The sequence below is a fragment of the Delftia sp. genome (assembly GCF_059499305.1).
On sequence record NZ_JCABYI010000022.1, the window covers coordinates 112,785 to 168,232 of the forward strand.

Genomic DNA, 55,448 nt, shown 5'->3' on the forward strand with positions numbered 1-55,448 from the left:
GCGCGCGGGGGCCGGGATCTGGGCGCGGCGCACCAGGGCCTCCAGGCGCGCCGAGAGTTCGGAGAAGGCAAAGGGCTTGGTCAGGTAGTCGTCGCAGCCGGCCTTGAGGCCGCGCACGCGCTCGTCCGTGGCCGACAGGGCGCTGAGCACCAGCACCGGCGTCTGCTTGCCCATGGAGCGCAGCGTCTGCAGGATCTGCAGGCCGTCGAAGCCGTTGGGCAGCATGCGGTCGAGGATGATCACATCCCAGCTCTCGCCCACGGCCATGGCGATGCCCTGCACACCATCGCTGCACACCGCCACCTGCGCGCCCTGCTGGCGCAGGCCTTCGGCGATGTAGCGCGCGTTCAGCGCGTCGTCTTCGATGATGAGATAGCGGTACATGCGGGCGGCAGGGCCTGACTCGAAACTGAGGCAGACACTATACGGCGCGCCAGACTCCGCCGAGATCGGTGGGGATGCCGGCATGTTGACCACCTCTTTCCAGCTAGGGGCAGGGCCGCGCGGCATCCCAGAGCACCGCGCCGCATGAAACCGTCAGGGCGCAGCCCACATCGGCAGATCGCCGCTGGCCACGCGCACCTGCCACTCGGCCAGCATCATTTCCTTGACCAGGTCCAGGTGCTCCAGGCGGTGCTCGTTGATCGATCCCAGCGAATCGATCAGCTCCAGGATGGAGCCCTGGCCCAGCTTGTAGGCGTCCTGGGCCATCTGGTTGAGCGGCGCGATCTGCGCCAGGCCCTGCTTTTCGTAGGCGCGCACGGCATCGCGGCGCAGCTTCAGCTGCCTGATGGCGCGCTGCAGCTCGGTACGCGCCTCGATCAGCGCGGCGTCGTAGCGCAGCTGGGCCTGCTCGGCCTCCACCTGGGCACGCGCGATGGGGCCTTCGCGGCGATCGAACAGCGGCAGCTCCACCGACACGCCGATCTGGTTGTAGTTGCCGTCCAACCGGTTGCGCACCCGCGCCACGCTGATGCTGGGCGTGGGCAGGGCTTCGCGGCGTTCCAGCTCGACCTTGTGGCGCAGCTGGTCCAGCTCGGCCTGGGCGGCCACCAGGGCCGGCAGGCGCAGGCGCGCGGCCTCCCAAAGTTCCTGCTCGTGCAGCAGCTGGGCCACGGGAACGGCCTGCAGGCTGCCCGTGGCGCGCGGTGCCCACTGGGGCAGGGCGGCCAGGGCGGCGGCGTGCGAGGCGGCATCCTGCCAGTCCGACTGGGCCTGGCTGACCTGCATGGCCATCTGGGCCTGCTGCAGGCTCAGGCGCGCGCCGTCATAGCGGCTGCGCGCACCGGCCTCGATCTGTCCGCGCACGATATTGCCCGCGCTGTTCAGGGCCTCCTGCGCCTCTTGCCAGACCTTCAGGCGCTGCTGCGTCATCAGCAGGTCGATGAAGGCCGTGGCTGCATCGTTGAGCGTGGTGGCCACGGCCACCTCGACATTGGCGCGCGCCGCCGTCTCGCCCTTGCGCGCGTTCTCCATGCGCAAACGCCGCTGGCCGAAGATGGGCAGCGGCTGCTCTATGCCCCACTGCTTCTCGCCCGGCTTGCTGCTGTACGACGCCGAAGGATTGGGAAACGCCGCCGCCGTGCGGCTGTCCGCCTGCGCAATCCCGATCTGCAGCCGCTGCGCAGCCAGCTGGGGCTGGTTGCGCACCACCATCTGCAGATACTCCTGCATCCCCACCGGCTGCTGCGGCGCAGCCGCCGGAGCCACCTCGGAAGCAGGCGCCGCAGTGATGGCCGGCACAGCCGCCCCGCCCGGTACAGCGGGTACAGCCTGCTGCGCAAGCGCAGAACCCGCCCCCCAGCACAGCGCCACAGCCACAAACAGGGCCCGATAACGGGCGCTGCCTGCAAAACCGGCGCGACCAAAAGCCAGGGACGCCGAGCAAGAGCCGCCTCGCGGCGAGGGCGTCGTCCCCCCCGCGAAGCGAGAGGGGGAAGCGGCGAAGCCGCTCAGGGGGCTATCACTCTTTTTCATCGAGTTCTTCCTGCGTCAACATGTTCTTGGGGCCCAACAGCGCATAGAGCACGGGCAGCAGCACCAGGGCCACCAGGGGCAGCACCACCATGCCGCCCACGATCACGGAGGCGAAGGGCTTTTGCGTCTCGCTGCCCACGCCCGTGGACAGCGCCATGGGCAGCAGGCCCAGCAGCGCCAGCAGCGCCACGAGCACGATGGAGCGCATGCGCTCGGCAGCGCCCTCGACCAGGGCCTGCATCATGGGCATGCCTTGCCGTCGCAGCTCCTCCACGGCCGAGATCACCAGCAGCCCGGCCAGCGCCACCTGCCCCAGCAAGGCAATGAAGCCGATGGCCGCGCTGATGGACAGCTCGATGCCCGCCAAGTGCAGGGCCGCGATGCCGCCCACCATGGTGAAGGGCGCGCACAGCAAGATGATGCCGGCGCTGCGCGCCTGGCCCAGCGCGCCGAACAGCAGGGCGTAGACGATGATCAGCGACAGCGGCACCACGATCTTCAGGCGCGCGGCCGCGCGCTGCTGGTTCTCCCACTCGCCACCCCAGACGGCCTGGTAGCCCTCGGGGATCTTCACGTTCTTCTTGAACGTGGCCAGCGTGTCCTTGACCACGGAGCCGATGTCGCGGCCTTCCACGTTGAACTTGAGCGCCATGTAGCGCGCATTGCCTTCGCGGAAGATGGAGGAGTTGCCGATCTTGATGGCCACCTGGCCCACGGAGTGCAGCGGCACCGAGCCGCCCGCAGCGCCATTGGGCAGGGGGATGGCGATGTTGCGGATGCGTTCCTCGTCCATGCGGTCCACATAGGGCAGGCGCACGCGCACGGGCACGGGGTACTCGCCTTCCCACAGCGTGGTGGAGATGTTGCCGGCCAGCGCCGCCTCCAGCGTCTTTTGCGCGGTCTCCATGGCAATGCCCTGGCGCGCCAGCGCCTGGCGGTCGAACTCCACGTGCACCTGGGGCGCAGGCGCGTCGCGGTACAGGCCCAGGTCGACCACGCCGTCGATGTCCTTCACCAGGTCCACGGTCTGCTGCAGGATGGAGCGCAGCTGCGGAATGTCGGGGCCGAAGACCTTGAGCACCACCTGGCCGCGCGCGCCGGACGTCGATTCCTCCACGCTGTCGCGGATGGGCTGGGCGAAGTTGAACGACACGCCCGGAATCTCGCTGAGCGTGGCGCGCATCTGCTCGATGAGCTGGGGCTTGGTCAGGCCCTTGCGCCATTCGCCGTGGCCCTTCAGGCGCACCAGCACCTTGGCCAGGTTCAGCGTCTCGTTGTCGGTGCCGGACTCGGGACGGCCCTGCTCGGTGGTGACGGTGATGACCTCGGGGAAGGTCTTCAGGCGCAGGCGCACGTCGCGCAGCACTTCCTGGCCCTTTTCCAGCGAGATCGATGCCGGCATCTGCACCAGCACGTAGGCGTCGCCTTCATCGAGCTCGGGCAGGAATTCCGTGCCCAGCCAGGCGGCCGACAGGCCGGCCGCCACCAGGATGGCCAGCGAGGCGACCACCACCACGGCACGGCGCCGCCCGGCGCCCAGCAGGCTGCCAATCCAGTGCTGGTAGCCGTGGTGGGCGCGGTCGAAGATCTTGGGCTCTTCCACCATCACGTGCTGGGGCTTGAGGAACAGCGCGCACAGCGCCGGCACCAGGCCCATGGCGAAGACCAGGGCACCCAGCAGCGCGAAGCTGTAGGTCATGGCCAGCGGACGGAAGATGCGGCCCTCGATGCTTTCCAGCGAGAACACGGGGATCAGCGCCGCGATCACGATGGCCATGGCGAACAGCGTGGGCTTGGCCACGGCCACGGCCGAGTCGATGATGATGTGGCGCATGTCCGCCTGCGTCTGCGGCTTGCGCAGGCGGGCGTTGCGGATGATGTTCTCGGCCAGCACCACGGCGCCGTCCACCATGATGCCGAAGTCGATGGCGCCCATGGAGATCAGGTTGGCCGGCATGCCCAGCAGGTGCAGGCCGATGAAGGCCACCAGCAGCGACAGCGGGATCACCGTGGCCACGATCAGCGAGCCGCGCAGGCTGCGCAGGAACAGCCACAGCACGCCCACGATCAGCGTGGCGCCGAACAGCAGGTTGTGCTGCACCGTGCCCAGCGTGTGGCCGACCAGGTCGGAGCGGTCGTAGTTGGTCTCCATGTGCATGCCCTCGGGCAGGCCGCCGTCATTGAGCGCGGCCACCTTGGCATGGATCTGGTCCAGCACCACCGAGGGGTTCTCGCCGCGCTTGAGCAGCACGATGCCCTGGACCACGTCGTCGGCATCGTCCATGCCCACCGAACCCTGGCGCGGCGTGTGCGACTGCACCACGCGCGCCACGTCGCCAATGGTCACGGGCGCGCTGCCGCGCATGGCCACGACCACGCCCTGGATCTCCTGCGGCGTGCGCAGCAGGCCGATGCCGCGGATGATCAGCGACTGCTCGCCGCGGCGCATCAGGCCGCCGCCCACGTTGCGGTTGGACTTGGACAGGGCATCGCTCACGTCTTCCAGCGACAGGCCCAGCGCATACAGCTTCTCGGGATCGACCTCGACGTGGTACTCCTTGACGAAGCCGCCGATGCTGACCACGTCCGCCACGCCCTGCACCTGCTTGAGCACGCGCACCACGCGCCATTCCTGCTCGGTGCGCAGCTGCGCCAGCGTGTGGCGGTCGCTCTTCAGGCGGTAGTAGAAGATCTTGCCCAGCGGCGTGTAGTCGGGCGCCATCTCGGGCGTGACGCCGTCGGGCAGATTGGCCTGGGGCAGGCGCTGCGACACCTCGGCGCGCGCATGGAAGCTGTCGGCCTCGTCATTGAAGACGAGGTTGATCATGGCCAGGCCGAAGTAGCTCTCCGAGCGCAGCGACACCAGGCCCGGCGTGCCGTTGAGCTCGCGCTCCAGCGGCTGGGTGATCTGGCGCTCCACCTCTTCGGGGGCCAGGCCCGGCGCCTGGGCAATCACGCCCACCTGCACATTGGTCACATCGGGATAGGCCTCGATGGCCGTGTGCAGGTACGAATACACGCCATAGATGGCGATGATCAGGGTGGCGCACAGGGCGACGAGCCGCCGGTGCACCACAAACGCTATCAGGGAACGCAGCATTGATGGGACTCCTTGCCGCGATCAGAGCAGCTGGCTGGCTGCGCCGTCGAGCAGCAGGCCACCGCGCACGACGATCTTTTCACCCGACTTCAGGCCCGACACCACGGGCACCATGCCGCGCGAGGGCCGGCCCAGCACCACGGTGCGGGCCTCGAACTGCAGCTCGCCGGTCTGCACGAAGACGATGCTGCGGCTTTCATCCTTGATGAGCACGGCCGTCACGGGGATCAGCATCTCGTGCTCGTTGGAGACCTGCAGGCCCACGCGCGCCTGCATGCCGGAACGCAGCACGGGGTTTTGCGCATCGAGCTGCACGATGACGGAGGCGCGGCGCGATTCCTTGTCCAGCGTGGCGCCCAGGTGGCGCACCGTGCCGGTCAGGGGCTTGGGCAGCTGCGGCACATCGACCTGCACGGCACTGCCCAGGCGGATGCCGGGCAGATCGCTTTCGAAGACATCGGCCACCACGTTCATGGCGGCGGGATCGCCGATCAGGAACAGCTCGCCGCTGGGCTCGACCGAGGCGCCGACCACGGCCTTGCGCTCGGCCACCACGCCGGCGCGCGGCGCACGCAGCACCAGCCGGTCGCCGCCGCCTTGCCCCAGCAGCGCCGACGTGCCCTGGGCACGCGCCAGCTCCTGGGCCGACTCGCGCAGCTTGGCCTGGGCCGCGCGCAGATCCACCTCCACGCCCACGCCCTTGTCCACCATGGTCTGCTGGCGCCGCACTTCCACGGTGGCCACGTCATGCGCGCTGCGGGCAGCTTCCACCTCGTAGCGCACGCGCAGCGCCTCGGGGCTGACCAGGGTGGCCAGCTCGTCGCCGGCCTTGACGATGTCGCCCACGTGGGCACGCACGGACACCACGCGCGCGGCCAGCGGCACCGAGACGGTGGCCACGCGGTCCTCGGCAAAGGTCACGCGCGCCGGCGCCCAGGCCATCTGCGTGCCCTGCGGATCGGCCACCGCGGCGATGTCCAGCATCTTCAGCGACTCGGGCTTGACCCGCACCACGCCGGCGGGCGCGGGTGCCTGCGCGGCAGGCTCGTTCTGTGCCGATGCCTTGGATGCATCGCAGCCCGCCACAAGGCAGGCCACGGCGATGACGGCGCATGCCGAGGCCGCCGGAAACCGGGCTGCCGTGGGCAGGCCCGCAAGTGTCTTGATCATTCTTGCCCCTTCAATCCATGCCTGGAGCGCAGGGACTGCAGCGAGCCGACCCTTGTCTCCTGAGATGAAACAGATGCTAGAAAACGCATCTTCCGGCGTGCGTGAAGCCTTCATTACCGTTTGGTAAGGCACTCGCATGCCCTGGGCTCGCCCCCGGGACCTGTCCCCGGCGGGGATGGTCTGTGCCTTTGCCGGACTTTTGCGAGATCCGGCGCGGTCCGCGGCGCACAGCCTGCGCGGTCCCGGACCTGCCGCCTGGCGTGGGACCCAGGCCAGGCCGCAGCGGCGGCAGACCTGTGGATATCCCGGGGAAAAATGCGCCCTGCAAAGCCAGAGATCTGCACAGGCCCTGTTTTCCACAGTGGTGACAACTTCCATCACCTTCTGCAAATTGCAGCAAACCTGAATCCTCGAAAAATTCGTTGCAAATCAACGATGAATCGCGACAATTACTCCATCAATCCACAGGCATGCCAACAGCATGCACACAAGATTGACCACAGGCCGCACACCCTGGCAGCTGTGGGCAAGACTGTGGATGCAGCCACGCGCACAGCCATCAACGGCCATGGGAACAATCCGGGAACAGCCGGTGGACAGATATGTCCATCCCGGCCACCGATACCCACCTGTACGCACATGCGATTGGCGGGTGCAGTGATCCATATGACGTGCAGCTTGTAGGCTGTACGGCATACGAAAAACGCGCTTTGTGCGCTGTATTCCATAAGATTTCGCATCTTATTTAATACATATCACTGTACGAATCCTTATAAACAGACGGACCAAAGTGATCCATCTGTTCGAAATACGCCGAAATGCATGAAAAAAAATGGGCTGACCAAGCCCTGAAATCCTTCGATGACGTGGTCGGAGCCATCCCGGGGTTCCGAAATCGTGAGGGGCAGCGAAAAATGGCGGCCCAGGTCGCGCAGACCTTGAGCCAGGCCCAGCTGGGAAAAATCGATGAGGGCGCGCCGGAGCCCACCCGGTCCATTGCCGTGGTGCAGGCCGGAACGGGGGTGGGCAAATCGCTGGCGTACAGCATTCCCGCCATTTCGATGGCGCTGGCGCGCGGCACCCGGGTGCTGATTTCCACGGCCACCGTGGCGCTGCAGGAACAGCTGGTGAACAAGGATCTGCCCGCGCTGGCCCAGCAGCTGGAGCAGCCCTTCAAATTCGCGCTGGCCAAGGGCCGGGGCCGCTTTGTCTGCAAACTGAAGCTGGAGCGGCTGGCCAGCACCGGCGAGGCCCAGGACGAGGATCTGGACGATCTGTTCGCCGAGGAAAAGGCCCAGGCCCAAAGCCGCGTGGCACGCCCGGCCCTGGAGCTGGAGGCGCGCATGCAGTTCTACAAAAGCATGGCCAACGCGCTGGCCAGCCAGGCCTGGGACGGCGACCGCGACTCGCTGGAAACCCCGCCCGAGGCCGAGGCCTGGAGCCCCGTGGCGGCCGAATCCTCGTCCTGCACGGGCAAGCACTGCCCGGCCTTCAGCAACTGCGTCTACTACGAGCGCCGCAAGGACCTGGTGGCCGCCCAGGTCATCGTGGCCAACCACGATCTGCTGTTGTCCTCCCTGGGCGCGCGGCTGCTGCCCGAGCTGGACAACTGCCTTCTGGTGCTGGACGAAGCCCACCATCTGCCCGCCACGGCGCTGGGCCAGTTCGCCGGCGAGATGGACCTGAGCCGCCTGGGCTGGATAGACAAGCTGACCAGCCGCGCCCTGCGCGTGAATACCCTGGTCGAAGTGGAGGAACTGGCCGACCTGCCCAGCCATGCAAGCCAGCTGCGCCAGCAGCTGCAGGAACTGGCGCGCCTGGTGATGGAGCTGTACGGCGATACGCTCAAGTCACAAAAGGACAGCTGGGGGCCGGCCCGGGTGCGCGTGCCGCGCGGCATGCTGCCCGAGCCCCTGCTGGAGCCACTGGGCAGGGCGGCCCACCATGCCAACAGCTTTCTGGACGCGCTGCGCGCCATCTCCAAGGCGCTGCGCGCCGCCATCAAGGACAATCCAGAGGAAGCACGCAGGCTGTCTACAGCTTATGCACAGGTTGGCGCACTGGCACCCCGCCTGGAATCCGTCTATGACACGGCCCAGTTGCTGATGCAGCAGCCGGCGCAGGATGACGACAGTAGCCGCGTACCCAATGCCAAATGGTTCACGTTGGAGACAGATGGCGAGTACATCGTGGTCAAGGCCCATGCCAGCCCCATCCTGCCCGGCGCCACGCTGCGCCATCACCTGTGGTCCCAGGTGCGCGGCGCGGTGCTCACGTCGGCCACCTTGACCAGCTGTGGACAATTCGACTTCTTCCTGCGCGAGGCCGGCCTGCACGACGATGCGGCCGTGACCACGCTGGAAGTGCCCAGCCCCTTCGACTACGCGCGCCAGGGCACCCTGGTGGCGCGCGAAACCGTGGCCGATCCCAAGGAGGCCGCCCGCTTCACCCAGGAGATGGTGGACGCCCTGCTGGGCGACCTGTCCCGTGTGCAGGCCGGCGCCTTGGTGCTGTTCACCTCGCGCGAGCAGATGCGCCTGGCGGTGGATGCGCTGTCCACGGCCATGCGCTCGCAGGTGCTGGTGCAGACGGCCATGCCCCGCGCCCTGCTGCTGGCACGCCACCGCGATGCCGTGGAGATGGGCGAGCCCTCCATCATCTTCGGCATGCAGTCCTTCGGGGAGGGACTGGACCTGCCCGGCGCACTGTGCGAGTCCCTGTTCATCACCAAGCTGCCCTTTGCCCCGCCCGACGACCCCGTGGGCGAGGCCCGCGCCGAATGGCTGCGCAGCAGCGGCCGCAACCCCTTCAACGAACTCGTGGTGCCGGCCACGGCGATACGGCTGGCCCAGTGGGTGGGCCGCGCCATCCGCACCGAGGAAGACCAGGCCCATGTCTACTGCTATGACCGGCGCCTGGTGAACACCAGCTATGGCCAGCAGCTGCTCAAGGGCCTGCCGCCCTTTGCCCTGCAGCGCCGCCCGGCACGCTGAGACGAAAGCTGTGGAAAGAACGGGGAAACCAGCCCCTCTCCGTTTCCTCCACCTTCCCCCATCCACACAAGCCCTTGATTTCAGGCAATTTTCCTGAAAACCATCCTCCCGATTGCCCACAGGCCATTTGCACACAGCCTGTGGGCAACTTTACTCCACGGGATCCGTTCATGCATGCGGCGCCCGGCAACAGGTTCAAAGGACCTGCGCGACCTCGCAGGCCACACCTGCCGACCACCCCCGTAGATCACGGCCCACAGGCCATCAGGCGGCCCCAGGAAGCGCTTTGGCGCCCCTGCAGGGGTCCTGGCATCTGCCTGGTGTTTGCGCTGTCTGCGGGCCGTTGGAGAGACGGCCTGATTCCCATCCTTTCTCCCTGCAGTGCTGCAGCCATCACTTTTCGTGATTGCCCTTGCCAGTGCTGGATCAGCTGCTCCTGATTCGGATGCACAGGCCGCTTGCAGGGCCCAGATCAAGGATTGAATTTTTTTGAATGAACAACGGCGGCCTCTGGCGTGTCCGCATGTGCCCGTGCGAGAGACGCCGTTTCCTCGAAGTTTTCCCTGGTTGTTCACAGCCTGGCGTGAAAAAGGCCGTCGTTCACCTGCATGCCAACCGGGTGACGGGTGAAGTCTTGTCTTCATGAGCAAGGCCATCGCCCAGGAGTCTTGCGGATTTTTTGCAGACAGGCGCGCCAATTTCGCTGGAGCGCAGTCCTTCTTTGCACATGCCTGGCTCCAGCCGAGCTCACGCGTCTGTTTTTTTGGCAAACCTGGTTGCCTTGGCTTCCCGGCGTGACTTCGCCTTTGGTTGTTCTTTGATCTTCTTATAAAGAATAGTCGTAGTAGTAGAGGCATGATATCTCTGTGGATAACTGCCATTACCTTAAAAAAAACAAGGATCTAGCGTACTGAAAAACATGTGGTCAACGCCCTGTTCCCGGTGTCTTGCCAACGGGGATAGATTGCATGTCACGGATTTTTCTGTGGATAACTTGAAAGTTGATCATCTTCTATCCACAGTTTTGCATGACAGGCTTTTTTTGTGATGTTTTCTTGTAAGTTATTGATTTAAAAGAAATTTAAGCGTTTACCATTCAGAAGGCAGACCTGTGATGCATGGATGAACACAGGGTCTGACCATGCTGTGATCTGTTGACAAGCAGCTTTTCCTGGGCAAGAGGGCTGCTTTTTTTATCCAGATCGGCGTTCGTGCTGTGAAAAACCGAGCTCGGCTGTTATTCCTATTTCTTCTATTTTTTAATTAGTAGTAGTAGTAAGTGAAGCGCTTAATTGTTGATAACTGATTTTTCACATGGAAAATCAATAAGTTATGAGTATGCAAACCCTGTGGTGGATGCTGCCTTGCAGCTGCACCCGTTTTGGGAACAACTTTCCGCGATGCATCCATCGTGTGGATAAGCATGGATTTACAAGGTTTTTATACCCAGGTTTTTCCACAGGCCTGCAGCGGGCAAAAAAAAGACCACCTCGCGGGTGGTCGGGGCTGGGCTGCAGCGATGGTCAGAAATGGTGGGCGTAGCGCAGCTGCAGGAAGTTTTCGCCGGGGTTGGGCTTCTTGATGCCAGCGTTGGAATGGTGCTCCAGCCTCAGCACCAGTTCATGCTGGCCTTGGTTGCCAAACAGGTAGCCCACGCCGATATGGGTGGCGAAGTTGTAGCGGGTCGGGAATTCCTTCTCGTCCGTGACGTAGCGCCGGTTCAGTGCCCAGCTCAGACCCACGCCGGTTTCTGCAAACCAGGGCGACTGTCCGTTGCTGCCACGCCAGCGCAGCGTGGGATTGATGCCCACCACCCAGGTGCTGCGGTGGCTGCCTTCCAGGGGGGCGGACCATCGCGCGCCCCAGATATCCCAATAGCCGCTGAGCTGGCCGCCCCACAGCGCATGGCGCCAGTTGCGCCAGGGCACGGTAACGCCCAGGGTCCAGCTGTCGGCGCTGCGCTCGGCCGCGCCATATTGCAGGTACAGGGAAGGGGTGGATTCCGGCGCCAAGGATTGCGCCTGGGTCGCCATCGGCAGGACAGCGCCTGCGCAGGCCAGCATCACGGTCGCTGCCAGGCGTGCTGGCGGATGGATGCGTGCCTTGGCGAGGCGCTGGTAGCTGGATGGCGTCGTTTGAATGATTTTGAGGGCCATGATCTTCTCCGGGGGCGGCACACGTTGCTGTGCCTGTAACACTCTAGGGAGGCTGGTGAAGACCGGGGCGTCAGCAAAAAAGCCCTTGCACTGTCGGTCGCCCGACAAGGCGTCCGTGCAAGGGCTGGCGCAAGCAATCCGGCTGCCCGCTGGTGGCGGGCAGGCCAGGTGGCTGCTTACTGGGCGGGTGCCGGGGCAGGGCGGGCCTGGCCGCTCTTGTGGTCATGGCGCGGGCCGTGGTCCATGCCGTGGTGGCCGGGGTGGCCCTTGTGCAGCGTGGCGGCATCGAAGGTCTTTTGCTGGTTGGCGTCCAGCTGGGCGTAGAAGGCCTTGGTGGCTTCGCCGCGGCGATCGGCATCGGCCGCGCGCTGGGCGCGCATTTCACGCATCTTGTCGATGCGCTGGGGCGTGGTCAGCTTGGCGAAGTCCTCGCGCTCCATGCGCTGGGGACGCTCGCCGGGCTTGAAGGTGGCCGCATAGGTGTTCCATGCGGTCTCCTGGGCCGGCGTGAGCTTGAGGTCGGCCTTGAGCTTGGCGATGCGCTGCTGCATGTGCTCGCGGCGCTCGCCGGGCTTGTGCATGGGACGTTCGGGCTTGGGCGTGGTGGCTGCAGCCGGTGCTGCCGGCGCGGCGGTCTGGGCGTACGAGGGCATGGCGAACGAGGCCAGCAAGGCGGTGGCAACTGCGGCGCTGGCGAGGGTGCGGCGGAAGGTGGTGGTCATTCCAAAATCCTTTCTGGAGAGGGTGACTGAAGGCCGCCGTCAAGGCACTTGGCGGGCCCTGTGCAGCGGATGGTTGAAGTGTGGTCGTCCGATGTATCGGGGCCGTGTGGTTTTGCGCAGGGCTTGTAAAGAATTGACAAGCTTGTGCAGCGCTGTCCGGTGCCAGGCATGCACAATGGCCGGGCGGGGCGCCAAGGCATGGCGCCCCTGCTGTTTTTTCAGTTTTCTCCCTCTGGATGGAGGCGGCGCAGCCCGGTGTTGCACACCCTCTTGCGGCACGGCCGCAGTCCGTCCGAGCAAAGGTTCGCTATGTTCAAAAACATGATCGTCTATCGCATTGCCGAGAGCTGGCAGGGCGATTTGCAGCAGCTTGAAGAAGCCCTGGGCAAGAGCCCGTTTGCCGAGTGCGGCGCCACGCAGGAGCGCAGCGCCGGCTGGGTGCCGCCGCGCGGCGAGCCCCATGGCCCGCTGGCCGAGTCCGTGGCCAATCAGTGGGTGATGCGCTTCATGACCGAGGCCAAGATGCTGCCGGCCAGCGTGCTCAACCGCCGCGTCAACGAGAAGGCCGCCCACATCGAGGCCACCGAAGGCCGCAAGCCCGGCAAGAAGGAAAAGAAGGAACTCAAGGACGAGGCCAAGCTGGACCTGCTGCCCATGGCCTTCACCAAGCAGGGCTCCATGTGGGTGTGGCTGGACCCGCAGGCCCGCACCCTGGTGCTGGACACCGGCAGCCAGGCGCGCGCCGACGAGGTGGTCAGCTCGCTGGTGGAGGGCCTCACAGGCTTTGCGCTGGCCCTGGTCGATACGCAGACCAGCGCACAGGCCGCCATGGCGCACTGGCTGACCACGCAGGAAAGCCCGGCCGGCTTTTCGATTGACCGTGAATGCGAGCTCAAGGCCGCCGACGAATCCAAGGCCGTGGTGCGCTATGCGCGCCATCCGCTGGACATCGACGAGGTGCGCCAGCACATCGAGCACGGCAAGCTGCCCACGCGCCTGGCGCTGACCTGGGACGACCGCGTGAGCTTTGTGCTGACCGAGGGTCTGCAGATCCGCAAGATCGCGCTGCTCGATGCCGTGATGGAAGGCCAGTCGCAGGACGACGGCGGCTTCGATGCCGACGTGGCGATTGCCACGGGCGAGCTGTCCAGGCTCATCCCCGATCTGATCGAGGCGTTGGGCGGGGAAGGGCGCACGGGCCTGGGCCAGGATCTTCCCGCATCGCTGCAGACGCCTGCTGCCCACGCTCCCGCGACGGCACCGCGCGCAGCGGCATCGGGCCGTGGTGCGCTGACGGGGCCGGCCACGGCACCCGTGGACACGGCGCCTGAAGAAGCGCCGTTCTGAGCCAGCAGCAAGGCACCCGGGCCGGCAATGTTTCATGTGAAACATCGCCGCGCCCCCAGGGCGCTCAGACCCTTTCGAAGATGGCTGCGATGCCCTGGCCGCCGCCTATGCACATGGTCACCAGCGCATAGCGGCCGCCCGTGCGCTGCAGTTCGGCGATGGCCTTGGTGGTGATGATGGCGCCCGTGGCGCCGACCGGGTGGCCCAGCGAGATGCCCGAGCCGTTGGGATTGACCTTGGCCGGGTCCAGCGCCAGTTGCTGGATCACGGCGCAGGCCTGGGCCGCAAAGGCCTCGTTGGCCTCGATGACGTCCATGTCTGCAATCTTCAGGCCCGTGCGCTGCAGCACCTTCTGCGTGGCCGGCACGGGGCCTATGCCCATGTAGGCGGGGTCCACGCCGGCATGGGCGTAGCCGACCAGGCGCGCCAGCGGCTTCAGTCCCAGGGCAGCCACGCGATCGCCTGCGGCCAGTGCCACGGCGGCGGCACCGTCGTTGATGCCCGAGGCATTGCCGGCCGTCACGGTGCCGCCTTCCTTGCGGAAGGCCGGCTTCATGGCGCTGAGCACTTCGATGGTGGTGGCCGCGCGCACATGCTCGTCGGTGTCGAAGACCACGACGCCCTTGCGCGTGGCGATTTCCACGGGAACGATCTGCTCCTTGAAGTGGCCGGCCGCGATGGCAGCGGCCGCGCGCTGGTGGCTGGCCGCTGCCAGTTCATCCTGCATTTCACGGCTGATGTGATAGCGCTCGGCCACGTTCTCGGCCGTGATGCCCATGTGCATCTTCTGCCAGGGATCGTGCAGGATGCCCAGCATGTAGTCGATGCTCTTGGCGTCGCCCATGCGCGCGCCCCAGCGCGCGGCCTGGTCGAAGTAGGGGCCGCGGCTCATGGACTCGCTGCCGCCGCCGATGGCCACGTCGCAATCGCCCAGCGCAATGGCCTGGGCGGCAGAGACGATGGCCTGCAGGCCGGAGCCGCACAGCCGGTTGACGTTGAAGGCCGGCGTCTCGATGGGGCAGCCCGCATCGATGGCGGCCACGCGCGAGAGGTAGGCGTCCTTGGTATCGGTGGGGATCACATTGCCCATGACCACGTGGCCGACGGCGTCGGGCGCCAGGCCCGCGCGCTCCATGGCCGCCTTGACGGCCGTGGTGGCCAGCTGGGTGTTGGGTACGTCCTTGAGGCTGCCGCCGAAGGTGCCGATGGCGGTGCGCGCAGTGCCGACGACGAAGACGTCGCGTAGGGTCATGGTGAAGCTCCTCGAAGCGATGAACACGGGGGTGGCTTGCATTGTGCCGGGCGGGCGCAGTCTTGCGCAGCCACCTCGGTGTCAGGCATGGATGGTCCCCTGCCCGCCGATCCTCACAGGCCCTTACCGGCCTTCGAATTGCGGCGCCTGCTTGGCGTGGAACGCCGCAATGCCGCGCGGCAGGTCGGCCGTGCGCGCACAGGCATCGAAGGCGCAGGCCTCGGCCGCCAGCTGGTCGCGCAGGCTGCGGTCCAGGCCCGCGCGCATGAGGCGGCGCATATGGCCCAGCGCCACCGTGGGGCCGGCGGCCAGGCGCTGGGCCAGCTGCTGCACGGCGGCGTCGAGTTCGGCGGGCGGCAGGACGCGGTTGATCAGGCCCAGGCGCTGCGCTTGGGCGCAGTCCAGGGTCTCGCCCAGCATGGCGATCTCCAGCGCGTTGCGCAGGCCCACGATGCGCGGCAGCGCCCAGGAGGCGCCCACGTCGCAGCTGGCGCCCAGGTTGATGTAGGCCAGGTTGAAGCGCGTGCCCTCGGCCGCGTAGACGAAGTCGGCCTGCAGCATCAGCGACAGGCCTGCGCCTGCCGCCGCGCCATGCACCTTGGCGATGACGGGCGCATCGAGCTGGCCCAGCAGCGCCACGGCCTCGTTGAGCGGCGCCAGCAGCTCGGCCGCGCCGCGCACGGGGTCGGCGGCCAGCGTGTCCAGGTCGCCGCCCGCCATGAAGGCGCGGCCCGCGCCTTCCAGCACCACGCAGCGCAGCGCACGGTCCTGGGCCAGGGCGCGCACGGCGTCGCGCAGCGCCAGCGCCATGGGCACGTCGATGGCGTTGAGGGCGGCGGGGCGGTGGAAGGTCAGCGTGGCGATGGCGCCTTCGCGCTGCAGCCGCAGCGGGGTGTCTTGCGTATCGGTCATGGGAGGCTCAGTGGTACAGGGCGTCGATTTCGGCGGCGTAGGTCTTGTAGATGGAAGAACGGCGCACCTTCATCGTGGCCGTGACTTCGCCGTCGTCGTGGTCCAGCTCCTTGGTGAGCAGATGGAAGCGCCGCACATGCGAGACCTGGGCCAGGCGCGCATTGCCCTGCGCGATCTCGGCCTCGATGAGCGCGCGCACCTCGGGCATCTCGGCCAGGGAGCGGAAATGCGTGAAGGCAATGCGCCGCGCCTGGGCCCATTGGCCCACGGTCTCGTAGTCGATCTGCACCAGCGCGCCCACGAACTTGCGGCCCTCGGCGACGACGATGCACTCCTTGATGAAGGGGCTGGCCTTCATGGTGTTCTCGATCTCCGAGGGCGTGAGGTTCTTGCCGCCGGCGGTGATCATGATGTCCTTGAGGCGGTCCACGATGCGCAGCTGGCCGCCCTGCACGCGCACCACGTCGCCCGTGTGCAGCCAGCCGTCCTGGATGCTTTGCGCCGTGGCCTCGGGGTTCTTGTAGTAGCCCGCGAAGACCATGTCGCCCTTGATCTGCAGTTCGCCGCTGTCGTCACCCTCGTGGCCCGCGCTGCTGCCGAGGCTGGCAATGCGCCATTGCACGCCTTCGGTGGCCACGCCCACGCTGCCCACGGACACGTCGTCCAGCCGGTGGCCCGTGACCATGCCCGTGGATTCGGTCAGGCCGTAGACCTCGATCAGCGGCACGCCCAGCGTGCGGAAAAAACGCACCACGTCGGGTGGTATGGGCGCGGCGCCCGTGAGTGCCACGCGCGCCTCGCGCAGGCCGATGAAGTTCTGCAGTGCGCGCAGCACGCTCCAGTAGCTGGCGGCCCAGGTGAGGTGTTCGGCCAGGCTCCATTGCCTGCGGGGCTTTTCGGCCAGCGGCGCGCAGGCCGCCATGGCACGCCGGTAGAGCGTGCGGCGCAGCGGCCCGGTCTCCTGCATCTTGATGCTGATGGCCGCATGCAGCTTTTCCCAGATGCGCGGCACGCCCAGGAACATGTTGGGCGCGACTTCGCGCAGGTCTTCCTGCACCGTGCGGATGGACTCGCCGAAGTGCACCTGCGAGCCCAGGTAGACCGGCACGAAGCTGGTCAGCATCTGCTCGGCCACGTGGCACAGCGGCAGGTAGGACAGGTGGCGCGTGCCGCCATCCAGCCCCAGCCGCTCGGCAATGCCGGGCACCACGCCGCGGATGTTGCGGTAGGTGATCATGGCGCCCTTGGGCTTGCCGGTGGAGCCCGAGGTGTAGATCATCAGCCCCACGTCATCCAGCGTCTGGCGTGCCAGCGCCTGTTCGATGGGGGCGCGGCTGGCGGCCTGGGCGCCCAGGCGCTCGACCTCGTCGAAGGTGGTGATCAGGGCGCGCAGCTCGGGCGCAAGGCTGCGCAGGCCCTTGGTCTCCATGACGATGATTTTCTGCAGCTGCGGCAGCTCGGGCAGGGCGGCCAGCAGCTTGTCGGTCTGCTCCTGGTCCTCGCACACCATGATGGCGATGTCCGCGTGTCCGGCCACGTAGGCGACCTCGGGCGTGGGACTGGTGGGGTAGACGCCCACGGTGATGGCGCCGATCAGGCCCGCGCCCATCTGGGCCAGCACCCACTCGATGCGGTTCTCGGAGATCACGCCCATGTGGCCGCCTGGCGGCAGGCCCAGCTGCGCCAGGCCCAGCCCGAAGTGGCTGGCACGCTCGTGGTAGCGCGCCCAGCTGGTGGGCTTCCAGATGCCGAAGTCCTTTTGCCGTATGGCCACGCGCCGGGCATCGCTGCGCGCGCGTTCGGCCAGCATCTGGGGCAGGGTGAGTTCGGGAAGGTTCTTCATATCAATGACCCATCGCGCTGCCTGTGACACTGGCGTGCCCCCACACGGGAGCACCGAGGAAGGGCCGCCCCGCACCGAGGGTGCTGTCCCCCTCCCTCGCGAAGCGGGAGAGAGGGGGAAGGCGCGAAGCGACTCAGGGGGTGCTTCATGACAACCAGCGCTTGCGGCGCTTGTAGTGCTTCAGGTCGCGAAAACTTTTTGCCTCGCCGCCACCACCCATGCCCAGGTAGAACTCGCGCACGTCGGCATCCTGGGCCAGGCGTTCGGCCGGGCCGTCGATGACGATCTTTCCGTTCTCCATGATGTAGCCGCTGTGCGCCACGGCCAGGGCCACGGTGGCGTTCTGCTCGACCAGCAGCATGGAGGTGCCGCGCTCGGCATTGATGCGCGCGATGATGGTGAAGATGTCCTCCACCAGCTTGGGCGCCAGGCCCAGCGAGGGCTCGTCCAGCAGCATGAGCTGGGGCTCGGCGATCAGCGCGCGGCCAATGGCCAGCATCTGCTGCTCGCCGCCCGACAGGTAGCCGGCCAGGCCTTTGCGTCGCTCATGCAGGCGCGGGAAGTAGCTGTAGACCAGGTCGAAGTCGGGCTTGACTTGATGGCGGCCCGTGAGCGCGTAGGTCGCGGCCACGAGGTTTTCCTCCACCGTGAGGTCCTCGAACACGCGCCGGCCCTCCATCACATGCGACAGCCCCAGGCGCACCAGCTGCTGGGGCGCGTACTGCGCGGTGGACTGGCCGTTGTAGCGCACGCTGCCGCTGGCCAGCAGGCCGTCCTCCAGCGCCAGCAGTCCGGAGACGGCCTTGAGCGTGGTGCTCTTGCCCGCGCCGTTGCTGCCCAGCAGCGCCACGATCTGGCCGCGCGGCACGGCCAGCGACAGGCCCCGCAGGGCCTGCACGACCTTGTTGTAGATGACCTCGATGTTGTTGATTTCGAGGACCTTGTCCGTGGGCTGCTCGGTCATGTGCGGGCGTCTGTTCGGACGACGGTCAAAGTGCGATCCAGTCGGACGCAGGCAGCATCTTCTGCGCCTTCATGTCCGCCTTGTAGACGCGGCCCACGGGAATCGAATTGCCCTTGATGGTGATGGGCACGCCGATCAGTCCGCCCGTGTCGAAGTCCTTGATGGAGTTGAGCGCTGCCTTGAGGTTGGGGCCGGTGAGCGGCTTGCCCGCGTCCAGGCAGCGCCTGGCCGATTCCACGAACAGCATGGCCGCCAGAAAGCCCTGGATATAGGCCGTGCTCTGGTACTCGGGGCGCAGCGCGCGGATCTTGTCCAGCATGGGCGCCTTGGCCGAGGTGTCGTAGTAGTAGCGGTAGGGCATGACGCCCATGAAGCCGTCGCCGGCCTCGCCCATCTTCATGACGGTGGAGCTGTCCATGGTCCAGAAGGTGCCCATCCATCGGCTGGTCATGCCCATCTGCTTGCCCTGTTGGATGAACTCGGGAATGGGCGCGAGGATGTAGCCGTGGAAGATGGTGTAGTCGGGCGCGGCGCGGCGCAGCTTGATGACTTCGGTGGACACGTCCACGCTGCCGGGCGGCGTCATCAGCTTGGCCACCATGTTCAGGCCCAGCTTCTTGGCGGCCGCTTCGCTGGCCTCGATGGGGTCGCGGCCGAATTCGGAGTCGGAGTAGACGAAGGCCACCTTGGCGCCCGGCTTTTCCTTGGCGATGTGCTTGAGCAGGATGCCGAACATCTCCGTGTAGTCGGGCCCCACGAGGAACTGGTTCGGGTACTTGGCCGGGTTGTTGAGCTCGGTGGCGAAGGAGGCGCCCGCCATGAGGATGGCGCCGTTGCGGTCCAGCTCCGGGTTGATGGTCTTGGAAAAGCCCGTGGAGTCGCCGTAGTAGAGGTTGACCTTGTTCTGGCTGGTGATCTTCTTGAACGCGGCCACCGAGACATCGACCTTGTAGCCCGTGTCCTCGGGCACGTAGCGGACCTTGCGGCCCTTGATGCCGCCGGCCTCGTTGACGATCTTCACGTAGTCGCCCATGCCGGCATTGATGCCCACGCCCGCGAAGGCGAACACGCCCGTCATGGGGATGGAGCCGCCGATCACGATGTCTTCGCCGCCAGCCTGGGCGCGGGCGGCCAGCGGCGCGGCCAGGCTGGCGCCGGCCGCCAGCAGCAGGCTGCGGCGGCGCGAGGAAGTCGGGTGTTGCTGCATGCTTGTCTCCTTTTGCTTGTCGTGCGCGGCGCCGCCTCAATTGCGGAAGGGCCACAGGTGGAAGAAGCGGCGCAGGCGCCGCCACATTTGTGCGAGCCCCTGCGGCTCGAAGACCAGAAAGACGATGATCAGCAGCCCGAACACCATGGTGCGCACGGGCGACAGGAAGACGGTGAGCTCGGAGCCGCCGGGCAGCAGGTCCACGATGAGCTTGAGCAGCTCCGGCACCATGGTCATGAAGACCGCGCCCAGGATGGAGCCCAGGATGGAGCCCATGCCGCCGACGATGATGGCCGCCAGAAAGAAGATGGACATCAAGAGCGGAAAGCTCTCGGGCGTGACCACACGGAAGAAGTACGCCCACAGCCCGCCCGCCACGCCCGCGTAGAACGAGGACAGCCCGAACGACAGCAGCTTGTAGCGCAGCAGCGGTATGCCCAGCACCTCGGCCGAGATGTCGCGGTCGCGGATGGCGATGAAGGCGCGGCCTGTGCGCGTGCGAAACAGGTTGGCCGCGCCCAGCAGCATCAGCAGCGTGACCGGCACGATCACCCAGTACAGCCGGAACGACGTATCCAGCGCCACGCCGAACACCGTGGCCGGCTGCAGCGTCAGGCCGGCCGTGCCGCCCGTGAGCCTGAGGTTGGCGAACAGGAAGTGCGCGATGAACGAGGCCGCGATGGTGGCAATCGCCAGGTACAGGCCCTTGACGCGCAGCGAGGGCAGGCCCACCACGATGCCGCCCAGCATGGCCACGAAGCCGCCCGCCAGCAGGTTGAACAGCACGGGCGTGCCCCAGCGCGCCTGCACGATGGCCACCGTATAGGCGCCCAGGCCCATGAAGGCGGCCTGGCCCAGGCTCACCAGGCCCGTGTAGCCCGTGAGGATGTTCAGCCCCGTGGCGCTGGCCACGTTGATGCTGACCAGGCAGGCCAGGTACAGCCAGTAGTCGCTGGCCATGAAGGGGAACAGCACCAGCAGCGCGCCGGCCACGGCCAGCCAGATGCGTTGCGTGCGGGAGTCGAACAGCGCCGCATCGGCGATGTAGCTTTCCTTGAGGGTGCCTATGCGCATGCTGCCGTCTTTCTGAAGCTGTCTAGAGCCGCTCGATCTCGTGTGTGCCGAACAGGCCGTAGGGCCTGAGCATCAGCACCACGACCAGCACGATGAAGGTGGCCAGCAGCTTGTATTCGCCGCCCAGGTAGGCGCCGGCCAGCGCCTCCACCAGGCCGATGAACAGGCCGCCGACCAGGGCGCCCAGCACGCTGTCCAGCCCGCCCACGATGACGACCACCAGCACCGACAGGCCGAACACGCCCATGCTCGACGAGATGCCGCCGATGGAGCCGACGATGATTCCCGACATGGCGGCGATCATGGCCGACACCACCCAGGCCAGCGAGAACACGCGCGGCACGTTGATGCCCACCGAATAGGCCGCTGCCTGGTCGCTGGCCGTCGCACGCAGGGCCACGCCGCCGCGCCAGTAGCGGAACACCAGCAGCACGGCCGCGATGAAGACCACGGCCACGGCTGCGCCCCAGGCTACCTTGGGCGCGAGAAAGGCCTCGCCGATCATCACGGGCTGCGTGGGCATGAACTCGGGCAGGCGGCGCTGGTCGGCCGTCCAGATCAGCTCCACCAGGCCCACCAGCACGGAGGCCAGGCCCACGGTGACCATGAACACCGAGATCGGCGGCTCGCCCAGCAGCGGCCGGATCATCGTGCGCTCGATCAGCGCGCCCAGCAGCCCCGTGCCCAGCACGGCGGCGGGAATGGCCAGCCACAGCGGCAGCGCGAACATGGCCGCGAAGGTGAAGAACAGGTAGGCGCCCACCATCAGCAGCTCGCCGATGGCGATGTTGACCACGCGCGTGGCCTTGTAGACCACCACGAATGCCAGCGCGGCCAGCGCATACAGGCCGCCGCCGGCCAGGCCCGTGAGGGCGATCTCGAACAGGTAGGCCCAGTCCATCATGCGGCTTCCTGTGCCAGGGCAGGCTGCGGCGTGGCGGGCTCCGGCCGGGCGGACGCGCCGCGCAGCCGGCGCCGCAGCTCGCCCACATCACCGGCGCCCAGGTAGGCCCGGTTCACCTCGGGATCGGCCTGCACCACGGCGGGCGTGCCCTGGGCGATGACCTGGCCGAAGTTGAGCACCACCACATGGTCGGACAGGTCCATGACCATGCCCATGTCGTGCTCCACCATGAGCACGGTCACGCCCCATTCGGCGCGCACGTCCAGGATGAAGCGCGCCATGTCCTCGGTCTCCTCGCGGTTCATGCCGGCCACGGGCTCGTCCAGCATCAGGATGCGCGGCTGCATGGCCAGGGCGCGCGCCATCTCCACGCGCTTTTGCAGGCCGTAGGACAGGGCGGCCACGGGCGCATGTCGGATGTGGTCTATCTCCAGGAAATCGATGATGCGCTCCTCGATGTCGCGGCGCAGCTCGGCCTCTTCGCGGCGAGCGCGGCCCAGATAGAGCAGGGCATCGAACACGTTGGTGCGCAGGTGGGCGTGGCGGCCCAGCTTGATGTTGTCCAGCACCGTCATGCCCCGGAACAGCGCAATGTTCTGGAAGCTGCGCCCCAGGCCCAGCCGCGCGCGGCGCGGCGCCGGCACGCGCGTGATGTCCTCGCCCTGGAAGCGGATGGAGCCGCCCGTGGGCCGGTAAAAGCCCGAGATGGTGTTGAACAGCGACGTCTTGCCCGCGCCGTTGGGACCGATCACGGCCGTGATGGAGCCGGGCTGCACATCGAAGCCCACGCCCGACAGCGCCTTCACGCCGCCAAAGGCGAGCGTGACGCCATCGACCTGCAGCAAGGGGGCGGGCCGGCCGCCGTCGGGGTGTGTCTCCATGGCTGTCTCGTGCGTTGGTTCGTCGAGCCGGGCAGGAGCCTACTGATGCGTAGGCTGTTTACTTTGGAGTAGATTCTGGTTGTCGCCCACCGCATGCAGCATCGGTGATTTCCCCGGTGCACCCGCCGCCATGAAGCCATCGAGCCCTGAAACCAAGACCCGACCCAGCCCCGGAACCCGCGCCCGCAAAGGCCGTGCGGCGCCCGCCGTGGACTCGCCCTGGAGCGGCACGCCCGACCGCGAGCAGCAGCGCGAGGCCAAGCGCCAGGCCGTGCTGCAGGCCGCCGCGCAGCTGTTCAACGAGCGCGGCTTCTCCGCCACCTCGCTGGACGACATCGCCGCGCGGCTGGGCGTGAGCAAGCCCACGCTGTACTACTACGTCAAGAACAAGGACGAGATCCTGCTGCAGTGCGTGAACCAGGGCCTGGCCATGACGCTGGAAGGCATCGAGGCCTCGCGCCGCGCAGGTGGCCAGGCCGTGGACCAGCTGCGCGCCTGCATGCAGGTCTATGCGCGCATCGTCACCATGGACTTCGGCATGTGCCTGATCCGCGTGGGCGACGAACAGGTCCCTCCCGACAGCCGCCGCGAACTGCGCCGCCAGAAGGCCGCCATAGACCAGGCCTTCCGGCGCCTGGTGGCCGCTGGCGTGCAGGAAGGCTCCCTGGCCCCCTGCGACCCCAAGATGACCGCCTTCGTGATTGCCGGCGCGCTCAGCTGGATAGGCCGCTGGTACCAGCCCGGCGGCCAGTACTCGGCCGAGGAAGTGGCGCAGCAGTGCATTGATACCTTGATGGGGGGGGTGTTGCGCAGGGACCAGGCCCCTGCACAGCAAAAGAAGCGGGCGCGCAATCCGGATTCGAAACGCGCAGCAGCCGAGGCCCGAGGCCCAGGACAACCGCCCGGCGGGGCAGCAGGCTAGGGCGCCGTACTGCCCTCGTCCTGCGCTGCCAGATCATCCAATATCGGGCAGTCCGGCCGGTCGTCGCCGTGGCAGCAGTGCACCAGGGTCTTGAGCGTGCGCTGCATGGCCTGCATGGCGGCGATGCGCTCGGTCAGTGCGTCGATGTGGCGCTGGGCGATGTCCTTGACCTGGCTGCTGGCACGGCTCTTGTCCTGCCACAGGCCCAGCAAGGTGGCGATCTCGTCCATGGAGAAACCGAGGTCGCGGGCGCGGCGGATGAAGCGCAGGGCGTGCACGTCGGACTCGGCGTACTGGCGGTAGCCGCCGTCCGTGCGGTGCATGGGCGGCAGCAGGCCCTGGGCTTCGTAGTGGCGCACCATGCGCGCCGAGACACCGGCGCGGCGCGCGGCCTCGCCGATGGAGACGGGCCAGTGCTGTGCTTGGGCGGACATGGTGCGTGTCACTCCGGGGACTCAGGCGACCTTGTAGCCTTCTTCGGCGATGGCCGCGCCCAGCGCCTCGCGGCTGGCGCTGCTGTCGACTTCCACGCGCTGGGCTGCGCGATCGATTTTTACCTGGGCCTGGTCATCCACGCCCTGCACGGCCTGGGTGACGGCGCGTTCGCAGTGGCCGCAGGTCATGCCCTGCACGGTGAAAACATGTTGCATTTCTAGCTCCTGGTTGGGGCGCGCCGAAGTGGCGCAAGCCATGGACGGCATGTTGAACCCTGACACCATGGCAAGGTCAAGCGCCTGGCTGGGCAAGGGTTGATTTGGCCCAACTCGATGTGAGTCGGCCGGCTCAATGATCCGCTGCAATGGCCGATAGATCGAAAAGAGCCGTGAATATGCAAAAACCGTCATAGACCATTGGCGATCATCTGACAAACTGCAACAATTTGTATTTACGTTGGCGCTATGCATTTGGAGACCGTGCGTGCGCCCTGACTGACAGAGAGGAAAACGGTCATGAACTTGTTGGGAATGATGCGGGCTTTCACGATCCGCACGCGGATGCTGGGTGCCATCGCCATGGTGCTGGTGCTGCTGGGTCTGCTGGGCGGAGCCGGGATGCTGGGCATGTTCCGCATCCATGGCATGAGTCAGCAGTTCATGCATACCTCGTACGCCAAGATGGGCTACATGGTGGAGTTGCGCGCCGAGCTGGGCGCGGTGCGCGCCCATGAAAAGGACATGATCATCCAGTACGAGCGTGCCGACGAGGTGCGCAAGGCCCACGGGCAGTGGCTGGCGGCCATCGAGCGCGTCAAGGCCGTGGCGGGGCGTTTTCTGAAGGACGAGGACCCTGCCGACGATGCCATCGTCAGCGGCATCTCCGACCGTGTGGACCGCTACCGCCAGCAGTTCGAGCACATTGCGCGCCAGCTGGAGGCCGGTGGCTACGACACGGCCACCACGGCCAACCGCATGAGCGGCAAGGCCATGGCCGAGGTGGCCGAGGTTGAAAAGCTCATCGCCCAGCTCGACCAGCTGCTGCGCCAGCAGGTCGATGCCATGGCCGCCGAGGAGCAGGGCGTGGCCGAGCAGACGCAGTGGATCTTCGTCGCCGCCGTGGTGCTCACGGTGCTGGTGGTGGTGCCGCTGACGCTGATGAACATGCTGTCCATCTGCCGCCCCCTGGTGCAGGCGCGCCAGACGGCGCTGACCATCGCCCAGGGCGACCTGTCGCAGAGCGTGAAGGTGGAGGGCAAGGATGAGGTGGCCGACCTGCAGCGCGCGCTGGACCAGATGCAGCAGAGCCTGGGCTCCATGGTGACCCAGGTGCGCGACGCCAGCGGCAACATCGCCACGGCCAGCCAGGAGATCGCCACGGGCAACCAGGACCTGTCCTCGCGCACAGAGCAGACGGCCAGCAATGTGCAGGAGACCGTGGCCTCGCTGTCCCAGCTCACGGCCACGGTGCAGCAGACGGCATCGTCCTCGCAGCTGGCCAACCAGTTGGCGGCATCGGCCTCGACCACGGCCACGCGCGGTGGCGACGTGGTGGCCCAGGCCGTGGTGAGCATGCAGGAGATCACGACCTCCAGCCGCAAGATCGGCGACATCATCGGCCTGATCGACTCCATCGCCTTCCAGACCAACATCCTGGCGCTGAACGCCGCCGTGGAAGCGGCGCGCGCCGGCGAGCAGGGCCGCGGCTTTGCCGTGGTGGCGGCCGAGGTGCGATCCCTGGCCCAGCGCTCGGCCCAGGCGGCCAGCGAGATCAAGGCGCTGATCCAGACCAGCGTGCAGGCCGTGGATGTGGGCGTGCGCCAGGTGGAGGATGCTGGCAAGACCATGAAGGAGATCGTGGACAGCGTGCAGCGCGTGGGCGACATCATTGGCGAGATCACGGCGGCTTCCAGCGAGCAGTCGGGCGGCATCGGCCAGGTCAACCAGGCCGTGGGCGACATCGACCGCATGACGCAGCAGAACGCAGCCCTGGTCGAGGAATCAGCCGCCGCTGCCGAGTCGCTGCGCGAGCAGGCCGCGCGCCTGGCTCAGGTGGTGGGACAGTTCCGCATTGCCGGTGCGGCCGTGGCGTCCATGGGCTCGCATGCTTCCTACGGCCGTCCCTCCCAGGGCCAGCCCAGCCTGGCGCCGGCGGCAGGCCGCGCCTCGCTGGCCTCTGGCCGGGACACGCGCGAGACCCAGCTGCTGGAACACGCCTGAGAAGGCAGGGGCCAGCGGCCCTGTTTCACGTGACCCCGTGAATCGCGCGAACGAAAAAAGCCCGCAGGCCATGCCTGCGGGCTTTTTGCTTTGCAGCGCCGCAAATCAGGCCTGGCGCGCGAACGGGTAGTCGATATAGCCCTCTGCGCCGCCGCCGTAGAACAGGCTGGAGTTCCAGGGGTTCAGCGGCAGGTCGTCGTGCAGGCGGTGGACCAGGTCGGGATTGGAGATGAAGGCCTTGCCGAAGGCCACGATATCGGCGTGGCCGTTTTCCACGGCGCGCAGGGCCATGTCGCGGTCATAGCCGTTGTTGACCATCCAGGCGCCCTGGCCGCCGGCCTGGCGGTAGGCGGATTTGAGGGCCGCGTAGTCGAAGGGCCGGTCCGGCAATTCACGCGGGCCGCCGGTGGAGCCTTCGATGATGTGGATGTAGGCCAGGCCCAGCGGCGCCAGCTGGCGCACCACGTATTCGAACAGCGGCTGGGGATCGGCATCGGCGATGTCGTTGGCCGGCGTCACGGGCGACAGGCGGATGCCCACGCGGCCGCCGCCCACGGCATCGGCGGCGGCGCGCGTGCATTCGAGCAGCAGGCGGGCGCGGTTCTCGATGCTGCCGCCGTAGTCGTCATCGCGCCGGTTGGCGCCGGTCTTGAGGAACTGGTCCAGCAGGTAGCCGTTGGCGCCGTGCAGCTCCACGCCGTCGAAACCGGCCGTCTCCACGGCATTGCGCGCGGCCACGGCGAAGCTGTGGACGATGGCGGGAAGCTCCTGCTGGGCGAGCGCGCGCGGCGCGGAGGTGGGCACGAACTGGCCCTTGCCCGAGTCCTCGTCGATCACATAGGTCTTGGATCTGGCCGCCACCGGGGACGGTCCCACGGGCGCCTGGCCTTCGGGCTGCAGCGAGGTGTGCGAGACCCGGCCCACATGCCACAGCTGGGTGACGATGCGCCCGCCCTCCTTGTGCACGGCGTCGGTCACGCGCTTCCAGCCGTCGAGCTGCTCGCTGCCGTACAGGCCCGGCACATGGGCATAGCCCTGGCCCTGGTGGCTGATGGCCGTGCCTTCGCTGATCAGCAGGCCGGCGCTGGCGCGCTGGGCGTAGTAGGTGACCATGATGTCGTTGGGCAGGGCCTGGGGTGCGCGGTTGCGCGTCAGCGGCGCCATGGCGATGCGGTTGGGCAGGCGCAGTTCGCCAGCCTGTATGGGATCGAACAGAGAGGTCATGCAACGGGGCTTTCTGTGCGTGAAGCAAAAGCGCCACCTGTGCGGGCGGCGCGGCGTACGGCACAGATTACGCCCATGGAATCAATCGTGCAGGCCAGGGATTTGCGCGCTGTCGTGCAGGCGACGCCCGCATGCCGCATGGCCCGGCAGATGCGCGCGGCACCCGCCGAGGTGCAGCCGCGCATCCGCAGGCGCCAGGCCTGCGCCGCAGGCACCAAAGACAAAGGGCCGGCCGGTTCCACACCAGCCGGCCCCGTCAGGCCTTGAGCGCAGCAGCGCGGCGCTGCTTACTTGAGCAGGCCTTCGGCCTTCATCGCGGCCTGCACGGCAGGGCGGGCCAGCACGCGCTCGCGGTAGGCCAGGAGGTTGGTCAGCTCGGAGATGTCCACGCCCACGAACTGGGCCCAGCCCGTCACGGTGAACAGGTAGGCGTCGGCCACGGTGAACTGCTCGCCCATCAGGTAGTCGCGGCCATTGAGCTCGCCGTCCACCCACTTGAGGCGGTCCAGCACGCGCTGGCGCACCACGGGCTTGTAGTCGTCGGGTGTGGCGGGGTTGAACAGGGGACCGAAGCCCTTGTGCAGCTCGGTGCCGATGAAGTTCAGCCACTCCTGCAGGTGGTAGCGGGCCATGGTGCCGTTGGCCGGGGCCAGCTTCTTCTCGGGGACCAGATCGGCCAGGTACTGGACGATGGCCGGGCCTTCATGCAGCGTGTCGCCGTCGTCGAGCACGAGGAAGGGAACATAGCCCAGCGGGTTGATGCCGTAGTAGTCCGTGCCGTCCTGCAGCTTGTGCGTCTTGGTGCTGGCCAGGACCGGCTCGTAGGCCAGGCCTGCCTCGTGCAGGACGATGTGGGGAGACAGAGAGCAGGCGCCAGGGCTGTAGTAGAGCTTCATGGTGGATGGCTTCCGATCAGGGTAAGAAAGACAAGCGCCCATGCTAACCCCATGTGGCGGGGCTGCGCATGATGGGACCGCGCTGGCGCCAGGGTTCAGGCCGACAGGCGCTGTGCAGCCCAGAGCACCTGTTCCAGCACGGCCTTCATGCCCTGCTGGTCCTGGGATCGCTGCAGGCGGCCGGCGTCGTCGAATGCCTGGCCTGCCTGGCCCACGGCGTGGCTCACGGGTGCCAGCCAGCACTGCAGGTTCAGCAGCAGCGGCGCCAGGTGCGACTGGGCGCGCAGGCCGCCCAGGCCGCCGGGCGAGGCGCTGGCCATGCCCACGACCTTGCCGCGAAAGGGCAGGGTGCCATCGGACCAGACCGGATCACCGGCCACGGGGCTGGAAGCCCAGTCGATGGCGTTCTTGAGCAGGGCGGGGTAGCTGCCGTTGTACTCGGGCGAGCAGATCAGCCAGGCCGGGTGGCTGTGCAGCGCGGCCTTGAAGCGCAGCACGTCAGGCGGCGTGCCGCTGGCCTCCAGGTCGGCGTTGTACATGGGGATGTCGAAATCCGACAGCTCCAGCAGCGTGGGCTGGGCGCCCAGTTCACGGGCCATGTCGGCGGCGGCGGCGGCCAGGCGCCGGTTGTGCGATTGTTGGCGGGTACTGCCCGCGAAGATGAGGATCTGCATGGCCGCCATTGCATCACAGGCCCTGCACATGTTTCTTGCAAGCGGGCCGCCCTGCGGGCGGCGGCGCGCAGCATCCTGCGGAGAATGCGGCCGCCCGCCGCACTGTTTCACGTGGAACACCGGCGCAGTGCCGACCCGGTGGCAGGGCCGGCCGACCCCTTGCAAGGCACTGGTGCGGCAAAGGTGGGAAAATCGCGGGTTCCCCGCTGGGTTCCCCTCGCTACATGAACGAGGGCCACCTGCCATGAGCGCCGGAGCGTGAGTGCTCCGTGTCGGGGGCTTGGGCCGGGCAGGCCCCCGGAGTGATAAGCATGTTGTACCCACAGGAATTTGATGTGATCGTGGTCGGTGGCGGCCACGCCGGCACCGAGGCCGCGCTGGCCGCTGCGCGCATGGGCTGCAGGACGCTGCTGCTGAGCCACAACATCGAGACCCTGGGCCAGATGAGCTGCAATCCCAGCATCGGCGGGATCGGCAAGGGCCATCTGGTCAAGGAAGTGGATGCGCTGGGCGGCGCCATGGCGCTGGCCACCGATATCGGCGGCATACAGTTCCGCATCCTCAACAGCTCCAAGGGCCCGGCCGTGCGTGCCACGCGCGCCCAGGCCGACCGCATTCTCTACAAGGCCGCCATCCGCGACATGCTGGAGAACCAGCCCAACCTGTGGCTGTTCCAGCAGGCGGTGGACGACCTCATGGTCGAAGGCGACCGCGTGGTGGGCGCCGTCACGCAGGTCGGCGTGCGCTTTCGCAGCCGCACCGTGGTGCTCACGGCGGGCACCTTCCTGGACGGCAAGATCCACGTGGGCCTGAACAACTACGCGGCAGGCCGCGCGGGCGACCCGCCGGCCGTCAGCCTGTCGTCGCGGCTCAAGGAGCTGCAGCTGCCCCAGGGGCGCCTGAAGACCGGCACGCCGCCGCGCCTGGATGGCCGCAGCATCGACTTCTCGCAGTGCGAGGAGCAGCCCGGCGACGGCATGCCCGGTGGTGTCAACGAAGGCGTGCTGCCGGTGTTCAGCTTCATCGGCAATGCGGCCATGCACCCGCGCCAGATGCCCTGCTGGATCACCCACACCAACGAGCGCACGCACGACATCATCCGCAGCGGCTTTGACCGCAGCCCCATGTTCACGGGCAAGATCGAGGGCGTGGGCCCGCGCTACTGCCCCAGCGTCGAGGACAAGATCAACCGCTTTGCCGACAAGGAAAGCCACCAGATCTTCCTGGAGCCCGAAGGCCTGACCACCAACGAGTTCTATCCCAACGGCATCTCCACCAGCCTGCCCTTCGACATCCAGTACGAACTGGTGCGCAGCATGAAGGGGCTGGAGAACGCGCACATCCTGCGTCCCGGCTACGCCATCGAGTACGACTACTTCGATCCGCGCTCGCTCAAGAGCAGCTTCGAGACGCGCCAGATCCAGGGCCTGTTCTTCGCGGGCCAGATCAATGGCACGACCGGCTACGAGGAAGCGGCGGCCCAGGGTCTGTTCGCCGGCCTCAACGCCGCGCTGCAGTGCCGCGGCCAGGAAGCCTGGCTGCCGCGCCGCGACGAGGCCTACCTGGGCGTGCTGGTCGATGACCTGATCACCAAGGGCGTGACCGAGCCCTACCGCATGTTCACCAGCCGCGCCGAGTTCCGTCTGCAGCTGCGCGAGGACAACGCCGACATGCGCCTGACCGAGGCCGGCCGCGCCATGGGCCTGGTGGACGATGCGCGCTGGGATGCCTTCAGCCGCAAGCGCGATGCTGTTTCACGTGAAACAGAGCGCCTGAAGTCCACCTGGGTCAATCCGCGCATCGTCGCGCCCGAGGAATCGGAGCGGGTGCTGGGCAAGTCCATCGAGCGTGAATACAACCTGTTCGACCTGCTGCGCCGCCCCGATGTGGGCTACGGCAAGCTGATGAGCCTGAACGAGGGCCGCTATGCCTCGGCCGATGTGCAGCCCGAGGTGCTGGGCGATCTCAGCGCCTCCGTCGTCGAGCAGGTGGAGATCGCGGCCAAGTACGCAGGCTACATCGACCGCCAGAAGGACGAGGTGCAGCGCGCCGCCCATTTCGAGAACCTGCGCCTGCCGGCCGAGCTGGACTATATGCAGGTGCCGGCCCTGTCCTTCGAGGTGCGCCAGTCGCTGCAAAAGCACAGGCCCGAGACGCTGGGCCAGGCATCGCGCATGTCGGGCGTGACGCCAGCGGCGATCTCGCTGCTGATGGTGCACCTGAAGAAGGGGGGCTTTCGGGGCTTTGCCCCTGATGTGACAGACGCGAAGGGCGAGGAGGCATCCGCATGAGCCAGGAACTGCGCGCTCCTCTCGAGGCCGGCCTGCGGGCGCTGGGCCTGGAGCTTTCCCCTGCCCAGGTCGATACGCTGATGGAATTCCAGGCCCTGCTGGGCAAGTGGAACAAGGTCTACAACCTCACGGCAGTGCGTGATCCGCAGGAAATGCTGACCCATCACCTGCTCGACAGCCTGGCCGCCGTGCCGCCCCTGCAGCGCCACCTGGCCCAGATGCCTGCGCGCGCAGGGCGCACCGCCATGCTGGACGTGGGATCGGGCGGCGGCCTGCCCGGCGTGGTCTTTGCCGTCTGCTGCCCGCAGATCGACGTGCACTGCGTGGACACGGTGGGCAAGAAGGCGGCCTTCATCCAGCAGGCGGCGGCCACTCTGCGCCTGCCCAACCTGCGCGGCATCCACAGCCGCGTGGAGCAGTTGACCACGCGCTATCCGCTGATCAGCTGCCGTGCCTTTGCCTCGCTGGCGGACTTCACCAGCTGGTCGCGCCAGTCGCTGGAGGAGGGCGGCACATGGCTGGCCATGAAGGGCAAGCACCCCGACGAGGAAATCGCCGCGCTGCCTGCCGACGTGCAGGTGTTTCACGTGGAACCATTGAAGGTGCCGGGCCTGGATGCCGAGCGCTGCATCCTCTGGCTGCGCACTGCTGCAGCCTGATTTTTTTACCGAATAGCACACTGCCGCGTTGCGGCGGGGCCATGTTCCCCATGCGCTGGCCATGGCCCTCGCATAAACTCCCAGCTTTCATCGCTCAGGGGTCAGCATGTTCGGCATCTCCGATTTCAGCGCATTCGTTGTTGCCATTCTTCTGTTTTTGCTGATTCCGGGGCCGGGCAATCTGGCGCTGATCACCTCCACCGGCAAGGGCGGCATACGGGCCGGAATGGCGGCCTGCGCCGGCGTGCTGGCGGCCGACCAGGTGCTGATCTGGATGGCGGTGGCGGGCGTTGCCGCGCTGCTGGCTTCCTATCCCGCGGCCTTCCATGCCGTGCAGTGGCTGGGCGCCGCCTACCTGGGCTGGCTGGGTTTCAGGATGCTCACAGCCAGGCCCGGCGACAAGCCCGTGCTGCACATCGAGCCGCGCCACTACTTTCGCCAGGCCGGCCTGATCACCCTGATGAACCCCAAGTCCATCGTGTTCTACATGGCCTTCTTCCCGCTGTTCGTGGATCCCGCAAGCCACCAGGGCCTGCTCACGTTCGCGGTGATGGCGGCCACGGTGGCTGCTCTGACCTTTCTCTATTGCCTGATCGTGGTGCTGCTGACCGCGCATCTGGCCGAGCGCATGCGCGCTAATCCTGCGGTTTCCCGGGTTCTCGAAAAGACTGCGGGCGTGTTTCTGATCGGTTTTGGCCTCAAGCTGGCCATCGCCAAATAAGCGTGTAAATACCATGGCCAAAATCTTCTGTGTCGCCAATCAAAAGGGTGGGGTCGGCAAGACCACCACCGCCGTCAACCTTGCTGCGGGCCTGGCCAAGATCGGCCAGCGCGTGCTGATGATCGACCTGGACCCCCAGGGCAATGCCACCATGGGCTCGGGCGTGGACAAGCGCGCGCTGGAGCTGTCGGTCTACGACGTGCTGCTGGAGAACGCCAGCGTCAAGGAAGCCGCCGTGCGCTCCGAGGCCGTGGGCTATGACGTGCTGGGCGCCAACCGCGAACTCAGCGGCGCCGAGATCGAGCTGGTCACGCTGGAGCGCCGCAACGAGCGGCTGAAGGGCGCCCTCAGGGCGGCCGATGCCGACTACGACTTCGTGCTCGTGGACTGCCCGCCCAGCCTGTCCATGCTCACCCTGAACGGCCTGTGCGCGGCCCATGGCGTGGTCGTGCCCATGCAGTGCGAGTACTTCGCGCTCGAAGGCCTGACCGACCTGGTCAACACCATCAAGCAGGTGCATGCCAACATGAACCCCGACCTGCAGATCATCGGCCTGCTGCGCGTGATGTTCGATCCGCGCACCACGCTGCAGCAGCAGGTCAGCGACCAGCTCAAGGAGCACTTCGGCGACAAGGTGTTCGACACCGTCATCCCGCGCAATGTGCGCCTGGCCGAGGCGCCCAGCTATGGCGTGCCCGGCGTGGTCTTCGACCCGGGCGCCAAGGGCAGCAAGGCCTTCATCGATTTCGCGCACGAGATGGTGCGCCGCATCAAGAAGATGTAGCCATGCAAGGTTCACATGAAACGGCAGGGCAGGGCGTGCCGACCGGGTGGGCTGCCGAGGACGTCTGGCTGCTGCCCGGCTGGCAGAACTCGGACGCCGACCACTGGCAAAGCCGCTGGGAGCAGCGCCACGGCTACCGCCGCCTGGAGCAAAACGACTGGGACCGTCCGCTGCGCGGCGACTGGAGCGCCAGGCTGCAGGAGACGGTGCTCGACGCGCCGCGCCCGGTGGTGCTGGTGGCCCACAGTCTGGGCTGCATCCTTGTGGCGTGGTGGGCTGCGCATTCGCCGCTGGCCGCCCGCAAGGTGCGTGGCGCGCTGCTGGTCGCCCCCGGCGATACCGAGCAGCCCCAGCTGCGCGAGCAACTGCCTGGCTGGTCGCCCGTGATGATGCAGCGCCTGCCGTTTGCCTCCATCGTGGTCGGCAGCAACAACGATATCTATTGCAGCGCGCAGCGCGTGCAGACCCTGGCCGATGCCTGGGGCGCGCGCTTTGTCGATGCAGGGCCTTCGGGCCATCTCAACACGGCCAGCGGGCTGGGCGACTGGGACAGCGGACACGCGCTGCTGGCGTCGCTTTGACAAGGACAACACCATGGTGACCAAGAAACCCAAGGGACTGGGACGCGGACTCGAAGCCCTGCTCGGCCCCAAGGTCCACGACAAGGAAGAGGCCGGCGGCCCCGTGGCCGAGACCGGGCTGCCCAGCATCCTGCAGCTGGACGTGATGGTGCCCGGCCAGTACCAGCCGCGCACCCACATGGACGAGGGCGCGCTCTACGAGCTGGCCGAAAGCATCAAGGCCCAGGGCATCATGCAGCCCATCCTGGTGCGCCGCCTGGCCAAGGGCGAGCACGCCGGCAAGTACGAAATCATCGCGGGCGAGCGGCGCTTTCGCGCAGCCCGCATCGCCGGCCTGGCCGAGGTGCCGGTGCTGGTGCGCGAGGTGCCCGACGAGGCCGCCGCCGCCATGGCGCTGATCGAGAACATCCAGCGCGAGGACCTGAACCCGCTGGAAGAGGCCCAGGGCCTGTCGCGCCTGGTCAAGGAATTCGGCCTCACGCACGAGCAGGCGGCCCAGGCCGTGGGACGCTCGCGCAGCGCGGCCACCAACATCCTGCGCCTGCTGAACCTGGCCGACCCGGTGCAGACCATGCTCATGGCCGGCGACATCGACATGGGCCATGCGCGTGCCCTGCTGTCGCTGGACCGCGCGGCCCAGATCACGGCCGGCAACCAGATCGCGGCCAAGAAGCTGTCGGTGCGCGAGGCCGAGGCCCTGGTCAAGAAGATCGGCGCCGACTTCAGCCTGGTGCGCCAGAAGTCCAAGAAGGAAGGCAAGACGCGCGACATCAAGCGCGTGGAGGAAGAGCTGTCCGACCTGCTCATGGCCGATGTCGAGGTGCGCATCAAGAAGTCCGTGCGCCGGGGCGGCAAGCTGCAGGAAATGGGCGAAGTGGCGATCCAGTTCGGCTCGCTCGATGCGCTCAACGGGCTGATCGAACGTTTGCGCGGCGATGCTCCCGAGTGATGACAACAGCTTGTAACCGTCTGTGATCTGTCGTTCTCCAGCAAAGCAGCGCTTTTTCGCGAGGGTGAATCCCGGTATATTTGCGCGCTGTTATGCGGGGTAATTGTGTGTAATCGCTGACTGGCGACGCTGCCAGTGCGTGGACGCCATTGCCCTGGCGCTGATTCACCTAGACCAGACCAAGAGGATTACAACGTGAAGAAGTATCTTGCCCTGACTGCCATCGCCGCCGTGGCGCTGACCGGCTGCGTGACCACCGACATGCGCATGGGTTCGCCGGAAGCCAAGACCGTGGCCACGGGCGCCGCGGGCGGTGCCAGCGCCGAGAACGCCAACACCGAGCTGGAGCGCTGCGACTCCTCGCTGGGCACCATCTCCCTGGTCGAGAACCAGACCGCCGGCTGGTACACCATCCTCACCCAGCAGTACCGCCTGCCGCCCACTTCGCAGCTGCTGCGCCTGATGATCCAGCAGTCCAACTGCTTCATCGTCGTGGAACGCGGCGCGGCCGGCATGGGCGCCATGGCGCGTGAACGCGCGCTGATGGACTCGGGCGAAATGCGCGGCGGCAGCAACCTGGGCAAGGGCCAGATGGTGGCCTCCGACTACGGTCTCTCCCCCGAAGTGATCTTCAACCAGAGCGATGCCGGCGGCATGGGCGGCGCCATCGGCGGCCGCGCTGGCGGCATCTTCGGCGCGCTGGCTGCAGCCACCAAGACCCGCGAGGCCTCGGTCATGTTGGCCCTGGTGGACAACCGTTCGGGCGTGCAGGTGTCGGCTTCCGAAGGCTCGTCTTCCAAGACCGACTGGGGCGGCATGGGCGCGCTGTTCGGCGGCTCCGCCGGCGCCTCGCTGGGCGGCTACACACGCACGGCCGAAGGCAAGGTGATCGCCGCCGCCTTCATGGACGCCTACAACCAGATGGTGCGCTCGCTGCGCAACTACAAGGCACAGACCGTCAAGGGCCAGGGCCTGGGCGGCGGTGGACGCCTGGGCGTGGACGGCGGTGCCGCACCGTCGCAGACATCGGCTCCGGGCGCCAATGCCGCCGGCATGTCGCTGCGCGCCGCGCAGCAAAAGCTCAACGCCCTGGGCTACACCGCAGGCACGCCTGACGGCGCCATGGGCAAGAACACCCAGAACGCCCTGCGCGAATTCCAGCGCGACCAGAGCCTGCCGCAGACCGGCCGCCTCGACCGTGCCACCTCGCAAGCACTGCAACAGCAATAAGCGGCTCCCGGCCGGAGGGCGCGCATGATGCGGCGCCTTCCCTGGCCGGCCCCGGCCCTTCTTGCCTGGGCCGGCGCCTGGCTTGTGTACGCCGCGCTGCAATCGACCCTAGGGCCGCTGGCCGCCTGGCTGGCGGCCTGTTTTTTGGGCGTGCTCGCCAGCCTGCTGGCCACGCCCTGGTGGCGGCGTCTGGCCGTGGCGGCGGGCTTTCCGCTGTCCTGCCTGATGCTGTGGGGGCCGGGCGGCCTGGCCGCCATCAGCCCCTGGCTGTGGCTGGCGGCGCTGGGCCTGCTCGCCCTGGTCTACCCGCTCAACGCCTGGCGCGATGCGCCGCTGTTTCCCACGCCCGCCGATGCGCTGGAAGGCCTGGCCGATGCCGCGCCGCTGCCGGACGGCGCGGCCGTGCTCGATGCCGGCTGCGGCCTGGGTGACGGCCTGCGCGCGCTGCGCGGGCAGTACCCGCAGGCGCGGCTCAACGGCATGGAGTGGAGCTGGCCGCTGCGCTGGCTGTGCGCGCTGCGCTGCCCCTGGGCCCGCGTGCGCCGCGCCGACATCTGGCTGGCCGACTGGGGCGGCTATCAGATGGTCTACCTGTTCCAGCGCCCTGAAAGCATGGGCCGTGCAGCCGTCAAGGCCGCCACGGAGCTGCCTGAGGGCGCCTGGCTGGTCAGCCTGGACTTTGCGCTGCCCGGCGTGGAGCCCTCCTGGCAGCGCCAGGGCCCGGGCCGGCACAGCCTCTGGGTCTACCGCATGCCGCTGGGCGGTGCCGGCGAGGCCGTGGTGCATGTTCCCGAGCCCGAGGAGACGCCCTACGAAAAGGCCCTGCGGGAGCTGCAGGAACGCCGGTGAGGGGCCGTGCCGCCTACTTCTTCGCGCTGGCCTTGCTCACGTAGAGCGACAGCGCGGCGATATCGGCCTCGCTGAGCGAGGCCTTGAATGAGGGCATGGCGCCTATGCCGTCGCGCAGGGCACGGGCCACGCGCGCGGCATCGGGCTGCAGCTCGTCGAGCACGGGGCCGATGGCGCCCTCGGCACCCGCGTCCTTGAGCGTGTGGCACAGCGCGCAGGCGGGCGTGGCCGTGGCGAACAGCTTCTTGCCCAGGGCCATCTGGGCCGCTTCATCGGCAAAGGCGGGGGCGCACAGCAGGGCGCTGCCGAGCAAAGTGCTGCCCAGCAGGGCGGTGTGGATCAGGTGTTTCATCGTGAACATGGCAATGGAGGTACGGGCCCGCCACGGTCTGGCGCCGTGTGCGGGAGGTGACGGGAGTGAAGAGAAGGGAGGCGGGTTGAGCGCGCGGGCCGTGTTCAGGCCACGGTGACGGTCACGGCGTGGTCGGCCCAGCTGGTGTTGTTGTAGCCACTCTGGTTTTCGCCGCGCGTCTCGGGCTGGACCCGGCCGCGCGCGTCGGTGGCGCGGCTGGCCAGCACATGCGTGCCCTTGGGCAGGCGCGCCTGCAACACGAACTGGCGCCAGGCGTACTTGCCCAGGTCGGGGCCAACCAGGCGCGCGGCCTGCCAGCTCTTGCCGCCGTCCGTGGACACCTCCACGCCCTTGACGGCGTCCATGCCGCCAAAGGCCACGCCGTGGATCTGCACCAGGCCGGCGGCCTGCCCGCCGTCCTCGGGCAGGGGCGAGTTGATCCAGGACTTGACGCTCATCTCCTGCACCGAGGGCTGGCTCGGATCGCCCTTGCTGCCGGGCGGCGAGATGCGGTAGCCGTGGGACATGATGTGGGCCTCGCTCTCGCGCGGCGTGAAGGCCAGCTGCTTGATGTACTTGATGTTGTTCACGCCGGTGTAGCCGGGCACGATCAGGCGCAGCGGCCCGCCATGGGCCAGCGGGATGGGCTCGCCGTTCATCTCCCAGGCCAGCAGCGCGTCTTCCATGGCCGACAGCGGCACCGAGCGCTCGACGATGACGCTCTTGGGGTCCAGCCCCGCAGGCAGCACCTCGCCGCCCGTGCCGGTCATGTAGAGGCCGCCGTCGGCCACGCCGCCCAGGGCCTTGACCACCTCGCGCACGGGCACGCCGCTCCAGACCACGCAGCCGGCCGCACCCACGGTCCAGGCCGTGCCGCTGGGCTTGCTGGGAAAGAAGGCCCGGCCATTGCCCGAGCACTGCAGCACCATGGCCACGGTCTCCAGGCCCAGGGACTTGAGCTCGCGCACGCTGAGGCTGCGGGGCTGGCGCACGCCCCCCACCTGCAACTGCCAGGCATCGCGGTCGGCCACGATGGATTCGGGCGGTGTGGGCAGGTTGTTGCGCACATAGAGCTGGTCGCTGGGCGTGATCACGCTGGTGCCGAAGGCGCCGCGCCGCGTCTCTATGGTGGTGGAGCTGTGGACGATGAGGGCATCGGCCTTCTTCCAGCCCGCGTAGCTGGGCAGGGGCTTGGCCGCCGGTGCTGCCGCAGCTGCGGGTGCCTGGGCCTGGGCCAGTGCGCCCTGGTGCAGGCCGGCCAGGCCTGCGGCGGCCAGTGCGCTGGCGCTGCCGGCCAGCAGGCTGCGGCGCGCGGGGGAGGTGGGCGATGTCGGCAAGTGGTTCATGGGTGTCTCCTCGTGGTGGTTGTCATGGGGCATCTCATGGGGCAGGGGGGCCCAGGGCCTTGCTGGCCACGGCCAGGGCCTGTTTCTTCTGGGCCACCAGCACCAGCGGCCGGCCTTCGCGCGAGCGAACGACCTGCCAGTGCATGTTGGCCCACCAGCCCTGGCCATCGGCCAGGCGCTGGGGCTGGTCGAAGGCCAGCACGGTGACGATGCCGCCCTTCTCGAAGAAGGTGGTCAGGTGGTAGGCGCGCGTGCCGTCGATATCGCAGGGCCGCATCAGCTGGGTGTAGCCGGGCAGCTTCTCGCCGGCCGGCAGGTCCAGGCGGCGCGCCACCTCGGCCTCGGGCATGAAGCTGCCGCGCAGCGTGCGCTCGTAGTACTCATGCTCGATGGCGGCGCGCACCAGCTCGGGCGGGCGCATGGCGAACACGGCGGTGGCGGCCGAGCTGCCCACCAGCAGCGCGGCGATCAGCCGGCGCACGCCGCTGCGCGCATGCCAGGGCGTGTGGCGCAGCAGATGGGCGGGCGGCTCGCCGTGCGGCCCGGGGTCGAAGGCCAGGGCCAGTTCGGCGCGTGCGCGCAGGTCGAAGGCCGATTCGTCGGTCGTGTCCGGGGCAGTCATTTCAAGCCTTGGTATCGTGTGGCGCGCAGCGGGGTGGGGCGCAGCGGGATCACGCTGGCAGTCTCTGGGGCAGGCGCCGGGGCGGCCTGCTCCAGCGCCGCCTTCAGCGCATCGCGGGCGCGTGACAGGCGCGACAGCACCGTGCCCGGCGCAATGTCCAGGGCCTCGGCCATCTGGGCCGTGGGCATGTCGTCGAAGTAATAGAGCACCAGCACTTCGCGGTGGATGGGCGCGATGCGCGCCAGCGCCTTGACCACGTCGAGCCGGTCATCCAGCGCCGAAGGCGAGGGGGAGGGGGCGGGATGCTGGTCCAGCGCCTCGTCATCGCTGACCAGATGGGCCGATGGCGCAAGGTGCCGGAAGGCATGGCGGCGCATGATCTGGAACAGCCAGGCCCGCGCCATTGCGGCCTCGCGCAGCTGGTGGCGAAAGCGCCAGGCGCTGGTGAAGCAGTCCTGCACCACGTCCTCGGCCAGCGCGCGCGAGCCGGTCAGCGCCCAGGCGCTGCGCAGCAGGAATCGGTAGTGCTCGCGCACCCACTGGTTGTAGCGCGACTCGGCGGTGGAGATCATGCGGCATAAGAGCACGCAGGGCGCCGCCCTATTCCATGGGCTGGCCTTAGGCAAACCCTATATCGGATCAGCTATCGCGAAGAGGCGATGGCTCCCTGTCATTCCCTGATCGGCCGCGATACAGCGCCTGATCCGACCCTGTGGGCAGCGGAGCCGGCCTGCTGCCCGAAGAACCGTGCCGGAGGCATGCCCACCGTGCGGTGCACCATGGCGCTGAAGGCGCTGGGGCTGTAGCCCAGCTCGGCCGCGATCTGCTGTATGGGAAGGCCGCGCGCGGCCAGGCTCAGGCCGTGGGCCAGCACGACTTGCTGGCGCCAGGCGGTGAAGCTGCAGCCCAGCTGCTGCTGGAACAGCCGGGCCACGGTGCGCGGGCTGGCGCCGGTGTCTGCCGCCCAGTCGGCCAGGCTCTCGTGCTGGGTGGGGTCGGCCACCACGGCCTCGCAGAGCATGCGCAGCCGCTTGTCCTGGGGCATGTTCACGCCAAGGTGGACTTCGCTGGCGCGGCGCAGTTCTTCCAGCAGCAGGGCGCTCAGATGGTGCTCGCGCTGCAGCGTGGCGGCGTCCGGGGCGGGCTGGTCATCGCTTTGCTTGGGCAGGGCCGTGATCAGCTCGCGCATCAGCGGCGAAACCTCCAGCACGCGGCAGCGTGCCCAGTCCTGCGGGTTGCAGGCCACGCCGCAGGGCGGGAGGTCCGGCAGTACGGGGCCCTGGGCCGGATCGTCCTGCAGCACGTAGATGGAGACGAGATCGGCTTCCTCGACCATGGCCACGGCGTGGACCAGGCCGGGCGGAATCCACACGGCCTTGGAGGGTGGGGCGATCAGCGTGCCCTGGGGGGCCGACAGGTGCAGCACGCCGTCCAGCGAGATGGCGATCTGTGCCCAGCTGTGGCTGTGCGGTATGACGCGCGTGCGTGCCGACAGGCGGTGCTGCTTGGCGCGCACGGGGCGCTGGGGCGTGGGCACGAACAGGTGCGGATGCAGGGCCTCCACCGGCTCCATCGGCCGGGCCCTGCGCACCGACCGCAGTGCGGCTGCGGGGCAGGTGCTGGGCAGGGTGTCGGCAAGAGTGTCAGCAGGGGTGTGGGCAGGGGTGTGGGCAGGGGTGCCGGGCGTGGAGACAGGCATTGGCATGTTTGCGATAGAAGTTGGCAGACTATCGCATACAAGACGAAACGCTGCTGCCTAAGATGCGGCCCATGACCGCCTCTTCCTCTTCCATGCCGGACGCCGTGGCGCCGGACCCGCTGCGCAGCGATGTGCGCACCATCGGCCTGATCGGCCTGGCGCATGGTTCCTCGCATTTCTTCCACCTGCTGCTGCCGCCGCTGTTCCCGTGGCTGATCGCCGAGTTCGGCTACAGCTATGCCGAGCTCAGCGTGATGGTGTCGCTGTTCTTCGTGGTCTCCGGCGTGGGACAGGCCATGGCCGGCTTTGCCGTGGACCGCTTCGGCGCGCGCCCCATTCTGTTTGCGGCGCTGGGCAGCTTCACCGTGGCGGGCGTGGTCGCCAGCCTGGCGCAGGGCTATGGAATGCTGCTGCTGGCGGCCTTCTTCGCGGGCCTGGGCAATGCGCCCTTCCACCCGGTGGACTTCACCATCCTCAACAAGCGCGTGTCGGCCAAGCGCATCGGCCATGCGTTCTCGGTGCACGGCCTGTCGGGCAATATCGGCTGGGCGCTGGCGCCGCTGTTCATGGCGGGCATCACCACGGCCACGGGCTCATGGCGCCTGGCCTGCCTGTGCGGCGCGGCCCTGGCCGCCGTCATCCTCACCATCATGGTGCTCAACCGCGAAGCGCTGGACGACCGTGCGGCCGATGCCCAGGCCCCCGCGGCGCGCGCCGCTGCGGCCGCCGTGCCGCAGGAGCATCCCATGGCCTTCCTGAAGCTGCCCTCGGTCTGGCTGTGCTTCTCGTTCTTCTTCTGGAGCACCTGCGCGCTCAGCGCCATCCAGAGCTTTGCCAGCCCCGCCATGCAGTCCATGTACGGACTGCCGCTGAGCGTGACGGCGCTGATCGTCACGGGCTACATGCTCTGCGGCGCGGCAGGCATGCTGGCCGGTGGCTTCCTCGTGGGCCGCGTGCAGCGGCTGGAGAAGGTGATCTCCATCTGCATGCTGGGCTCGGGTGTTGCGCTGTTCCTGGTCGGCACGGGCTGGCTGCCGGCCATGGCGGCCGTGGCCGTGGCCTCCATCGCGGGCCTGGGCACGGGCCTGGCCGGCCCCTCGCGCGACATGCTGATCAAGCGCGCCGCGCCCCCCGGCGCCACGGGCCGCGTCTACGGCACGGTGTATTCGGGCCTGGACCTGGGCTTTTGCCTGGCCGCGCCGGTGTTCGGCTACATGCTGGACCACGGCATGAGCCACGGCGTGTTCTACGGATCGGCCATTGCCCTGGTGCTGAGCGTGGTGTCGGCCGTGGTCGTGGGCGATGGCGTGAGCCGGAAAAGCGGCATGGCGCTGAGCGCGGGCTGATACCGGGTCGCGCTCCCCACAAGGCCCCGCAGGCCCAGGCTTGCGGGGCCTTTGCTTTGGGCGCAGAGATGGACAAAACAGGCACGCCAATTGCGTGCGCCCTGCGCGGCGCCTGCTATCGTGCAGGCACAACTTTTCAACACAGGAGACCTGTCCATGCGTTCCGCCTTCGCACCGCTTTCCCTCATATTCCGCAGCGCCCCGCTGGCGCTGGCCCTCGCCATGGCCGGCCTGTCCGGCAGTGCCCTGGCTGCGCCCAAGGCCGATATCCAGGCGCTGGCGCAAAAGCACCAGCAGCCCTTGCTGGACACGCTGCGCGACCTGGTGCACATCGAGTCGGGCAGCAAGGACATGGAGGGCGTGGAGCAGATCGCCAACTACGTGGCCGGCAAGCTGCGCGAGCAGGGCGGCAAGGTCGAGATCCTGCAGCCCACCGACGTCTACCGGCTGGGTGACACGCCCGAGAAGATCGGCCCCATGGTGCATGCCGAGTTCAAGGGCAAGGGCACCAGCCGCATCATGCTGATCGCCCACATGGACACGGTCTACCTGCGCGGCATGCTCAAGGACCAGCCGTTTCGCATCGACGGCGAGCGCGCCTACGGCCTGGGCATTGCCGACGACAAGCAGGGCGTGGCCCTGATCCTGCACACCGTGGCCATGCTGCGCCAGCTGGGCTTCGACAACTACGGCACGCTGACCGTGCTGATGAACAGCGACGAGGAAATCAGCTCGCCCGGCGCGCGCAGCACCATCACGCGCCTGGGCGCCGAGCAGGATGCGGTCTTCTCGTTCGAAGGCGGCGGCACCGACGGCGGCGTGCGCCTGGCCACCAGCGGCATCGGCGCGGCCTACCTCAAGGTCGAGGGCAAGGCCTCGCACGCGGGCGCCAAGCCCGAGGACGGCGTGAACGCGCTGTACGAGCTGTCGCACCAGCTGCTGCAGATGAAGGACCTGTCCAAGCCCGAGACCGGCCTCAAGCTCAACTGGACCGTGGCCAAGGCCGGCACCAACCGCAACGTCATTCCCGCCGAGGCCACGGCCCAGGCCGACGCCCGCGCGCTGCGCGTGGCCGACTTCACGGCGCTGGAGCAGGCCATGCAGGCCAAGGTGGGCCACAAGCTGCTGGACGCCAGCAAGGTGCAGCTCAAGTTTGAAGTGCGCCGCCCGCCGCTGGAGGCCAACGAGGCCTCGCGCAGCCTGGCCAAACAGGCGCAGACCATCTACAGCGATGAGCTGGGCCTGAAGATGAGCGTGATGGAAAAGGCCACGGGCGGCGGCACCGACGCGGCGTTTGCGGCGCTCAAGGCCAAGGGTGCGGTCATCGAGGGCTTTGGCCTGAGCGGCTACGGCGCGCACTCCAATGATGCGGAGTATGTGCAGCTGAACACCATCGTGCCGCGCCTGTACCTGGCCACGCGCATGATCATGGATCTGTCGAAGTAGCCCCCACGCTCCCCCTGCTTCGCATGGTCCGCTGCCCCTGGCCGGGCGCCCCCCGAGGGGGCCGCGTTTCGCCTTGGGGCGGCCCGGCGGCGAAACCTGGCGCACGCTGCGGATGGCGGGGTCAAAAAGCAAAAAAGGGCATGCCTTGCGGCATGCCCTGAAGGCGCATCGTGGGGCGCTCTGTGTTCTTACTGCGAAGAGATGTTCTTGTCTTTCGCGATCTTGCTCCAGCGCGTGAAGTCGGCATTCAGGCGCGCCTTCATGGCCGCGCCGTCCTGGTAGGTGGCGATGGCGCCTGCGGCCAGCATCTTCTTTTGCAGCTCGGGCTCGGCCAGGATGAGCTTGAGCTCCTGGTTCAGGCGCTGGACCACGGCGGGAGGCGTGTTCAGCGGGGCGATCAGGCCGCCCCAGGTGTCGGCGTCGAAGCCGGGGAAGCCCTGCTCGGCCACCGACTTCACATTGGGCAGCAGCTGCTTGGCCTTTTGCGAGCTGACGGCAATGGCGCGCAGCTTGCCGGCCTGGATGTGGGGCAGGGCCGCGACCACGTCGGCGAACATCACGGCGATCTGGCCGCCGATCAGGTCGGTCACGGCCGGCGCGCTGCCGCGGTACGGCACGTGCTGCATGTCGAAGCCGCCCAGGTCCTTGAGCTGCTCCATGGACAGGTGGCCGAAGCTGCCCGTGCCCGAGCTGGTGTAGTTCAGCGCCGGCTTGGCCTTCTTGGCATGCTCGATCAGCTGCTGCAGGTTGGTCACGTCCGGCAGCTCGCGCGGGTTGATGACGATGGCCATGGGCAGGTCATAGACCGTGGCCACGGGCAGGAAGTCCTTGCGCACGTCGTACAGGTTGTTGTTGAACAGCATGGGCGCCAGCAGCGCGGGCATGCCGAACATGGACAGCGAATAGCCGTCGGGCTGCGACTTGATGAAGGCCGCCGTGCCCACCGAGCCCGAGGCGCCGGGGCGGTTGTCGATGACGATGGTCTGGCCCAGGCGCTCGGTCAGGCGCTGGGCGACGATGCGCGCGGCCGTGTCGGTGGGGCCGCCGGGCGGGAAGGCCACGGTCAGCTTGATCAGCTTGTCGGGCCACTGGCTCTGGGCCCGTGCGGCGGGGGCCAGCGTGGCGATGGCGGTGGCGCAGGCGGCGGAAAGGATCTGGCGGCGCGAGGCCTGGAAGGGGGTGGAAGTCATATGTCTCCTCAAGCGGGAAGGGGTGGAAATGAGAGCCGTGGAGCGGTCTGGGTGGGAACGTCTGCGCGCTCTCAGATGATGTTTTTGGCGCGCAGCGCGGCGCGGGCCTGTTCGTCCAGGCCCAGGCGCTGCTGCAGCACCTCGTCGGTGTGTTCGCCCTGGTGCGGCGGCGGGCGGCGTACGGGCAGGCGCTGGCCGTCCAGCGCATAGGGCGGGGCCAGCACGGACTGGCTGCCGGCTTCGCTGTCCTCGAAGCGGTGCAGCAGGCCGGCGTCGGCCGTGCGCTGCGAGTTCAGGGCCTCGAACAGGCCCAGCACCTCGCCGCAGGGAATCTGCGCGGCCGTCAGGCATTCGAGCAGTTGGGCGCGCGTGAAGCGCAGCAGCTCGGCCTGCACCAGCGGCATCAGCAGCTCGCGGTTTGCCGAGCGTGCGGTATTGGTGGCAAAGCGCTCGTCGGCGGCCCACTCGGGCTTGGCGATGACGTCGGTGCAAAAGCGCTGGAACTGGCCGTTGTTGCCCACGGTGATGACCAGCGGGCCGTCGGCCGCCTCGAACACGCCGTAGGGCACGATGGACGGATGGGCGTTGCCGAACTTGGGCGGGTCGCCGGCCTTGAGCAAGGCCTCCATGCCGTAGTAGCTGGTGATCATCAGGCCGCAGTCGTACAGGGCCATCTGCACATGGCGGCCGCGCCCGCTGCGCTCGCGCTCGTAGAGCGCGGCCAGGATGGCCTGGGCCGAGTACATGCCCGTGAACATGTCCACGGCGGCCACGCCGAACTTCAGCGGGCCCTGGCCTTGCTCGCCGTTCATGGCCATGATGCCGGACTCGCCCTGCACCACCAGGTCGTAGCCGGGCCGCGTGGCCTCGGGGCCGCTGCGCGAGTAGCCCGAGATGGAGCAGTACACCAGGCGCGGGTTCAGCTGCGACAGCTGCTCGTAGCCCAGGCCCAGCTTCTCGGCGCCGCCGACCTTGAAGTTCTGTATGACCACGTCGCTGTCGGCCGCCAGCTCGCGTGCGATGCGCAGGCCCTCTTCGGCCTGCAGGTCCAGCGTGACCGAGCGCTTGTTGCGGTTGGCGCTGTTGAAGTAGGAGGTGTTGCGCTGGCCCACGCGCACGCCCCAGTCGCGCGTGTCGTCGCCGCGGCCCGGGTGCTCGACCTTGACGACATCGGCGCCCAGGTCGGCCAGCGCCATGGCGCACATGGGGCCGGCCAGCACGCGCGAAAGATCCAGGACGCGCACGCCGTCCAGCGGCAGGGAAGAGGGGAGAGCACTCATGCGAAACCTTGTCGAACCACGAAAACCGCGACGGGCCGGTGATGCCCGGGCAGGCCCGCATTCTTCATTCGTTTATGGACTTTGACAATCGTGCTAAAAAATGGACATTGTGTGTACTGAGGTTTGACAATGGATCTGGGCGGACTGTCCCTGCTGGTGGACATCATCGAAGCCGGCAACCTGAGCCGCGCCGCCGTGCGCCTGGGCATGAGCCGCGCCAACGTCAGCCACCGGCTCAACCAGTTCGAGCGCCAGATCGGCCAGCAGCTGCTGCGCCGCACCACGCGCCAGGTCGAGCCCACCGAGCTGGGCCTGCGCCTGTACGCGCATGGCCGCGCGATACGCCAGGAGGTCATGGCGGCGGCCGAGTCGGTGGACAGCCTGGGCCAGAGCCTGCAGGGCACCGTGCGGCTGAGCGTGCCCAGCGGCTATGGCCAGCTGCAGATGTCGGGCTGGCTGACGGAGTTCATGCGCATGCACCCGGGCATCACGCTGGAGGTGATCTTCGACAACGACATCGAGGACCTGATGCAGGGCGCCGTGGACTTCGCCGTGCGCGTGATGACCGAGCCGCCCGAAAGCCTGGTGGCCTGCAAGCTCGGCGACGTGCTCTACGAGGCCTGCGCCACGCCGCAGTTCCTGGCGCAGCATGGCCATCCCGACTCGCTGCTGGCGCTCAAGCGCGTGCCGCTGATCACCTCGGCGCTCACGGGCCAGAAGCTGCGCACGGCCGGCATGAACGGCGCCCGGCCCACCGAGCTGCGCATACGCCCTCGCCTGATGTCGCCCAACTTCCATTTCCTGCGCGATGCCGTGCTGCAGGGCCTGGGCGTGGCCGTGGTGCCGCGCTACATGGTGGCGGCCGAACTGGCCAGCGGCGCGCTTGAGCGCCTGCCGCTGCCGCCGGGCAGCCTGGACTTTCTGGCCACGCGCCAATACCTGCTGTACATGCCGTCCCACTACCAGACGCGGGCCATCACCACGCTGATCGACTTCCTGCGCGAGAAGGCCGAGGCGGAGGGACTCAGAGGCTGAAGATTTTCCCGGGATTCAGGATGTTCTTCGGGTCCAGCGCCTGCTTGATGGAGCGCATCATCTGCACCGCGCCGTCGCCGGCTTCCTCGCGCAGGAAATCCATCTTGTGGATGCCCACGCCATGCTCGCCCGTGCAGGTGCCGCCCAGCGCAATGGAGCGCGACACCAGCTGGTGGTTGAGCTGCTCGGCGCGCGAGCGCTCGTCCTCGTTGTCCGGGTCGATCAGGTAGCCGAAGTGGAAGTTGCCGTCGCCCACGTGGCCGACGAGGAAGTAGGGAATGCCGCTGTCGTCGGCCTCGCGCACCGAGTCCAGCAGCGCATCGGCCAGGCGGCTGATGGGCACGCAGGCGTCGGTGGTGATGCAGCGGCAGCCGGGGCGGCTGGAGACGGCCGCGAAATAGGCGTTGTGGCGGGCCGTGAACAATCGCGTGCGGTCCTCGGGGCGCTCGGCCCATTCGAAGGCGTTGCCGCCGAACTCGCCCGCAATGTCCTGCACCATCTCGGCCTGCTCCTTCACGCCCGTGGGCGAGCCGTGGAACTCCATCAGCAGCATGGGCTCCTCGCGCAGCGTGAGCTTGCTGTAGGCATTGACCATGCGCACCGAGTTCACGTCCACCAGCTCCACGCGGGCAATCGGCACGCCCATCTGGATGGTCTGGATCACCGTGCGCACGGCGGCCTCGATGCTGGGGAAGGAGCAGATGGCCGCGCTCACGGCCTCGGGCAGCGGGTACAGGCGCACCGTGATCTCGGTGACCACGCCCAGCGTGCCCTCGCTGCCCACGATCAGGCGCGTGAGGTCGTAGCCCGCGCTGCTTTTCTTGGCGCGCGTGCCGGTGCGCATCAGCTCGCCGCTGGCCGTGACCAGTTCCAACGCCAGCACGTTCTCGCGCATGGTGCCGTAGCGCACGGCATTGGTGCCGCTGGCGCGCGTGGCGGTCATGCCGCCGATGGAGGCATCGGCGCCGGGATCGATGGGGAAGAAGAAGCCCGTGTCCTTGATGGCATCGTTGAGCTGCTTGCGCGTGATGCCGGGCTGCACGGTGACCGTCAGGTCCTCGGTGTTGACCGAGAGAATGCGGTTCATGCGGCTCAGGTCCAGGCTGATGCCGCCCTCGACGGCCAGCAGATGGCCTTCGAGCGAGGAGCCTGCGCCGTAGGGGATGACCGGCACGGCATGCTGGTCGGCCAGCTTCAGCGCGTCCTGCACGTCCTGCGTGCTTTCGGCAAAGAGCACGGCCGCAGGCGGGGGCGCCTGGATGGCGCCCTCGTCGCGGCCGTGCTGTTCGCGCACCGCCAAAGCCGTGGAGCACTGGGCGCCGAAACGCTGGGCCAGGGCTTGGAGAAAGGCTTCGGGGATGGGGCGCTGAGCGAAGTCAGGCTGCAGGCGGACGGGGGCGACAGGGGCGTTCATCGGTGTTCTCCAGGGGGAACCGGAAAGAATACCACCGGCCCTGTCGCCCAACCGTGTGGGTCAGCCGCCAGGCATCCGGGTGTCAGCGCGGCTGGACAGCCTTGCTGAATTCATCGCGCGACAGCGATCCGTTCTTGTCGGCATCGATCTGGGCGAAATTGCTGCTCACGGCGGGCAGGGCCTCGGCCTCCTTCTTGCTCAGCTTGCCGTCCCGGTTGGTGTCGGCGCGGTCGAATGCGGCTTGCACCTCGTTGGCGGGGGCGCTTGGGCTGGTTGCTGCAGGCCCAGGTGCAGCCCTGACGCCTGTCGCGGGACCATTGCCCGGACCCAATTCCTGCGCCATGGCAGCAACGCTGCCCAGCGAAATGGCCGCGAACAACATCACGCTGCGGATTTCAAAACCGGAGACTTTGCGCAGTTGAGAGGTCATGTGTCGAACTCCTTGTCGAACGTGGAACATGACTGCATTCCACCTGTTGCAGCGCAGCAGGGCCAGCACTTTTGCCGGCTGTTGCCTGCTACAACATTTGCGTGCCGGCTGTAACGCACAATCAGGTGATGGGCCGTCACGGGTCCTGTTTTTCACCCCGCATCGCCAAGGAGAACCCCATGGGCAACCGTTTGACACAGATCGCCACGCGCACCGGAGACGACGGCAGCACGGGCCTGGGCGACAACACGCGCGTCTCCAAGAACAGCGGCCGCCCGCACGCCATGGGCGATGTGGACGAGCTCAATTCCCACATCGGCCTGCTGCTGTGCGAGGCCCTGCCCGACGACGTGCGCGAGCTGCTGGTCGATGTGCAGCACCAGCTGTTCAACCTGGGGGGCGAGCTGTCCATTCCCGGCTATGAACTGCTCAAGGACGACGCCCTGCTGCAGCTCGATGAAGCGCTGGCCCACTACAACGCGCAGCTGCCCCGGCTGCAGGAATTCATCCTGCCGGCCGGCAGCCGCGCAGCGGCCCAGGCCCATGTCTGCCGCACCGTGGCGCGCCGTGCCGAGCGCATGGTGGTGGCGCTGGAGCAGGGCGAGGCCATGCGGCCCGCGCCGCGCCAATACCTGAACCGCCTGTCCGACCTGCTGTTCGTGCTGGCACGCGTGCTCAACCGCATGGATGGCGGCGACGACGTGTACTGGAAAAGCGAGCGGCTGGCGCGCGCGCAGTCCGCTCAAGAGTGACCGTGCTGAGGACGGCCCATGCGCCTGCGCCACATCGAGGTCTTCAATGCCGTCATGCAGACCGGCAGCGTCAGCGCTGCCGCACGGCTGATCAACATCACCCAGCCGGCCGTCAGCCGCACCCTGCAGCATGCGGAGCTGCAGCTGGGCTTTGCGCTGTTCCAGCGCGCACGCGGGCGGCTCACGCCCACCAATGAGGCGCTGGCGCTGTTCCCCCACATCGAGAAGCTGTTCGAGCAGCTCGACGAGGTCCAGCGTCTGGCCGACAACCTGCGCCATGGCCGGGCAGCGGACCGGCTCACCGTGCTCACCGTCTTCGCGCTCAGCCGCGAGGTGCTGCCGCGCGCCGTGGCCGGCTTTCGGTGCCGCCACCCGCAGGTGCAGGTCCATGTGCAGGCACTGCACACGCCCCAGGTGGTCTCGGCCCTGCTGCTGCAGGAGGCCGACGTGGGCTTCGTCATCAGCTCCGTGGGCCAGCCCGCGCTGGAGCATGAGCTGCTGGCCGAGGTGGACATGTTCTGCGTGCTGCCCAAGGGCCTGCTGCCGCCCTCGCGCGTGCGCGAAGAGGGGATGGAGCTCAAGGACCTGGCCGAGCTGCCCGTGGTCGCTCTCGATGCGCGCGACCCGCTGGGCATGCGCCTGGGCCAGGCCTGCCGCGAGCACGGCGTGGGCCTGTCGCCCGTGGTCACCGTGCAGACCTACCACGCGGCCCTGTCCATGGCCGAGTACGGCCTGGGCGCCGCCATCATGGACGGCTGCACCGCCCTGGCCGCCGACCGCCGCAAGGTCCATGTCGTCCCCCTGCTGCCGCGCATCACGGTGGGTGTGAATGCCCTGAGCCTGCCCCAGCGGCCGGGGTCGGTGCTGGCGCGGGCAATGACCGAGGAAATGCGCAAGGCCTTGCGCGAGTTGCTGGCTGGTTGAGGCCTGCGGGTTTCAGGCCTCCTCCATCTGCCCCACCAGCCTCTGCGCCGAACCGAACGCCAGCGTCAGCCCCAGCGCGCCGTGCCCCGTCTGCAGCCACAGGTTGCGCGGACCGCCGCGCTGGCGGCCGGTGAGGGGCAGGCCGGTGGGTGTGGCGGGGCGCATGCCGGTCCAGGGGTGGAGGTTGCCGTCCAGCGGCAGGTCGGCGAAGACCTCCTGCGTGGAGCGGCGCAGGCTGGCGATGCGGCGCGGGTCGGTGCGCGTGTCCCGGCCCACGATCTCCACCATGCCGGCCACGCGCAGGCGTTCGCCGATGCGTGCGAAGACGACCTTGCGTGCGGTGTCGGTGACGCTGACCCGGGGCGCGGCGTGCGGCAGCTGCGCGGCGGCATCGGCGGTGATGCTGTAGCCCTTGAGCGGATAGACGGGAATGCGCAGGCCCAGCTGGCGCGCGTGGACCGCGCTTTCCCAGCCGCTGGCCAGCACGTAGTGGTCGGCGCGCAGCGGCAGTGGGCCTGCGGCGGTGCGCAGGCCGGTGATGGCGTCGCCCTCGCGCTCGAAGCCCTGCAGCTCCACGCCGTATCGCAGTTCGGCGCCGCGTGCGGTGAGCCGGGCGGCCAGTTGCTCGCACAGCAGGCGGCAGTCGGCTGCGGCCTCGCTGGGCGTGTGCACGGCGCCTGCAATACGTTGCGCGTAGCGGGCGAGCGCGGGTTCGATGCGCGCCACTTCGGCGGCGTTGACGATGCGCTGCGGCGCGCCGCCCAGGCCCGCCTGCAGTGCCACCTGCTGCGCGGCGGCATCCAGCGCCTGCTGGGTGGGGTAGAGCACCAGCTTGCCGGGCGTGTGCAGGTCGCAGGCCAGTGCTTCGTCGGCCTGAAGCGACTCGAAGGCCTGGCGGCTTTCGGCGGCCAGGGCGAGCAGGGCGCGCGTTCCTTCGGCCGAGGCATGGGCATTGCAGGCGCCCAGAAAGCGCAGTCCCCAGGCCCATTGCGCGGGGTCGGCGCGCAGGCGGAAGGCCAGCGGCGAATCCTTTTGCAGCAGCAGGCGGGGGAGCATCTTCCAGATGCCGGGATCGGCCAGCGGCTGCACGTAGGAATAGCTCAGCTGCGCGCCATTGCCGCCGCTGGCGCCCTGGGCGGGGCCCGGTGCGCGGTCCAGCACGGTGATGCGGTGGCCGGCCCGCTGCAGCGCCCAGGCCGTTGCCAGGCCGACGATGCCGGCGCCCACGATGCAGACATGCATTGATCGTTTCTCCATGCAGCCGCACTGTAGGCCGCGCGCGGCAGGCCGGGCCATGGCATTTGGCACACGGGCCATGCACGCAGGTTATGGCCGGGGGCTGCTGCTCAGGGCAGGGCGACAGCCCATAACCGGCGGGCATGGACCGGCCCGATATTGTCATTCCGCAAAGGCCGCCGCCCTTCCTACACTGGCCGCACATCCACCAAAGACGAGGAGACAAGCATGCAACTTCACACCACCGCGCTGTGCGCGGCCCTGGCCCTGGGAGGCCTGGCTGCGGCCCATGCCGACACGCTGGCCAAGGTGCGCGACAGCGGCCGCATCACGCTGGCCTACCGCGAGTCCTCCGTGCCCTTCAGCTACCTGGACAACGGCAAGCCCATCGGCATGACGGTGGAGATGTCCCAGGCCGTGGCCGAGGCCGTGAAGAAGGCGGTGAACCGACCCGATCTCAAGGTGCAGTGGCAGGCCGTGACCTCGCAGAACCGCATGCCGCTGCTGGCCAACGGCACCATCGACCTGGAATGCGGCTCGACCACCAACAACACGGTGCGCGGCAAGGAGGTGGCCTTTGCCATCAACCATTTCTACACGGGCACGCGGCTGCTGGTGAAGAAGAGCTCGGGCATCAAAAACTACGCCGACCTCAAGGACAAGACCGTGGCCATCACCACGGGAACCACCAATCTGCAGGTGCTGCGCAAGGCCAATGCCGACAAGGCCTGGGGCATGAACATCGTCATGGCCAAGGACCATGCGGACGGCTTCCTGCTGGTGGAGAACGACCGCGCCGCGGCCTTCGGCATGGACGACATCCTGCTCTTCGGCCTGATCCCCACGGCCAAGAACCCCGGGGACTTCGAGGTGGTGGCCGACTCGCTGCAGGTCGAGCCCTATGCCTGCATGCTGCGCAAGGACGATGCCCAGTTCAAGCAGCTGGTCGATGGCGTGATCGGCGACATGATGAAGTCGGGCGCGTTCGCCAGGCTCTATGACAAGTGGTTCATGCAGCCCATTGCCCCGAGGAACGTGGCCCTGGGCCTGCCGATGAGCGAGCAATTGCAGAAGAACCTGCAGGACCTCAGCGACAAACCCGCTTTTTGATTTCGGATCGCAGCATGCAGCAGCAGCTTCAGCCCCCGCGCGCGGTGGGTATTCTCGGGGGCATGGGTCCGGCCGCAGGCGCGGATTTCGTGCGCCTGTTCGTGCAGGCCTGCACGGCGCACCTGCAGCAGCAGGGCCTGCCCGTGCATGACCAGGCCTATCCCGAGCACTGGCTGGTGCAGCTGCCCATGCCCGATCGCAGCGCGGCGCTGCGCGCGGACCCGCAGTCGCCCACGGGGCCGGCCCAGCACCTGCTGCAGGGCGTGGGCCGCATGGCGGCGCTGGGCGTGCGCAGCGTGGCCCTGGCCTGCAACACGGCCCATGCCTGGCATGGGCAGCTGCAGGCGCTGTTTCCGCAGCTGCATGTGCTGCACATCGCGCGCCAAGCCGCCCTGCACCTGCAGGCCGGCGGCGCGCAACAGGCCATCGTGCTGGCCACGCAGGGCACCTATGACAGCGGCCTGTACGACGCGGCACTGGCCGAGTGCGGCATCACCGCGCTGCAGCCCGATGCGCAGGGCCGCGCGCGGCTGATGCAGGGCATCTACGACGGCGTCAAGCAGGGCGACATGGACCTGGCTGCGCGCTGCTTCGGCGAGGTGCTGGCGCCGCTGCTGCAGCGCCATGGCGATGTGCCCGTGATCATGGGCTGCACCGAGATCCCGCTGGCCCTGCCGCAGTCGCCGCTGGCGCGCGGCGCCGGGCTGGTGGACCCTGCCTGGATACTGGCCCAGGCCCTGGCCAGCGATGCGTATGGGCCTGTAGCGATTCAATAAGTCTCCAGATGCAGCCGGCCTTCGCGCTTGAGGCGCGCGCCGACCTGTTCCCAGTCCAGCCCGGCTTGCTGCGCCACGTCGCGCAGTGCCAGCACCACGCCTTCCTCCATGCTCTTGAGCCCGCAGACGTAGAAGTGCGCGTTGTCGTCGCGCAGCAGGGCCGCCAGGTCGGCCGCACGTTCGCGCAGCAGGTCCTGCACGTAGCGCCGGGGCTGGCCGGCCACGCGCGAGAAGGCCAGGTTGTTGTCGATGAAGTCGCGCGGCAGGCTTTGCAGCGGGCCGAAGTAGGGCAGCTCCTGCGGCGTGCGTGCGCCGAAGAACAGCATGAGCTTGCCGCCCTCGAACCTGCCGCTCTTGCGCAGCCGCCTGCGCCATTCGGTCATGGCGCGCATGGGGGCGCTGCCCGTGCCCGTGCAGATCATCACGATGTGCGAGCGGGGATGGTTGGGCATCAGGAACGACTGGCCGAACGGGCCTATGACCTGGACCCTGTCGCCTATGCGTGCGTCGCACAGGTAGTTGCTGGCCACGCCGCGCACGGGGCGGCCCTGGTGGTCCTGGGTGACGCGTTTCACGGTCAGCGCCAGGTTGTTGTAGCCGGGCCGCTCGCCATTGCGCGCACTGGCCACCGAGTACTGGCGCGCCACATGCGGGCGGCCCTGGGCATCGGTGCCGGGCGCGATGACGGCGATGGACTGGCCTTCGAGCACGGGGAACGGCTGGCTGCCGAAGTCCAGCACGATGTGGTGGGTCTCGCTGTCGAAGCCCGCCTCCGTGCAGTTGAGGTTGCCGACCACGGTGGCCGTGACGGGGCTCCTGGGGCCATGCAGGTTGGTGTACGGATGGGCGGCCGACCAGGGCGGCACGGTGGCGCCGTAGCTGGCGCTGCGCAACACCTGGGTATCGGCCTGGTCATCGAGCCGGGCCGCATCCGCACCGCGCGTGGCGGCCGCCGCGATCACGGCCTGGGCCTGGCTCAGGTCCTCGGCGGCAGGCGCGCCCCCTGTGTCCTGTGCCTGGGCCCGTGCCTGAACCAGCGCCTCAGGCGGCAGCTCCTCGGGCAGCTCGTCCCAGAGCAGCTGCTCGGCCACGGGATAGGCGCTTGCCAGCGGCACCTTGCGCCAGTTGTCGATGGCGCCCGTGGGGCAGGGCGAGACGCAGTCCATGCAGCCGTTGCACTGCTCGGCCAGGACCACGTAGTTGCGGTCATCGTGCGTGATGGCGCCCACGGGGCAGGTGGCCTCGCAGGTGTTGCAGCGGATGCAGATCTCCGGGTCGATCAGGTGCTGGGTGAGGATGCCGTGTTCTACCAAGGCGACTGTCATGGGCGACTCCCTGCTGGCGCGGCGCTTCAGTTGAAGCGCACGTATTCGAAATCCACGGGCTGGCGGTTGATGCCCATGACCGGCGGCGCGATCCAGCCCGCGAACCGGCCCGGCTCCACGCAGCGGCCCATGAGCGAGGCGACGAAGGCGCGGTCGGCGTCCGTGGGCAGCCATTCGCCCTCGCGCATGCGCCATTCCTGCTCGCTGACCACGCGGCCGTCGGGGCTCA

General features: G+C 68.0%; 50 protein-coding genes (2 of these 50 cut by a window edge). 19 read left to right on the forward strand and 31 right to left on the reverse strand.

Going from position 1 to position 55,448, the window contains the following annotated elements; all coding sequences use genetic code 11:
- The 4 genes from AC5I49_RS13115 to AC5I49_RS13130 form a co-directional block, all read right to left on the reverse strand.
- Positions 1-384: the 5' portion of a response regulator transcription factor gene (locus AC5I49_RS13115; RefSeq protein WP_017407046.1), read on the reverse strand. 321 nt of this gene lie to the left of the window's left edge; 384 of the gene's 705 nt are visible here — the first part of the coding sequence; it begins with the start codon at positions 382-384; its stop codon lies off the left edge, out of view.
- Between the two features lie 153 nt (positions 385-537).
- A complete protein-coding gene (locus AC5I49_RS13120; protein WP_223275166.1) occupies positions 538-1,674 on the reverse strand; it encodes a TolC family protein in 1,137 nt (378 codons plus the stop codon).
- Between the two features lie 289 nt (positions 1,675-1,963).
- The gene (locus AC5I49_RS13125) at positions 1,964-5,077 is read right to left on the reverse strand and encodes an efflux RND transporter permease subunit (RefSeq protein WP_310040236.1); all 3,114 of its coding nucleotides are present in this window, start codon (positions 5,075-5,077) and stop codon (positions 1,964-1,966) included.
- 21 nt (positions 5,078-5,098) lie between these two features.
- On the reverse strand, positions 5,099-6,247 hold the full coding sequence (locus AC5I49_RS13130) for an efflux RND transporter periplasmic adaptor subunit (RefSeq protein ID WP_016454185.1): 1,149 nt from the start codon (positions 6,245-6,247) through the stop codon (positions 5,099-5,101).
- An 818-nt stretch (positions 6,248-7,065) separates the two neighbouring features.
- Between AC5I49_RS13130 and dinG the strand changes: the two genes are divergently transcribed.
- Positions 7,066-9,240, forward strand: coding sequence for an ATP-dependent DNA helicase DinG (gene dinG, locus AC5I49_RS13135; protein WP_154832960.1), 2,175 nt, complete (start codon positions 7,066-7,068; stop codon positions 9,238-9,240).
- 1,523 nt (positions 9,241-10,763) lie between these two features.
- On the opposite strand, the gene AC5I49_RS13140 is transcribed toward dinG, so the two are convergent.
- Positions 10,764-11,396 carry an acyloxyacyl hydrolase gene (locus tag AC5I49_RS13140; protein ID WP_046984862.1) on the reverse strand — a complete coding sequence of 211 codons (633 nt, stop codon included), beginning with the start codon at positions 11,394-11,396 and terminating at the stop codon, positions 10,764-10,766.
- 176 nt (positions 11,397-11,572) lie between these two features.
- Entirely contained in the window at positions 11,573-12,118 is a 546-nt protein-coding gene (locus AC5I49_RS13145; protein WP_495789482.1) for a Spy/CpxP family protein refolding chaperone, read from the reverse strand.
- 309 nt (positions 12,119-12,427) lie between these two features.
- On the opposite strand from AC5I49_RS13145, the gene AC5I49_RS13150 reads away from it, so the two are divergent.
- A complete protein-coding gene (locus AC5I49_RS13150) occupies positions 12,428-13,465 on the forward strand; it encodes a recombination-associated protein RdgC (protein WP_016447273.1) in 1,038 nt (345 codons plus the stop codon).
- A 64-nt stretch (positions 13,466-13,529) separates the two neighbouring features.
- Here the strand turns inward: AC5I49_RS13150 and AC5I49_RS13155 are convergent, their stop codons facing one another.
- The 8 genes from AC5I49_RS13155 to AC5I49_RS13190 all read right to left on the reverse strand — a co-directional run bounded on the left by AC5I49_RS13155 (position 13,530) and on the right by AC5I49_RS13190 (position 22,502).
- Positions 13,530-14,717 carry an acetyl-CoA C-acyltransferase family protein gene (locus AC5I49_RS13155; protein WP_061287549.1) on the reverse strand — a complete coding sequence of 396 codons (1,188 nt, stop codon included), beginning with the start codon at positions 14,715-14,717 and terminating at the stop codon, positions 13,530-13,532.
- 123 nt (positions 14,718-14,840) lie between these two features.
- Complete coding sequence (locus tag AC5I49_RS13160) at positions 14,841-15,629, reverse strand: enoyl-CoA hydratase/isomerase family protein (protein ID WP_495789483.1); 789 nt, start codon at positions 15,627-15,629, stop codon at positions 14,841-14,843.
- Positions 15,630-15,636: 7 nt separating this feature from the next.
- Positions 15,637-17,472 (reverse strand): AMP-dependent synthetase/ligase, encoded by a 1,836-nt coding sequence (locus tag AC5I49_RS13165; RefSeq protein WP_212645605.1) that lies wholly within the window; start codon positions 17,470-17,472, stop codon positions 15,637-15,639.
- Between the two features lie 145 nt (positions 17,473-17,617).
- On the reverse strand, positions 17,618-18,436 hold the full coding sequence (locus AC5I49_RS13170; RefSeq protein WP_016447277.1) for an ABC transporter ATP-binding protein: 819 nt from the start codon (positions 18,434-18,436) through the stop codon (positions 17,618-17,620).
- A 25-nt stretch (positions 18,437-18,461) separates the two neighbouring features.
- On the reverse strand, positions 18,462-19,643 hold the full coding sequence (locus tag AC5I49_RS13175) for an ABC transporter substrate-binding protein (protein WP_016447278.1): 1,182 nt from the start codon (positions 19,641-19,643) through the stop codon (positions 18,462-18,464).
- A gap of 36 nt (positions 19,644-19,679) precedes the next feature.
- The gene (locus AC5I49_RS13180) at positions 19,680-20,717 is read right to left on the reverse strand and encodes a branched-chain amino acid ABC transporter permease (RefSeq protein ID WP_046239407.1); all 1,038 of its coding nucleotides are present in this window, start codon (positions 20,715-20,717) and stop codon (positions 19,680-19,682) included.
- A 22-nt stretch (positions 20,718-20,739) separates the two neighbouring features.
- Positions 20,740-21,621, reverse strand: a complete 882-nt coding sequence (locus AC5I49_RS13185; protein WP_046988531.1) for a branched-chain amino acid ABC transporter permease — start codon at positions 21,619-21,621, stop codon at positions 20,740-20,742.
- A complete protein-coding gene (locus tag AC5I49_RS13190; RefSeq protein WP_016452291.1) occupies positions 21,618-22,502 on the reverse strand; it encodes an ABC transporter ATP-binding protein in 885 nt (294 codons plus the stop codon). The genes AC5I49_RS13185 and AC5I49_RS13190 overlap by 4 nt, the downstream gene beginning before the upstream one ends.
- Before the next feature lie 130 nt (positions 22,503-22,632).
- Between AC5I49_RS13190 and AC5I49_RS13195 the strand changes: the two genes are divergently transcribed.
- A complete protein-coding gene (locus tag AC5I49_RS13195) occupies positions 22,633-23,424 on the forward strand; it encodes a TetR/AcrR family transcriptional regulator (RefSeq protein ID WP_252651931.1) in 792 nt (263 codons plus the stop codon).
- Here AC5I49_RS13195 and cueR read toward each other — a convergent pair.
- Positions 23,421-23,858, reverse strand: a complete 438-nt coding sequence (gene cueR / locus AC5I49_RS13200) for a Cu(I)-responsive transcriptional regulator (protein WP_043789533.1) — start codon at positions 23,856-23,858, stop codon at positions 23,421-23,423. The two genes, AC5I49_RS13195 and cueR, sit on opposite strands and share 4 nt — an antisense overlap.
- A gap of 21 nt (positions 23,859-23,879) precedes the next feature.
- Positions 23,880-24,074, reverse strand: a complete 195-nt coding sequence (locus AC5I49_RS13205) for a heavy-metal-associated domain-containing protein (protein WP_012201975.1) — start codon at positions 24,072-24,074, stop codon at positions 23,880-23,882.
- Positions 24,075-24,374: 300 nt separating this feature from the next.
- Here AC5I49_RS13205 and AC5I49_RS13210 point away from each other — a divergent pair, with 300 nt between their 5' ends.
- On the forward strand, positions 24,375-26,078 hold the full coding sequence (locus AC5I49_RS13210) for a methyl-accepting chemotaxis protein (RefSeq protein WP_016447285.1): 1,704 nt from the start codon (positions 24,375-24,377) through the stop codon (positions 26,076-26,078).
- Positions 26,079-26,183: 105 nt separating this feature from the next.
- Here the strand turns inward: AC5I49_RS13210 and AC5I49_RS13215 are convergent, their stop codons facing one another.
- The 3 genes from AC5I49_RS13215 to AC5I49_RS13225 all read right to left on the reverse strand — a co-directional run bounded on the left by AC5I49_RS13215 (position 26,184) and on the right by AC5I49_RS13225 (position 28,881).
- Positions 26,184-27,302 (reverse strand): alkene reductase, encoded by a 1,119-nt coding sequence (locus tag AC5I49_RS13215; RefSeq protein ID WP_126311542.1) that lies wholly within the window; start codon positions 27,300-27,302, stop codon positions 26,184-26,186.
- A 287-nt stretch (positions 27,303-27,589) separates the two neighbouring features.
- A complete protein-coding gene (gene gstA, locus AC5I49_RS13220; RefSeq protein ID WP_013799958.1) occupies positions 27,590-28,198 on the reverse strand; it encodes a glutathione transferase GstA in 609 nt (202 codons plus the stop codon).
- 95 nt (positions 28,199-28,293) lie between these two features.
- Positions 28,294-28,881: an NADPH-dependent FMN reductase gene (locus AC5I49_RS13225; RefSeq protein ID WP_017405070.1), complete on the reverse strand. Its 588-nt coding sequence runs from the start codon at positions 28,879-28,881 to the stop codon at positions 28,294-28,296.
- A 302-nt stretch (positions 28,882-29,183) separates the two neighbouring features.
- Here AC5I49_RS13225 and mnmG point away from each other — a divergent pair, with 302 nt between their 5' ends.
- From mnmG to AC5I49_RS13265, 8 genes are all read left to right on the forward strand, one after another.
- Entirely contained in the window at positions 29,184-31,163 is a 1,980-nt protein-coding gene (mnmG, locus tag AC5I49_RS13230) for a tRNA uridine-5-carboxymethylaminomethyl(34) synthesis enzyme MnmG (protein WP_016447288.1), read from the forward strand.
- Positions 31,160-31,822, forward strand: a complete 663-nt coding sequence (rsmG, locus tag AC5I49_RS13235; RefSeq protein WP_016447289.1) for a 16S rRNA (guanine(527)-N(7))-methyltransferase RsmG — start codon at positions 31,160-31,162, stop codon at positions 31,820-31,822. Before mnmG ends, rsmG begins: the two co-directional genes overlap by 4 nt.
- A 106-nt stretch (positions 31,823-31,928) precedes the next feature.
- The gene (locus AC5I49_RS13240; RefSeq protein ID WP_016447290.1) at positions 31,929-32,543 is read left to right on the forward strand and encodes a LysE family transporter; all 615 of its coding nucleotides are present in this window, start codon (positions 31,929-31,931) and stop codon (positions 32,541-32,543) included.
- A 13-nt stretch (positions 32,544-32,556) separates the two neighbouring features.
- Complete coding sequence (locus tag AC5I49_RS13245; RefSeq protein ID WP_016447291.1) at positions 32,557-33,327, forward strand: ParA family protein; 771 nt, start codon at positions 32,557-32,559, stop codon at positions 33,325-33,327.
- 2 nt (positions 33,328-33,329) lie between these two features.
- Complete coding sequence (locus AC5I49_RS13250) at positions 33,330-33,908, forward strand: RBBP9/YdeN family alpha/beta hydrolase (RefSeq protein ID WP_250439074.1); 579 nt, start codon at positions 33,330-33,332, stop codon at positions 33,906-33,908.
- A 13-nt stretch (positions 33,909-33,921) separates the two neighbouring features.
- Positions 33,922-34,857 (forward strand): ParB/RepB/Spo0J family partition protein, encoded by a 936-nt coding sequence (locus AC5I49_RS13255; RefSeq protein WP_016447293.1) that lies wholly within the window; start codon positions 33,922-33,924, stop codon positions 34,855-34,857.
- A 195-nt stretch (positions 34,858-35,052) separates the two neighbouring features.
- Complete coding sequence (locus AC5I49_RS13260; protein WP_016447294.1) at positions 35,053-36,087, forward strand: peptidoglycan-binding domain-containing protein; 1,035 nt, start codon at positions 35,053-35,055, stop codon at positions 36,085-36,087.
- Positions 36,088-36,111: 24 nt separating this feature from the next.
- Complete coding sequence (locus AC5I49_RS13265; protein ID WP_495789484.1) at positions 36,112-36,936, forward strand: class I SAM-dependent methyltransferase; 825 nt, start codon at positions 36,112-36,114, stop codon at positions 36,934-36,936.
- Positions 36,937-36,949: 13 nt separating this feature from the next.
- Here AC5I49_RS13265 and sorU read toward each other — a convergent pair whose 3' ends face one another.
- The 5 genes from sorU to AC5I49_RS13290 all read right to left on the reverse strand — a co-directional run bounded on the left by sorU (position 36,950) and on the right by AC5I49_RS13290 (position 40,961).
- On the reverse strand, positions 36,950-37,297 hold the full coding sequence (gene sorU, locus AC5I49_RS13270) for a SorU family sulfite dehydrogenase c-type cytochrome subunit (RefSeq protein ID WP_495789485.1): 348 nt from the start codon (positions 37,295-37,297) through the stop codon (positions 36,950-36,952).
- 95 nt (positions 37,298-37,392) lie between these two features.
- Entirely contained in the window at positions 37,393-38,634 is a 1,242-nt protein-coding gene (gene sorT / locus AC5I49_RS13275) for a SorT family sulfite dehydrogenase catalytic subunit (RefSeq protein ID WP_495789486.1), read from the reverse strand.
- Positions 38,635-38,668: 34 nt separating this feature from the next.
- Positions 38,669-39,256 carry a hypothetical protein gene (locus AC5I49_RS13280; protein WP_070080768.1) on the reverse strand — a complete coding sequence of 196 codons (588 nt, stop codon included), beginning with the start codon at positions 39,254-39,256 and terminating at the stop codon, positions 38,669-38,671.
- Complete coding sequence (locus tag AC5I49_RS13285; RefSeq protein ID WP_495789487.1) at positions 39,253-39,828, reverse strand: RNA polymerase sigma factor; 576 nt, start codon at positions 39,826-39,828, stop codon at positions 39,253-39,255. The genes AC5I49_RS13280 and AC5I49_RS13285 overlap by 4 nt, the downstream gene beginning before the upstream one ends.
- Before the next feature lie 98 nt (positions 39,829-39,926).
- Complete coding sequence (locus tag AC5I49_RS13290) at positions 39,927-40,961, reverse strand: AraC family transcriptional regulator (RefSeq protein WP_495789488.1); 1,035 nt, start codon at positions 40,959-40,961, stop codon at positions 39,927-39,929.
- Between the two features lie 65 nt (positions 40,962-41,026).
- Between AC5I49_RS13290 and AC5I49_RS13295 the strand changes: the two genes are divergently transcribed.
- Positions 41,027-42,301, forward strand: a complete 1,275-nt coding sequence (locus AC5I49_RS13295; protein WP_016452281.1) for an MFS transporter — start codon at positions 41,027-41,029, stop codon at positions 42,299-42,301.
- 156 nt (positions 42,302-42,457) lie between these two features.
- The gene (locus AC5I49_RS13300; protein WP_495789489.1) at positions 42,458-43,747 is read left to right on the forward strand and encodes a M20/M25/M40 family metallo-hydrolase; all 1,290 of its coding nucleotides are present in this window, start codon (positions 42,458-42,460) and stop codon (positions 43,745-43,747) included.
- 188 nt (positions 43,748-43,935) lie between these two features.
- Here the strand turns inward: AC5I49_RS13300 and AC5I49_RS13305 are convergent, their stop codons facing one another.
- Both AC5I49_RS13305 and AC5I49_RS13310 read right to left on the reverse strand, forming a co-directional pair.
- Positions 43,936-44,937 (reverse strand): Bug family tripartite tricarboxylate transporter substrate binding protein, encoded by a 1,002-nt coding sequence (locus tag AC5I49_RS13305; RefSeq protein WP_013799975.1) that lies wholly within the window; start codon positions 44,935-44,937, stop codon positions 43,936-43,938.
- Positions 44,938-45,008: 71 nt separating this feature from the next.
- Complete coding sequence (locus AC5I49_RS13310) at positions 45,009-46,217, reverse strand: CaiB/BaiF CoA transferase family protein (protein ID WP_012202002.1); 1,209 nt, start codon at positions 46,215-46,217, stop codon at positions 45,009-45,011.
- A 129-nt stretch (positions 46,218-46,346) separates the two neighbouring features.
- On the opposite strand from AC5I49_RS13310, the gene AC5I49_RS13315 reads away from it, so the two are divergent.
- Positions 46,347-47,252, forward strand: a complete 906-nt coding sequence (locus AC5I49_RS13315; protein ID WP_046987902.1) for a LysR family transcriptional regulator — start codon at positions 46,347-46,349, stop codon at positions 47,250-47,252.
- On the opposite strand, the gene AC5I49_RS13320 is transcribed toward AC5I49_RS13315, so the two are convergent.
- The gene (locus tag AC5I49_RS13320; protein ID WP_495789490.1) at positions 47,242-48,666 is read right to left on the reverse strand and encodes an FAD-binding oxidoreductase; all 1,425 of its coding nucleotides are present in this window, start codon (positions 48,664-48,666) and stop codon (positions 47,242-47,244) included. The two genes, AC5I49_RS13315 and AC5I49_RS13320, sit on opposite strands and share 11 nt — an antisense overlap.
- An 82-nt stretch (positions 48,667-48,748) precedes the next feature.
- Entirely contained in the window at positions 48,749-49,096 is a 348-nt protein-coding gene (locus AC5I49_RS13325) for an EF-hand domain-containing protein (RefSeq protein ID WP_151020680.1), read from the reverse strand.
- A 179-nt stretch (positions 49,097-49,275) separates the two neighbouring features.
- Between AC5I49_RS13325 and AC5I49_RS13330 the strand changes: the two genes are divergently transcribed.
- Both AC5I49_RS13330 and AC5I49_RS13335 read left to right on the forward strand, forming a co-directional pair.
- A complete protein-coding gene (locus tag AC5I49_RS13330) occupies positions 49,276-49,848 on the forward strand; it encodes a cob(I)yrinic acid a,c-diamide adenosyltransferase (protein ID WP_017405705.1) in 573 nt (190 codons plus the stop codon).
- An 18-nt stretch (positions 49,849-49,866) separates the two neighbouring features.
- Entirely contained in the window at positions 49,867-50,772 is a 906-nt protein-coding gene (locus AC5I49_RS13335) for a LysR substrate-binding domain-containing protein (RefSeq protein WP_495789491.1), read from the forward strand.
- Between the two features lie 12 nt (positions 50,773-50,784).
- On the opposite strand, the gene AC5I49_RS13340 is transcribed toward AC5I49_RS13335, so the two are convergent.
- Complete coding sequence (locus AC5I49_RS13340) at positions 50,785-52,014, reverse strand: D-amino acid dehydrogenase (RefSeq protein WP_495789528.1); 1,230 nt, start codon at positions 52,012-52,014, stop codon at positions 50,785-50,787.
- A 222-nt stretch (positions 52,015-52,236) separates the two neighbouring features.
- Here AC5I49_RS13340 and AC5I49_RS13345 point away from each other — a divergent pair, with 222 nt between their 5' ends.
- Positions 52,237-53,118, forward strand: a complete 882-nt coding sequence (locus AC5I49_RS13345) for an amino acid ABC transporter substrate-binding protein (protein WP_016447309.1) — start codon at positions 52,237-52,239, stop codon at positions 53,116-53,118.
- 14 nt (positions 53,119-53,132) lie between these two features.
- Positions 53,133-53,894, forward strand: a complete 762-nt coding sequence (locus AC5I49_RS13350; RefSeq protein ID WP_126311546.1) for an aspartate/glutamate racemase family protein — start codon at positions 53,133-53,135, stop codon at positions 53,892-53,894.
- Here AC5I49_RS13350 and boxA read toward each other — a convergent pair.
- Positions 53,888-55,219, reverse strand: coding sequence for a benzoyl-CoA 2,3-epoxidase subunit BoxA (boxA, locus tag AC5I49_RS13355; protein ID WP_495789492.1), 1,332 nt, complete (start codon positions 55,217-55,219; stop codon positions 53,888-53,890). The genes AC5I49_RS13350 and boxA overlap by 7 nt on opposite strands.
- A gap of 26 nt (positions 55,220-55,245) precedes the next feature.
- On the reverse strand, positions 55,246-55,448 hold the final stretch of the coding sequence (gene boxB, locus AC5I49_RS13360) for a benzoyl-CoA 2,3-epoxidase subunit BoxB (RefSeq protein ID WP_495789493.1). The gene runs 1,225 nt beyond the window's last position; only the last 203 of its 1,428 coding nucleotides appear in the window; its start codon lies off the right edge, out of view; its stop codon occupies positions 55,246-55,248.

What these genes read in the sequence shown, in the direction of transcription:
- AC5I49_RS13120 (WP_223275166.1), bottom strand. Translation starts at nt 1,674, where the DNA reads ATGCAGGAGTATCTGCAGATGGTGGTGCGCAACCAGCCCCAGCTGGCT.
- AC5I49_RS13125 (WP_310040236.1), bottom strand. Translation starts at nt 5,077, where the DNA reads ATGCTGCGTTCCCTGATAGCGTTTGTGGTGCACCGGCGGCTCGTCGCC.
- AC5I49_RS13130 (WP_016454185.1), bottom strand. Translation starts at nt 6,247, where the DNA reads ATGATCAAGACACTTGCGGGCCTGCCCACGGCAGCCCGGTTTCCGGCG.
- dinG (WP_154832960.1), top strand. Translation starts at nt 7,066, where the DNA reads ATGCATGAAAAAAAATGGGCTGACCAAGCCCTGAAATCCTTCGATGAC.
- AC5I49_RS13140 (WP_046984862.1), bottom strand. Translation starts at nt 11,396, where the DNA reads ATGGCCCTCAAAATCATTCAAACGACGCCATCCAGCTACCAGCGCCTC.
- AC5I49_RS13145 (WP_495789482.1), bottom strand. Translation starts at nt 12,118, where the DNA reads ATGACCACCACCTTCCGCCGCACCCTCGCCAGCGCCGCAGTTGCCACC.
- AC5I49_RS13150 (WP_016447273.1), top strand. Translation starts at nt 12,428, where the DNA reads ATGTTCAAAAACATGATCGTCTATCGCATTGCCGAGAGCTGGCAGGGC.
- AC5I49_RS13155 (WP_061287549.1), bottom strand. Translation starts at nt 14,717, where the DNA reads ATGACCCTACGCGACGTCTTCGTCGTCGGCACTGCGCGCACCGCCATC.
- AC5I49_RS13160 (WP_495789483.1), bottom strand. Translation starts at nt 15,629, where the DNA reads ATGACCGATACGCAAGACACCCCGCTGCGGCTGCAGCGCGAAGGCGCC.
- AC5I49_RS13165 (WP_212645605.1), bottom strand. Translation starts at nt 17,472, where the DNA reads ATGAAGAACCTTCCCGAACTCACCCTGCCCCAGATGCTGGCCGAACGC.
- AC5I49_RS13170 (WP_016447277.1), bottom strand. Translation starts at nt 18,436, where the DNA reads ATGACCGAGCAGCCCACGGACAAGGTCCTCGAAATCAACAACATCGAG.
- AC5I49_RS13175 (WP_016447278.1), bottom strand. Translation starts at nt 19,643, where the DNA reads ATGCAGCAACACCCGACTTCCTCGCGCCGCCGCAGCCTGCTGCTGGCG.
- AC5I49_RS13180 (WP_046239407.1), bottom strand. Translation starts at nt 20,717, where the DNA reads ATGCGCATAGGCACCCTCAAGGAAAGCTACATCGCCGATGCGGCGCTG.
- AC5I49_RS13185 (WP_046988531.1), bottom strand. Translation starts at nt 21,621, where the DNA reads ATGATGGACTGGGCCTACCTGTTCGAGATCGCCCTCACGGGCCTGGCC.
- AC5I49_RS13190 (WP_016452291.1), bottom strand. Translation starts at nt 22,502, where the DNA reads ATGGAGACACACCCCGACGGCGGCCGGCCCGCCCCCTTGCTGCAGGTC.
- AC5I49_RS13195 (WP_252651931.1), top strand. Translation starts at nt 22,633, where the DNA reads ATGAAGCCATCGAGCCCTGAAACCAAGACCCGACCCAGCCCCGGAACC.
- cueR (WP_043789533.1), bottom strand. Translation starts at nt 23,858, where the DNA reads ATGTCCGCCCAAGCACAGCACTGGCCCGTCTCCATCGGCGAGGCCGCG.
- AC5I49_RS13205 (WP_012201975.1), bottom strand. Translation starts at nt 24,074, where the DNA reads ATGCAACATGTTTTCACCGTGCAGGGCATGACCTGCGGCCACTGCGAA.
- AC5I49_RS13210 (WP_016447285.1), top strand. Translation starts at nt 24,375, where the DNA reads ATGAACTTGTTGGGAATGATGCGGGCTTTCACGATCCGCACGCGGATG.
- AC5I49_RS13215 (WP_126311542.1), bottom strand. Translation starts at nt 27,302, where the DNA reads ATGACCTCTCTGTTCGATCCCATACAGGCTGGCGAACTGCGCCTGCCC.
- gstA (WP_013799958.1), bottom strand. Translation starts at nt 28,198, where the DNA reads ATGAAGCTCTACTACAGCCCTGGCGCCTGCTCTCTGTCTCCCCACATC.
- AC5I49_RS13225 (WP_017405070.1), bottom strand. Translation starts at nt 28,881, where the DNA reads ATGGCGGCCATGCAGATCCTCATCTTCGCGGGCAGTACCCGCCAACAA.
- mnmG (WP_016447288.1), top strand. Translation starts at nt 29,184, where the DNA reads ATGTTGTACCCACAGGAATTTGATGTGATCGTGGTCGGTGGCGGCCAC.
- rsmG (WP_016447289.1), top strand. Translation starts at nt 31,160, where the DNA reads ATGAGCCAGGAACTGCGCGCTCCTCTCGAGGCCGGCCTGCGGGCGCTG.
- AC5I49_RS13240 (WP_016447290.1), top strand. Translation starts at nt 31,929, where the DNA reads ATGTTCGGCATCTCCGATTTCAGCGCATTCGTTGTTGCCATTCTTCTG.
- AC5I49_RS13245 (WP_016447291.1), top strand. Translation starts at nt 32,557, where the DNA reads ATGGCCAAAATCTTCTGTGTCGCCAATCAAAAGGGTGGGGTCGGCAAG.
- AC5I49_RS13250 (WP_250439074.1), top strand. Translation starts at nt 33,330, where the DNA reads ATGCAAGGTTCACATGAAACGGCAGGGCAGGGCGTGCCGACCGGGTGG.
- AC5I49_RS13255 (WP_016447293.1), top strand. Translation starts at nt 33,922, where the DNA reads ATGGTGACCAAGAAACCCAAGGGACTGGGACGCGGACTCGAAGCCCTG.
- AC5I49_RS13265 (WP_495789484.1), top strand. Translation starts at nt 36,112, where the DNA reads ATGATGCGGCGCCTTCCCTGGCCGGCCCCGGCCCTTCTTGCCTGGGCC.
- sorU (WP_495789485.1), bottom strand. Translation starts at nt 37,297, where the DNA reads ATGTTCACGATGAAACACCTGATCCACACCGCCCTGCTGGGCAGCACT.
- sorT (WP_495789486.1), bottom strand. Translation starts at nt 38,634, where the DNA reads ATGAACCACTTGCCGACATCGCCCACCTCCCCCGCGCGCCGCAGCCTG.
- AC5I49_RS13280 (WP_070080768.1), bottom strand. Translation starts at nt 39,256, where the DNA reads ATGACTGCCCCGGACACGACCGACGAATCGGCCTTCGACCTGCGCGCA.
- AC5I49_RS13285 (WP_495789487.1), bottom strand. Translation starts at nt 39,828, where the DNA reads ATGATCTCCACCGCCGAGTCGCGCTACAACCAGTGGGTGCGCGAGCAC.
- AC5I49_RS13290 (WP_495789488.1), bottom strand. Translation starts at nt 40,961, where the DNA reads ATGCCAATGCCTGTCTCCACGCCCGGCACCCCTGCCCACACCCCTGCC.
- AC5I49_RS13295 (WP_016452281.1), top strand. Translation starts at nt 41,027, where the DNA reads ATGACCGCCTCTTCCTCTTCCATGCCGGACGCCGTGGCGCCGGACCCG.
- AC5I49_RS13300 (WP_495789489.1), top strand. Translation starts at nt 42,458, where the DNA reads ATGCGTTCCGCCTTCGCACCGCTTTCCCTCATATTCCGCAGCGCCCCG.
- AC5I49_RS13305 (WP_013799975.1), bottom strand. Translation starts at nt 44,937, where the DNA reads ATGACTTCCACCCCCTTCCAGGCCTCGCGCCGCCAGATCCTTTCCGCC.
- AC5I49_RS13310 (WP_012202002.1), bottom strand. Translation starts at nt 46,217, where the DNA reads ATGAGTGCTCTCCCCTCTTCCCTGCCGCTGGACGGCGTGCGCGTCCTG.
- AC5I49_RS13315 (WP_046987902.1), top strand. Translation starts at nt 46,347, where the DNA reads ATGGATCTGGGCGGACTGTCCCTGCTGGTGGACATCATCGAAGCCGGC.
- AC5I49_RS13320 (WP_495789490.1), bottom strand. Translation starts at nt 48,666, where the DNA reads ATGAACGCCCCTGTCGCCCCCGTCCGCCTGCAGCCTGACTTCGCTCAG.
- AC5I49_RS13325 (WP_151020680.1), bottom strand. Translation starts at nt 49,096, where the DNA reads ATGACCTCTCAACTGCGCAAAGTCTCCGGTTTTGAAATCCGCAGCGTG.
- AC5I49_RS13330 (WP_017405705.1), top strand. Translation starts at nt 49,276, where the DNA reads ATGGGCAACCGTTTGACACAGATCGCCACGCGCACCGGAGACGACGGC.
- AC5I49_RS13335 (WP_495789491.1), top strand. Translation starts at nt 49,867, where the DNA reads ATGCGCCTGCGCCACATCGAGGTCTTCAATGCCGTCATGCAGACCGGC.
- AC5I49_RS13340 (WP_495789528.1), bottom strand. Translation starts at nt 52,014, where the DNA reads ATGCATGTCTGCATCGTGGGCGCCGGCATCGTCGGCCTGGCAACGGCC.
- AC5I49_RS13345 (WP_016447309.1), top strand. Translation starts at nt 52,237, where the DNA reads ATGCAACTTCACACCACCGCGCTGTGCGCGGCCCTGGCCCTGGGAGGC.
- AC5I49_RS13350 (WP_126311546.1), top strand. Translation starts at nt 53,133, where the DNA reads ATGCAGCAGCAGCTTCAGCCCCCGCGCGCGGTGGGTATTCTCGGGGGC.
- boxA (WP_495789492.1), bottom strand. Translation starts at nt 55,219, where the DNA reads ATGACAGTCGCCTTGGTAGAACACGGCATCCTCACCCAGCACCTGATC.